Origin of the sequence: Agrobacterium sp. CGMCC 11546 (genome assembly GCF_013365515.1) — a bacterium.
GTDB lineage: Bacteria > Pseudomonadota > Alphaproteobacteria > Rhizobiales > Rhizobiaceae > Agrobacterium > Agrobacterium fabrum.
The window spans coordinates 2252956-2308733 of record NZ_CP047387.1 but is presented as its reverse complement, the minus strand read 5'-3'; the positions used below and the strand labels follow the sequence as shown (position 1 = coordinate 2308733).

Sequence of the window (55778 nt, the reverse complement as noted above, 5' to 3'; positions counted from 1 at the left end):
GCACGCCGGAAAAATCCCCGGTCATCCAGGCGCCGAGTGATTGCAGCAAGTCGAAACGATAGGCGAAGAAGGTGGTGACGGCGGCAATGACGCCGCCCAGCATGATGCCGATCAGCGGCACCAGCAGTACGTCGCGCAGCGGCACCTGTCTCAGAATACGCAGGAACAGCGCGGTGCCTGCCAGCGCGAAGGCCGCGGCCACCAGCATCTTGCCGAAGATGGGCGTTTCGGGTGCAAGCAGGGTGACGACCAGAAGGCCAAGGCCGGCGGATTCGGTGGTGCCTGCCGTTGACGGTTCCACGAAACGGTTGCGCACCAACATCTGCATGATGAGACCGGCAATCGCCATCGAGCTTCCGGCGAGGATCAGCGCCAGTGTGCGGGGAATGCGGCTGACCACCAGCACGCGCAGGGCGTCGGCGCTGGTGTCCTGCGCAAAAAGCGTGGCGAGCGACACATTGCTGACGCCGACGAACAGGCTGGTGATGGCGAGCGCCAGAGCCAGAAGAAGAGCTGATATGAGGGGCAGGGATTTCACGTTGGTGATGTTTCGAAATTGGTAGACGTTCAGGCGACCTCGCAGGGTATTGAGGGGGGCCAGACCTCTCCTCCGTCATCCTCGGGCTTGGCCCGAGGATCTGCAACCGATTGATTTAATTCGACGTGATTAGATCCTCGGCACAGGGCCGAGGATGACGCGGAGTTTGGCGCAGCCTTCAGAAACAGGTGCCTACCGTGTTTACGACTTCTTCTCGGAGACGGCCTTGTAGACTTGATCGAGCAAAGTGGTAAGCGCCGTATAACCGCTGCTGACGATATAGGCTGCCTGCGGATCGAGATAGACGATCTGCTTTTTCTTCCAGGCATTGGTCTGGTGGACCAGTTCGTTATCCAGCACCTGTGCGGCCGCCTTGCCGGGGTCGGTCGCGCGGCCGATACCGGCGTCACGGTCGATCACGAAAAGCCATTCGGGATTGACCTCGGCCAGATATTCGAAGGAGACGACATCGCCGCGATCGAAGCGGTCGTCGATGTCGGCCGCGACCGGCTTGAAGCCGATTTCGGTGTGCAGCCAGCCGGTGCGGGAGCTCGGGCCATAAACGCCGACCTTGCCGGCATTGGTCAGGAGGATCATCGCCGTGCCGGAATTCGAGGCGATCTCCTTCAGTCTTGCGACCTTTTCATCGATGGCGACATCGAGCTTCTTGGCTTCTTCCTGCTTGCCGAAGATATCGCCGAGCTTGGTGATATTGCCTTTGACGCTTGCGATGAATTCCTTGGAATCGATCGACATGTCGACGGCGGGCGTGATCTTCGAAACGTCGGGATATTTCGCCCGCGAACGGCCGCCGACGATGACGAGGTCCGCCTCGGCCGCATTGATCGCCTCGTAATCGGGCTCGAACAGCGTTCCAACCTTGAGATATTTGCCGTCGGCATATTTCTGCAGATAGGCGGGCAGGTTGGAACCGACGACACCGGCGGGCTCGACACCGAGTGCATCGAGATTGTCGAGCGAGGGAATATCCAGAACCAGAACCTTCTTCGGTGCCGCTTTCAGTACCGTCTCGCCCTGAGTGTGCCGGATCGTCATTTCCTCGGCACTCGCCGTCATTGCACCAAGGCTGAAGGCCGCTGCCGCCAGCAGCCGAACGGGGAAGGTGAGGTTGATGGCCACGAATATGTCCCTTGCAATATTGTTTTGAGCCGGCGGAAGGTTGTCCCGACGGGTTAACTTGATGTTCGCTGTCAGCTTTATTGGCAAGGTCGGCGGAAATCAAAATTATGTTTTAGAACGGTTCTGAATTGCGGTGAGCGGGAAAGGGGGGTCGGCCGGGGTAGTAAGGCTGGGTGTGAGCGCATGGAATGCGTCCCCTCAATCCTGCGGCCAGTCGCCAACGATTTCCCGTCTCTCGAGCTTGAGGGACCGGTCCGGCTGCACCCGATAAGTTTCAATCGCCAGCCGTCCGTCGCCCATCACGAATTCGTTGCTGAGCGTGCTGCCGATGGGGGACTTGGTCAGTTTGGTTCGCGGTTGCCCACCATAGGTGATGCTGCCGGGAATGGGTTCCACATCGGGTGCCGCGGTGGCGCAGCCGGCGAGCGCCAGAACCATCATGATTGCGATCGTGCGCATGTTTTTCTCCTGCGTTTGGGGCGGAATCATATCACGGTCGCGCCCGCGCTTCACATCCCGTTGGCGTGAACAAAAAAAGGCCCCGTATCCGGAGATACGGGGCCAGTTGCCTTGGGAGGTTTCCGGTTTCTCAGTCCTCGTTGGCGGCAAGCTGCGACAGCACCTCGCCGCGGCCGCGGATACGCATGATCAGCGGGACGATGAAGGCGGCAGCCGCCACGATGAACAGGCCGACGGCGATCGGCGAAGTGAGCAACACGGTCGGGTCACCCTGGCCGATGGCAAGGGCACGGCGAAGCTGCTGTTCGGCAAGCGGACCGAGGATGAGGCCAACGACCGCAGGCGCAATCGGATAACCGAAGATGCGCATGATATAGCCGAGGATACCGAAGGCGAGCAGCATGCCGAGTTCGAACACCGACGGGTTGGCGCCGATGGTGCCGAGGGTGGCGAACAGCAGGATGCCGGCATAAAGCCAGGGTTTCGGAATGGTCAGCAGCTTCACCCACAGGCCGACGAGCGGCAGGTTAAGCACCAGAAGCATCAGATTGGCGATGAACAGGCTGGCGATCAGGCCCCAGACGAGCTGCGGATTGGTGGCGAACAGCAGGGGACCCGGTTGCAGGCCGAACTGCTGGAAACCCGCGAGCATGATGGCGGCGGTCGCCGTCGTCGGCAGGCCGAGCGTCAACAGCGGCACGAGCGTACCGGCGGCGGAAGCATTGTTGGCGGCTTCGGGGCCGGCGACGCCTTCGATGGCGCCGTGACCGAATTCTTCCGGATATTTGGTCAGTTTCTTTTCGGTCGCATAGGAGAGGAAGGTGCCGATTTCAGCACCGCCCGCCGGCATCGCGCCGATGGGGAAACCGATCAACGTGCCGCGCAGCCAGGGCTTCCAGGAGCGCGCCCAGTCCTGCGCGCTCATCCAGACCGAGCCTTTGACGGCCTCGACCTTTTCGTCGCCGCTATTGCCCTGTGCGACGATGAACAGCGTTTCGCCGATGGCGAACATGGCGACTGCAAGCGTCGTGACTTCGACGCCGTCGAGCAGGTCGGGAATGCCGAAGCTCATGCGGGTCTGCCCGGTCAGCTGGTCGATGCCGACGATGGCAAGCGCAAAGCCGATGAACAGCGAGGTGAGACCGCGCAGCGCCGAATCCCCGAAGGCGGAAGAAACGGTGACGAAGGCGAGCACCATCAGCGCGAAATATTCACGCGGGCCGAACACCAGCGCCAGCTTGACGATGTAGGGGGCGACGAAGGCGAGCGCGATGGTGGCGATGAGGCCGGCGACGAAGGAGCCGATGGCGGCGGTGGCCAATGCCGGTCCGCCTCTGCCCTTGCGGGCCATCTTGTTGCCTTCGAGTGCCGTGACGATCGAGGCGCTTTCGCCTGGCGTGTTGAGCAGGATCGAGGTGGTCGATCCGCCATACATGCCGCCATAATAGATGCCGGCGAACATGATGAGCGAACCGGCGGGATCGAGCCTGTAGGTGACGGGCAGAAGCAGCGCCACGGTCAGCGCCGGGCCGATGCCGGGCAGAACGCCGACGGCGGTGCCGAGTGTCACGCCGATCAGCGCGTAGAGCAGGTTCATGGGTTGGGCGGCAACCTCAAGACCGTGCAGCAGGAATTCAAAGGTACTCATGGGCAGATGTCCCCCAAGTCGAGCAGAAGGGCGGGCGGAACGGCTGGCATATGCGTCATCGCGCGCCGGCGGTTCCTGTGATCTCGAATAGTGGCTGGAATGGCTGTCAGAAAAACAGCCGTTCCAGAGGTCCTGCGGGCAGCGAAAGTTGCAGCAGCTGCGCGAAAACGACCCAGATGGCAAAACTCAGCACGATGCCAACAGGGATGGAGAACCAGAGCTTGCGTTTGCCGAAGGCGCGTGCCGTGAAGGCAAACAACAGTCCGGTGGCGATGGAGAAACCGGCGACGTTCAGCAGCAGCATCTGCGCGGCAAGGCCGGCGACGACCCAGATGACCGGGGCGATTTCCTGTTTGTCGCGTTCGGGAAAATCACCGCGCCATGCCTCGACGGCTGTCCACAGCGCCAGGCCGACAAGACAGAAACCGATGGCGTAAGGCACCGTTGCCGGGCCGACCGGCGAATAACCCGTGACGCTGGCGAGACGGGCGCTATCCCAGAATATCACGCAGGCGATGATGACGAGGAAGACGGCGATCGCCAGCGCCGCCCAGTCAGGGCGGCGCTTTTGATGCTCTAGAGGGTTGGAACCCTGGCTCATTTTACCAGTCCGATGTCTTTGAGGATGGCGGCGGTGGCGTCGGTGTCCTTGGCGAGCTGCGCCTTGAATTCGTCACCGGCGAGATAGGTGTCCATCCAGCTCTTGGTCTTCAGGGTTTCCTGCCACTTGGCGGATTTCACCAGCTTTTCGATGTCGGCATTGACGGCCTTTTCCTGCTCCGGCGTCAGGCCGGGAGGAGCGGCGACCATGCGCCAGTTCTGGACGACGACATCAAGGCCGCTTTCCTTGAGCGTCGGTGCATCAACACCGTCCAGCTTTTCTTCGCTGGAAACGGCAAGCAGGCGCAGCGTGCCGGCCTTGACCTGACTTTCGAATTCGCCGTAGCTCGAAATGCCGGCCGTGACCTGCGAGCCGAGGATCGAGGCGAGCGCTTCGCCGCCGCCGGAATAGGCGATGTAGTTGATCTTTGTCGGATCGACGCCGGCCGCCTTGGCGATCAGGCCAACGGCGATATGGTCGGTGCCGCCGGCAGAGCCGCCGCCCCAGGAAACGCTGCCCGGGTCCTTCTTGAGCTGGTCGACGAGGTCGCCGATGGTCTTCAGCGGCGAGGATGCCGGAACAACGATGGCTTCATATTCGCCGGTCAGGCGAGCAATCGGTGTTACTTCCTTCAGCGTCACGGGCGCGTTGTTGGTGAGGATCGCGCCGACCATCACGTAACCGCCGACGATGAGGGCGTTCGGATTGCCCTTCTGCTGGCTGGCGAACTGCGCAAGACCGATGGTGCCGCCGGCGCCCGGTACGTTCTGCACCTGAACGCTCTTGGAAATGCCTTCTTCCTGCAGCACGGTCTGCAGCGAGCGTGCGGTCTGGTCCCAGCCGCCGCCGGGATTGGCCGGGGCAATGATGGTGTAATCCGCTGCAACCGCCGGAAGAGCGATCACGCCTGCCAGGAATGTGCCGATAAGAAAATGCTTCACTTGGAAAACCCTCCTCAGGATGCCCTTTTGGGCGTCGTTTTTCGTTTATGCGGGGGGCTTTCAGGACGCGCTTATCCGTCGCTGCCACAGCAGCGCGGAGTTCCGGCGGTTCTCAAGATTTCCTCCCGCATCTTCTTCCGCCTCCACGGAATGAAGAAGGATTACAGAGCATCATAAAAAGCTGTCATTTAACTGACACTAAGCAAGCCTTTACTCATTTACTCTCTATTAATTTAGGAGGAACGTCCACTCGGATGTGGGGAATACTGGCTCCTTCAGTCCTTTGCTGGGTCACAGAAGCTCAGTCGACGCGCGCTTGCACGGCGAAAATCGTTCTTTCAATCAATGACTTGAGATAGCTTCGTGCGTTTGGTCAGCACCGCGATGCGGCAGGCGGGGATGTTATTGCGACCGCAACGCTTCGTTCCAGCGTTCGATCAACCGGCTGCGCTTGACCTGATCCAGATAGACCATAAGCCCGGGGCTGACGGGCACGGGCCGCAATTGCGCGCCATGGATGGCCTGCATGGTGTTGGCGGTGTTTTCACCCGCCACTTCAGGGCTGACGGCCGGGATCTGCAACTGCCGGGCCATGATCGTCTGGCCTTCCTTGGACATGAAGAATTCGAGGTAACGGCGGCCGAGTTCGGGATTGGCGGCGGCCTCCGGCACCAATCCGATGCGCGACATGACCACGGTATAATCCTTCGGCAGCACGATGCCGACATCGGGGTGGCGCGAGGCCCAGTCTGCGGCATAGGAGCCGAGAATATTATAACCCAGCACGAAACGGCCGTCGGAGACACGCTCCAGAATGGCCGAGGAGGTGGAATAGACCTTCACACCCGCCGCGCCCATAGCCTTGATGACGCTCCATATATCGCCAAACTGCTCCTGATCCCTTGACATGAACAGGAAGCCGACACCGGAGCGCTCGATATCGTAGGTGGCGATGCGGCCATGCACCTCTTTTGCGTGGCGTTCGAGATAATCGACAAATTCGGCGCGGGTGGCGGGTGGTTTTTCGGTGGTGAAACTCGGCTTGTGGTAGACGAAGACCGCCGGCTCGAAGGTCAGCGCATAGGCGGTGTTGCGCCAGTTCGCCCAAGCGGGCCAGCGGGCGCTCATGGCAAGATCCGAGCGTTGGGCGTAACCGTCATTGCTCAGTTTCACCTGCAGGTCCATGGCGGAAGAGAAGGCGAAATCGGCGGTCTTCTTGCCGGCATCGGTTTCCTTGACGATGCGGTCGTAGATTTCACCGGTCAGCATGTCCTCATAATGGACGGCAATATCGGGGTTGGCCTTTTGGAAGCCTTCGATCATCGGCGTCGCCAGCGGTTCATCCAGAGAGGAATAGACCACCAGCGTTTGGGCATCTGTCTTGCCCGATAGGGCCGGGAAAACGGCGACCTGCGCAAGCGCGGGTGAGGCCATGCAAAGACAGAGGCAGAGAAAAAGGCAGATACGCATGGAAAAGATCATGCCGCAGGCGCTTGCCATTCACAAGCGGCCAGGGCTTGGCTAAATTAGGATATTGTGGAGGGGAAGATTTGCGTATTTTGCTGGTCGAGGACAATCAGGTGCTGTCGGAGGGGCTTTCAGCCCTTCTGCGCGGCAGTGGTTATGCGGTGGATGTCGTTTCAGACGGCGCCTCGGCCGATGCGGCGATTGCGGCTGAGAGCTTCGACCTCGTCATTCTCGATCTCAACCTGCCGGAAATGGACGGTATCGAGGTGCTGCGCTCCATGCGCTCGCGTCAGGATAAGGCGGCGGTGCTGATCCTGACGGCGCGCGGCACGCCGGAGGAGAAGGTCAAGGGGCTCGATCTCGGCGCCGACGACTACATGATCAAGCCGTTCGACATCACCGAATTCGAGGCAAGGGTGCGGGTGCTCTTGCGCCGCAACGCCGGCCTGCGGTCCTCCGCGCTTAGTTTCGGCAAGGTGCTGCTCGATCTGACGTCGCGGACCTTTTCTGCCGATGGGCGCCCGCTCGATATTCCGGCGCGCGAGGTGGCGCTGCTCGAAGTGCTGTTCATGCGGGCGGGCAAGGTGGTCGCCAAGGAGGCGATCGTGCAGTCGCTGACCGGCTTCGACGACGATATTTCCGCCAATGCCATCGAGCAATATGTCAGCCGCCTGCGCAAGCGGCTCGCTCCCCACGGGCTGACGGTGAAGACGGCGCGCGGCATCGGTTATTATCTGGAAAAGCTGCCGGAGATGGCTGAATGAGACAGGCCGCCTATTCGCTCAGGCGGCGACTGTTAGGCTGGCTTCTCATCTCCACCGCCATCATCGGCTGCGTTGCTTTGACCGATACATGGCGTGAGGCGGTCAACACCGCCAATGTGGTGTCCGACCGGGTGCTCTCAGGTTCGGCGCTGGCCATTGCCGAGCGGGTGGTGGTGGCCGAAGACGGTTCGCTGGAAGTCGACATTCCCTATGTCGCGCTGGAAATGCTGACATCGGCAGCGCAGGACCGGGTGTTTTACCGGGTCGACGGGCCGAACGGGCAATTCCTCACCGGTTACCAGAACCTGCCGACGGTGGAGAACACGGCCGGCGATACGCCCGCCTATCGTGACGCGGTGTTTCGCGACGAGCCGATCCGCATCGCCGCTATCCGCCGGTTTGCTTCCACAGGTATCAATTCCGTGCCGTTTTCCGTCACGGTTGCCGAAACCACGATTGCCCGCAGCCAGCTGGCGCAAGCGATCATCCTGCGTTCGGCGCTGCGTCTGCTGTTGATGATCGTGGGGGCGGCGATCATCGTCTGGATCGCGGTGACGATTTCGCTGCGGCCGCTCTACCGGCTCAGCGAGGCGATCGCCGAGCGCAGCCCGAACGATCTGCACCCCATCCGCCAATCCGTGCCGGTGGAGGTGGAAAATCTGGTGGAAACCGTCAATTCCTTCATGGTGCGGCTGCAATCGGCGCTTGATGCGCTCCGGCATTTCACCGGCAATGCCAGCCACCAGCTGCGCACGCCGCTTGCCATTATCAGCACCCAGCTTGCGCTTTCCGCCCGCGCCGCAAGCCTTGAGGAGGCGCAGGCGGCGGCGCTGAAGGGCGGCGCTTCGGTGGCGCATGCCGAACATATCCTCGCCCAGCTGTTGCGCATGGCCAATATCGATGCGGCCGGCTCCAGCGAGAAACATGATTTTTCCGCCATCGACCTCGTGGCGGTGGCTCAGAATGTGACGGCCGATTTCGTGCCGCGCGCAGCCGACGCCGGCATCGATCTCGGTTTCGAAGGCGAGGGCGAGGCGACCATTTCCGCCGAGCCGCTCTTGATCGGCGAGTTGATCGGCAATCTCGTTTCCAATGCCATCAATTATGCCGGGCGCGGGGCGGAAGTCACCGTCCGCGTCGGCGGGCCAACGGGCGCGGTCTGGCTGGAAGTGGAGGATAATGGCCCCGGCATCCCCCCGGAAAAACGCGCCATGGTGCGCCAGCGTTTCGCCCGCGGCGAAGCCAATGCCGCCCCCGGCGCCGGCCTCGGCCTTGCCATCATCGAGGAAATCGCCGGCCTGTTTGGCGGGCGGTTGACGCTGGAAGACGGCGCGGACGGGCGCGGATTGAAGGCGCGGGTGGTTTTTGCCGCGCCGGAAAGAGCGGCATAGCAGGGCAGCCTATCAGGCAGCCTTGTCTGCCGCCATCTTATCACCCCATCCGCTCGGAAGCATAGCTGCCGGGGCTCGGCGGGAAGACCACGGTGCGGTTACCGTTGATGAAGGTGCGGTGGTGGATATGGGCGTGGATGGCGCGGGCCAGCACCTGGCTTTCCACGTCGCGGCCGAGCGAGACATAGTCTTCTGCCGATTGTGCGTGGGTCACGCGCACCGTGTCCTGCTCGATGATCGGGCCTTCGTCGAGATCGCCGGTGACATAATGCGCCGTTGCACCGATCAGCTTCACGCCACGCTCATAGGCCTGCTTGTAGGGGTTGGCGCCCTTGAAGCTCGGCAGGAAGGAGTGGTGGATATTGATGATCTTGCCAGACATCTTGCGGCACATCTCGTCGGAAAGCACCTGCATGTAGCGGGCCAGCACGACGAGTTCCGTGCCGCTGGTCTCAATCAGGTCCATCAGCTGAGCTTCGGCCTTCGGCTTGTTCTCCTTCGTCACCTTGATGTGGTGGAAGGGGATGTCGTGATTGACTACCACTTTCTGGTAATCGAAATGGTTGGAAACGACGCCGACGATATCGATCGGCAACGCGCCGATCTTCCAGCGGTAGAGCAGGTCATTGAGGCAATGGCCGAAACGCGACACCATCAGCATGGCCTTCATGCGCTGGCCGTCCGGGTAGATATCCGATGCCATGCCGAATTTTTCCGATACCGGCTGAAAGCCTTCGGTGATGGCCTGAAGGGAGGCACCTTCTTCCGAAATAAAGGAGACGCGCATGAAGAATTTGCCGGTCTCGAGGTCGTCAAACTGCGAACTGTCGACGATGTTGCAGCCTTTTTCCGCCAGATAACCGGAAATCGCGGCGACGATACCGCGGGTCGATTTGCAGGCTACGGTCAGAACATAGGATGTCATGCGTTTTCCCCCAAAGACGTCGCGACGGCATCAAGCCGGCGCAGTTCGACGTGTTGCATAGCGCAGCTTGGTGACGGAGCAAAGAACAAAGCGCCAAGGCGACGTAGCCAAAGTCTTAGGGCGGGAAATTGCGGCGCGCCGTGCCGGAAACGACATGGAATGTTCCATGGCCAGCACGGCGCCACCGGCATATTGAAGGGGCGCGCTACAGGTCAGGCGCGGCGCAGGCGCATGGCCGTGCGGCCGCGGCTGTCGATGAGCTCCAGCGTAGCGCGACGCGGCTCCAGCCTGAAGGAGCGTGCGCCTTCCAGCGCCTCGATGAACTGCCGTTCCTGACGCATGATATCGGGCGCGCAGGCCATCTGGGTGGAAATCATCCGGCCGAAATCGACACGGTTGCGGCTGATCTTCACCTCGCCGCCGATGCCGTTGCAGCCGGCATTGGCGGAAACGCGGCCCTCGCGGGAAATTTCGAGCGTTGCCTGGCGGCGGCCGCGAACCCGCTCGCCGCGGATTTCCTGCACCAGCCAGCGTCCGTCGATGCTGGCTTCCGGCTCAGGCCTGCCCGGACCAGCGCCGACGCGCTCCAGCACGAGGTCGGTATTGTCGCGGCCGCCGGTCAGGACGGAGTAGCGCTGCGTGGTGGTGAAGAGCAGCCGGTCGCGGTCGCGGATTTCGGCGCTCAGCGCATAGGAGCGGCGGTCGCGGATGTCGCGGTCGTCATAACGTAGCACGAAGGGCACAGGCACCTGGCCGCGCGGGCGGATGGTGGTTTCGGCGATCGTCTGTGACGGCGCATCCGCCAGCGAAACATCGATCAGCCGCACCGTCACGGTTGCACCCGGCGGCAGGGCGATGCGTTCGCGATAGGAGACGCTGCCACGCAGGCTCGCAGGCGCGGCCGCCGCGCCGCCTGCGGCAAAAAGCGGGGCAAGCGCGAGGAGACCGGCGAAACTGCGGCGCGAAAAAAGAGGCTGGTGGTCGGTCATGATGCTTTGCTCCGTGCTGGGTCCGTTCGAATTTCAACGGATGATAGAAAACGGCACTGAACGGGCGATGAACCGTGGATATTTCGTCGCGTGCAGGTGGCGAGATCAAGAGCGGATGACGATGAGTGTAATCATGAAAGCCGATGCCAGCGCATCCCACCGCTCTCATTCCTGTGACAAGCACAGGAATGAGGGCAGGAGAGGCCGGGCAGCCTCTCCTCAGCTCTCAGCCGCGGAAACCGTCCCGCAGTTCTTCGAACTTCGCCAGTTGCCCGGCCAGCAGTTCCTTGTTCTCGTCGCGGCGGACGAAGATCTTGAACATGGCGCCGCCGGCGGCATTCATGAACCAGACGGAGCAGGAGCGGCGGCCGTGGAAGCCGCGATCGACGAAGGTGATCGCAGCGCAATTGTCCTTCTTGATGTGACCGCCAATGGGGCTGTCGCCGTGAATGTTGAACCAGCCGTGGCTTTCAGTGCTTTCCGGCAGGTGGCCCGGCACTTCCAGCACGATATCGCCGGTCTGCACGATCATCAGGATTTCGCCCCAGCCGCGCATCTCGTTCCAGATGGCGTCGAACCGGTCGGCCGGCGCGGAAACGGCGGCACCTTGCGGCAGGATCGCCAGAATTTCGGCCGGCGCCACCTCGGCCTTCGCGGCGATGGCCTCGACGATACCATCGGGTTTTTCGGCAAGGGCGGCGAGCGCACGGGCCTGCCTGTCGTCGTCGTTCTTCTGGGCTGCAATGCTCATCGGGTAGGCCTCAGGCGGCAATCGAATGGCGTTCGCCATTCTTGTCTTCATGGATGATGACGTCGAAACCTTCGAAATGCGGGCCGGAGAGATACTCCACCTTGCCGCGGTTCTCGCCGGCCTTGGCGTGGGCGGCGCGGAACTGTTCGGATTTCGTCCATGCGAGGAAATCGTCCTTGGTGGCCCAGACGGTGTGCGAGGCATAAAGCGTATGATCGTCCGCCTTCGGGCCCTTCAACATGTGGAATTCGATGTAGCCCGGCAATTCGCTCAGGTGCGATTTGCGCTCGCGCCAGATGGATTCGAAGGTTTCTTCATAACCCGGTACGACGCGAAAGCGGTTCATTGCGATAAACATGAAAGTCTCCCTTTAAGTTTCCAGTTTCAGTCAGGATATCGACCCAGGACGAGGTTGAAAAGGGGTTCGCGAAAAAGCAAACAAAAATACTCCACTTATCGATTGCGCGGTGTATAAACATGTGCAAATAACTCAAGATTAATGGCGCGGGTGAACCTGCGCCGGGTCGTGTTTCAGGATAATGTCATGTTCAATTCCCGCCTTCATTCCCTCGTTTTCGCCACCCTCGTGCCCGCCGCGATCGCATTTGCCGCGCCAGCTGCCATGGCATCGGACAAGGGTAATCCGGAGGCGAAACGCATCGTTGCGGTGGGCGGAACGGTGACGGAAATCCTTTATGCGCTGGGTGCACAGGACCGCATCGTGGCGCGTGACAGCACCAGCAGCTACCCGGCCGACGTTCTTGCCAAGCCTGACATCGGTTACATGCGGGCGCTCTCTTCGGAAGGCATCCTGTCGCAGAAGCCCGATCTCATTCTCTCAGAAGACGGCGCCGGCCCGGCGGATGTCATCTCCATCCTCAAGGCAAGTGCGGTGCCGTTCGTCACCGTCGATACGCCGCCGAGCGGCGATGCCATCCCCAAGAAGATCGAGGATGTCGGCGCGGCCGTCGGTCTTTCCGACAAGGCCAGGGCACTGGCTGCCGAAACCAAAGCCGGGCTCGATGCTCTCGCGAAGGATGTCGCCGCGGTGCCGGAAAAGGGCAGGAAACGTGTGCTCTTCGTGCTTTCCAGCGCCGGCGGTCGTGTGATGGCGGCGGGCAAGGATACCGAGGCGGCGGCGATCATCGCAATGGCCGGCGGCATCAATGCGGCCGAGGAGATTAACGGTTACAAGCCGCTGACGGATGAGGCGGTCATCGCCGCAGCGCCCGACGTGGTGCTGACCATGGCGCGCGGTGATCATGCCGGCAAGGCAGATGAGATTTTCGCGCTGCCGGCCTTCCAGTCCACGCCAGCCGCTGCCAGCAAGGCCCTCATCAGCATGGACGGGCTTTATCTCATTGGTTTCGGCCCGCGCACACCGGCCGCCGGCCGCGAACTGGCGCACAAGCTTTACCCTGACGTGGTGAAGCCGTGAGCCTTGCGGTCTTGAGTTCCACCGGGGGCGGTGTTGCAGGCGACAGGTCCCGTCAGGGGGCCGTCACCCTTGCCGTGCTTGTCGGCATCCTGCTGTTTGCCTGTGGCGTATCGCTGGTCAGCGGGCCCACCGGTGTCGGCATTTCCGAACTTTTTGCCTATCTCACCGGCGGTGCGGATCAGCTCGATGCGCGTGATAGGGTCATTCTCGAAGCCGTGCGTCTGCCGCGCACGGCACTCGGCATGTTGATCGGCGCAGGGCTAGGCGTCTCGGGCGCGATGATGCAGGGCCTGTTCCGCAATCCGCTGGCCGATCCGGGCATTGTCGGCGTCACCTCGGGGGCAGCACTGTTTGCGGTTGCGGCCATTTCGCTGGGGGAAGGCGCGCTTGCCGCGGTTGCCGTGTTTTTCGGCCCGCATTTCCTGCCGCTGATGGCGTTTTTCGGCGGGCTGCTGAACACCTGGGTTCTCTATGTAATCGCCACCAAGGACGGCGCGACCTCCACCACCACGCTTATTCTGGCCGGTATCGCGGTTGCGGCGATCAGCGGCGCGCTGACCGGGCTGATGATCTTCGTGGCCGATGACCGGGCGCTGCGTGACATCACCTTCTGGTCGCTCGGCTCGCTTGGCGGGGCAACCCCCGCCAAGGTGCTCGCCACCTTGCCCTTCATCATCGTCGTGCTTGCCATCATTCCCTTCGTCGCCCGCGGGTTGGATGCGCTGATCCTTGGGGATGCGGCTGCCTTTCATATGGGCATTCCGGTGCAGCGGCTGAAGCGGGTCGTCATTCTGGCGGTTGCCGCCGCCTGTGGGGCAAGCGTGGCTGCGGCCGGCTCCATCGGTTTTGTCGGCATCGTCGTGCCGCATCTGCTTCGCCTCGCCATTGGCCCGTCGCATCGTTCCCTGCTGCCGGCTTCGGCGCTTGGTGGCGCGGCGCTGCTATTGCTGGCCGACAGTTTCGCGCGCACGGTGGCGTCGCCGGCGGAACTGCCGATCGGCGTGGTGACCGCGCTCATCGGCGCGCCGGTCTTCCTGTTCCTGCTGCTTGGCCGCGGCGGGTTTTCCATGCGGAACATGCCATGATCCGGGCTGAAAACATCACTCTCATCCGATCCGGCTGTCGCCTGCTGGACGATGTCAGCGTCGATCTGAAACCGGGAAAGGTCAATGTCATCATCGGCCCGAACGGTGCCGGCAAATCCACGCTGATGAAGGTTCTTTCAGGCGAGATGCGGGCTGAAGGCGGTTCGGTGACCTACAATAATGTCGCCTTGCCGCAATTCACGCCCGTCCAGCTTGCCCGCCTGCGTGCGGTGCTGCCGCAGAATACCCAGCTTGCCTTTCCCTTCACCGCGCTTGAAATCGTGCGCATGGGTGCGGTAGCGCAGGGCTCGCGCGCACCGGAAGAACAGGCCCGACGGGCGCTTGCCCGGGCCGGGCTGCGGGGCTTCGAGCAGCGGTCCTACAATATGCTGTCCGGCGGCGAGCAGCAGCGCGTGCAGTTTGCCCGGGCGCTGGCGCAGGTGCCGAACCCGGTGGAAAATGGGCAGGCACGGGCGCTCTTCCTCGACGAGCCGACGGCCAGCCTCGATATCGGCCATCAGATCTCCGTGCTGGAAACGGCGCGCGATTTTGCCAGCGGGGGCGGTCTTGTGCTCGCCATCCTGCATGATCTCAACCTGGCGGCGGAATTTGCCGATCAACTTATCGTCATGCATGGCGGCCGGGTAACGGCGAGCGGACCTTCGCTGGACACGATCAGCGATGAGACGATCGCCCGGGTTTATGGCATTGGCGGCGTCGTCGGCCGGCTGCCGGCGCGGCATATTCCCTATGTGCTGCCGCAATCGCGGCATCGCTAGAGCATTTCCAGCCGAAGCGTTTTCGCTTCGGCGTCGGACAATGCGGCGAAAACAAGAGGATAGAGCCCGCCTTCAGCTTTCCGGCCGCGTGACGATGAAAAGCGCGGAACCGAGCATGACGGCGGCGACGATTGTCGCCCGCAACGGCGGCGGCTCGCTCAGAAACCAGAAGGCGGCATAACTCACCGTCATGGCCGAAAGTGCGGCGATCTTGGCCTTGCGGGCAATTGCGCCGCGCTCGCGCCAGCGACGAAGCGAGGGGCCGAACCTCGGATGAGCGAGAAGCCATGCCTCGAGCTTCGGCGAAGAGCGGGAAAAACACCACAGCGCCAGAAGCAGAAAGGGCGTGGTGGGCAAAACGGGAAGAAACGCGCCGACAATGCCGGTCGCGACCATCAGCCAGCCAAGACAGAGGTATAAAAGGCGCATGTCCAAGCCGGTATCATGAGTTCAGCACTCAGGATAGAGCGGCGGCGCCAAATCGATGTGGTCCCGTTGCCGCAGGTCCGGCCGCACCGGAAAAATCGGGGGAGTTCGCCATCACATTTGCCGTGATCAAGCCGTTACGCTTCGCCGCCGGGCGCCTTTAGGGTTGAAAGCGCGGCGCTCAATCCTTATTCCCTTGGGCCGCGATGCCCGGAGCATAACCGGGCCGCCAACAGGAAGAAGAAGGAAACACCATGGCCAAGCTGATCCACTCGATGGTCCGGGTGCTGGACGAAAGGCGTTCGGTGGAATTTTACAAGCAGGCTTTCGGGCTTGAGATCGCGGAACGCGCCGAGTTCGAGAATTTCACGCTGATCTATCTCAGCAATGCCGAGGGCGATTTCGAGCTGGAACTGACCGTCAACCGGGCTCGCGAAGTGCCCTATGCGCTGGGCGACGGTTATGGCCATCTCGCCGTCAGTGTTGCCGACGTGGACGCCGAACATCAGCGTTTCATCGAGATCGGGCTTACCCCCGGCAAGATCATCGAAGCCGATCATAAGGGCCAGCCTTTCGCAAAATACTTTTTCATCTGCGATCCGGATGGTTACAAGATCGAAGTGCTGCAGCGCGGCAACCGGTTCAAATAAGCTCTGATGGAGGCGGGCATGGCAGAGGCAGGCGTCAAACTCGAAGACAGCTGGAAGCACGTTCTCTCGGGCGAATTCGCCAGCCCCTACATGCAGAAGCTGAAAGAGTTCCTGCTTGCCGAAAAGACCGCCGGCAAGCGCATCTTTCCGAAGGGCGCGGAATATTTCCGCGCTCTCGACCTCACGCCTCTCGACGAGGTCAAGGTCGTCATTCTTGGCCAGGATCCCTATCATGGGCTCGGTCAGGCACACGGGCTCTGCTTTTCGGTGCAGCCCGGGGTGCGCATTCCGCCCTCGCTCGTCAATATCTACAAGGAATTGCAGAGCGACCTCGGCATTCGCCCGGTCAAGCACGGTTTTCTGGAAAGCTGGGCAAAACAGGGCGTGTTGCTGCTCAACAGCGTGCTGACGGTGGAAGAGGCGCGGGCCGCCTCGCATCAGGGGCAGGGCTGGGAAAAATTCACCGATGCGGTCATCCGCGCCGTGAACGACGAATGTGACCATGTGGTCTTCCTGCTCTGGGGCTCCTATGCCCAGAAGAAGGCGGCCTTCGTGGACCAGCGCAAACATCTCGTGCTGCGCTCGCCACACCCGTCACCCCTTTCAGCCCATAACGGTTTTTTCGGCAACGGCCATTTTTCCAAGGCCAACGCTTTCCTCGTTTCGCATGGCCGTGATCCGATCGACTGGCAATTGCCTGACGTGGTGGAAGGCGACAAAAACCTTCTTTAAATACTCATAAATACCTTTGCGCTTTGCCAGTCTCGGGGTTAAAGATAACCGGACTACTAAGTGAAGGATTATGCCCGTGTCTCTCCTGTCCGCAGAAACCTCCGTTTCGCTGCCCGACCCGCTGTCGATTGTTAATGCTTTCGAGGATCATTTCTCCGAGCATATGGAGATGGAGCGCGACGGATCGACGGTGCGGTTCAAGACGGAATACGGCCATGGTAGCTTCAGCGCCGAGGGTGGCCGTTTCGCTGCCCGGGTGAACTGCGTTTCCGAACATATATTGACGTCGGTCAAGGCCATGGTGGCCGAGCATATTGCGGAGTTTTCCGGCGAGGCGGGGCTGGATTTCCGCTGGAGCGGCCACGGCGCCGAGCAGCGTGAGCTGCCCAATCTTTTCCGCGGCAAGGTCGCGCGTGCCTATAATCTCACGCCGCATATGCGCCGGCTGGTCGTGTCAGTCGAAAGCGGCATCGACAGGCTGCTGACGGGCGGCATGCATGTACGACTGCTTTTGGTGCCGGATCAGGCCCGTACGCCGGTCTGGCCGTATCTCGCCCCCACCGGCGCGATCATCTGGCCGGAGGGTGACGATCTTCTGACGCGGCGGGTCTACACCATCCGTTCCGGCGATGTCGGCCGTGGTGAAGTCGATATCGATTTCGTCATGCATGAGGGTGACCATATGCCGGGCGCCACCTTCGGCGCGACAGCAAAGCCGGGCGATGTTGTCGGCATCGTCGGCCCAAGCGGTGTCTGCCCGGAAGCCGACCGTTACGTCTTTGCCGGGGACGAGACAGCGCTGCCGGTGATGCTGCGCATGGCAGCCGAAATGCCTGCCGGCAAGACGCTCAGCGTCTATGCCGAAATCGACGACGAGGCCGAGCGGCAGGAGGTGGTCTGCGCTGCCGATGTCGAATGGACATGGCTTTATCGTCGCGGCAAGCCTGCCGGCACCTCCGGCCTCATCGAAAAGGCGCTGCGCGAGCATGCGTGGAGTGCAGACCACGACGGTCTGCATGTCTTCGCAGCCTGCGAAAAATCCGAGGCGAGAGCGGTAAAATCCTTCCTGACCGACGAAATCGGCTTCCCGAAGGCATCCCTGCGTGCCGTGGGTTACTGGACCATGGGCGCTGCCGACGACCACTAGAATGGTCTGCGCGACTGGTTGAACAGTCGATTTTATTGTTCACCGATCGGGAACAATCCGTTCCTGTCGTCCACTCTATGCCTGAGGCGGCTCTTACCCCATCTTAACGCCATGAACAGGGCAGGCCCGATTGCGAGGCCTGCCGGCGAAAAGGGGTTTAATCATGCTCAACCAGATCAAGGGTCTGCACCACGTCACCTCGATGGCAGCCAGTGCGCGCCAGAACAATGGCTTTTTCACCGATACGCTCGGCCTGCGCCGTGTGAAGAAAACGGTCAACTTCGACGCGCCTGACGTCTATCACCTCTATTATGGCGATGAAGCCGGCACGCCCGGCTCCGTCATGACCTATTTTCCGTTCCCGCATATTGCCCGCGGCCGCCCCGGCACCGGGGAGGTGGGGACGACGCTGTTTTCCGTTCCGGAAGGATCGCTCGGCTACTGGCAGGACCGCCTTTCCAAGGCCGGCGTCGATGGCCTGAAATCGGATGACGCTTTCGGCAATAAGCGCCTGCATTTCGCGGGCCCAGACGGCGACGGTTTTGCGCTGGTCGAGGTCAGGGACGACACCCGCGCACAGTGGACCGGCAATGGCGTCGGCGAGGATCAGGCGATCCGTGGTTTTCAGGGTGCTTCGCTGCGGCTTCGCGACGAAGGCGCGACCACCGAACTCCTGAAATTCATGGGTTACGAGGAAGTGGACCGTCAGGACGGCGTTCTGCGTCTCGGTATGCCCGGCGGTAACGGTGCCGATGTCATCGATATCGAAACCATGCCGAATATATCAGGCGCAAGGCTGGGTGCCGGTTCCGTGCACCACATCGCTTTTGCGGTCGAAAACCGTGAAAAGCAGCTGGAAGTGCGCAAGGCGCTGATGGATACGGGTTACCAGGTGACGCCGGTCATCGACCGCGATTATTTTTGGGCGATCTATTTCCGCACGCCGGGCGGCGTGCTGTTCGAGGTGGCCACCAAGGAGCCCGGTTTCGACCGTGACGAAGATACCGCCCATCTCGGCGAAGCGCTGAAGCTGCCAAGCCAGCACGCGCATCTGCGTGCCGCGCTGGAAAAGCAGTTGGAACCGCTTGGGGATGAAAAGACGGTTTAATTGCCAGGGGACTTGGCCGCCCGTTTCTTCTCCCCGTTTGGGGAGAAGGTGGCCGGAAGGGTCGGATGAGGGGGCACCATTGCCGTATCTCACCACCCTTGCCCCTCATCCCGCTGCCGCGACCTTCTCTCCGGCGGGGAGAAGAAACAGGCGGCGCTCGCTCGCTCCATGAAATTGCTCCGCCTGCTGAAAAAGCGGTGCGGAAGCCGTTGAACCTTCTTCCTTTCAGAAAGGATACTCCCATGACCAAGGATAGCTATTTCCACAAATCCCGCGCCGGCGTTGCGGGCGCCCCGCTTTTCGTTCTGCTGCACGGCACGGGCGGCGATGAGAACCAGTTCTTCGATTTCGGCGCGCGTCTTTTGCCGCAGGCCACCATTCTCTCGCCGGTCGGCGATGTCTCCGAACATGGCGCGGCGCGGTTCTTCCGGCGCACGGGCGAGGGTGTTTACGACATGGTCGATCTTGAACGGGCAACCGGCAAGATGGCCGATTTCATCAAGGCGAACCGCGAGCATTATCAGGCCGGGTCGGTGATCGGCCTCGGTTTTTCCAACGGCGCGAATATACTCGCCAATGTGCTGATCGAACAGCCGGAGCTTTTTGATGCGGCGGTGCTGATGCATCCGCTCATTCCGTTCGAGCCGAAGATTTCCCCGGCAAAACCCACGCGCCGCGTGCTCATCACGGCTGGCGAGCGTGATCCGATCTGCCCGGTGCCGCTGACCAGGGCGCTGGAAGAGAGCCTGAAGGCCCAGGGTGGCACGGTGGAAACCGTGTGGCACCCGGGCGGGCATGAAATCCGCTCCGGTGAGATCGATGCGGTCAGGGGTTTTCTGGCGGCTTACGGGGGATAACGCACGCTGCTGGGGATTTCCTAGAGAAAGCGTCAGGGCGGGTAATTCCCGCCCTGCCTCAGCGATATCCACATTGCTGCAGCTGTGCCTCGTAACGCATCGCCATGTTGGCGGAGCGGCGGGCGGCCTTCTGGACGGCGGAATTGTTGCGCCAGCTGCCTTTCGCGTAACCGGCATGGCCGGAATAATAAGCGAGATAGAGATTATAGGGGTCGTTCAGCGCAATGCCGTTTTCGCGCCGGCTCTTGGCGTGGTACCAGCCGACGAAATGGATCGCATCGGTGAAATCGGTCCGGCTTGCCGACCATCGGCCGGTTTCACGCTGGTAAACACTCCATGTGCCATCAAGCGCCTGTGCATAACCATAGGCCGTCGACTGGCGTGTCCAGGGAATGAAGCCCAGGAGCTTGGTGCGCGGCGGCCGCGCATAGGGGCGGAAGGCGGATTCGGTGTAGATCGTCGCCATCATGACCGGCACGGGCACGCCGAATTCGCGCTCGGCCGCTTTTGCATCGCGCCGCCAGTTGTTGAAGATGCCGTTCCGCTGCTCGAAGATCGCACAGGCATTGGTGACCTGCGACGGTGCGGTGGCGCAGCCGGCGAGCACGAGCATCAGGAAAACAACGGCAAATACGCCACGCATAACGGAACCCTTTCGTTCCGCTATTCTTAAATTGCTAACCATTAACGCCCGGTTTTAAGACAAGGTTAATTCAAATGCCCCAGATCGGGCGGCCGTTAACCCGATGAAAATTCCTGTGTCCGGGATGGGGCGAAACCCTGCGCCACGCATCTCTTTCTCGCCTTTTTTTAAATTTGTTGATCCCCGTGCGTCCCCGCTACCGCCGGGTGCGGTAGACTCCTCTCCATCCCGGTCATCGAGCGTGCGCGCGGCGCAAGGTGGGCGGGGCAGGCGGCCGAGACCGGGGAGTTTCCCAATGTCACGGTTGAGGCGGCCGGCATGTGTCCATCCTTCAAACAGGAACCGGTTTGGCGGGTGTGTCACAGGCTGAAATGTCGGAGCCGGGGCCGCATCGTCTGCAAAACCCTGCACTACCACCTTATACCCCCGCAGCGATGCGGCCCCATCATCGTTTCCAACGTTGCCCGGAATCCGTGGCGACGGTGCTCGCGCATATTCGAAAAAAAGCATCCGCTGTCCAAAAATGAAAACTGATAAAATTGTAGCAATCGGCTTAAAGCGGCTGAAAACAGTGGTGTGCCATTGTGGGATCACAGACAGGGAGTGGCCTTTGAAGAGGCGCTGCGGAAACGAAATCGAGACCGGCACAAGCCGGCGGATCGCAAACGGGGTATGAAATGTTGAAGAAGATTATTGCTGCCGCCATCTGCGGAATTGCCATTGCTTCCATGTCCACCCATGCCGATGCGGCGGGTGCTGCCGGTTTTGCTCGCGCTTTCGCCGCCGTCGAAAAGTCCGCCGTGACTGCGATCGGTATTTCCGCACCCGGGGGTTTTGATGGCTGCGTTCTTGCCGCCGGCCAGTGTGTTTCAACTATTGCCGCGCCGCTGACGGTCGAGCGCCGTGAGGAACTACTGCGCGTCAACCGCGATGTGAACGCCACCATGGGCGCGCTTGATGATTATGTTTCCGGTTTTGCAACCGATCTTCCGGCAACGCCATCCGTAAGTCTTGGTGATTGCGGTGACTGCGCGGCGATCAAGCGCACGGCCCTTGCCGGTGCCGGCTGGTCTTCCAACGCGCTGCGGCTTGCCTTTGCACTCAAGGGTGACGGATCACTCGAAAAAGTGCTGATCGTTACCACCGACAAGGGCGATATCGTCCTTGGCAATGCAACCTTTTCTCCGGCCAGCCGCGAAACCGCGCTCTGACCTTCCCTTCGGGCACCGGACAAGATTTTCGATTCGATGCCCCACCCATTCATGCCTGCCAGACTGCGCCGGTTTTCCTGATCCTCGTTGGTTCAGGAAGCCGGCGATTTTTTTCGTTCGGCCACGGCAATGCCGGCAAGCGCCATGAACAGCGCCGCGATCTGATAGGTGTGCAGCGTTTCGCTGAGCACGAAGACCGAAAGCAGCGTGCCGAAGACCGGCACGAGATTGATGAAGAGGCCGGCGCGGTTGGCGCCGATCTGCTCCACGCCCTTGATATAGAGGATCTGCGCGATGAGCGACGCGAAGATACCGGCATAGACGACCAGCATCCAGCCCTTCTGGTCCGGCCAGATCAGGCTTTCGCGCGACATTTCAAAAAAGACCAGCGGCACCGAGGTGAGAAGGGCGAAAAAGGCGGGGATCGCCATCAGCGTGCGCCAGTCCACAGCTGGTTTCCAGCGCAGGATGACGGTGTAGATGGCATAGACCAGCACGGCGAGCAGCATGACGGCGTCGCCGACATTCATTTCCAGCTGCAGCAGCGAGAGAGGATCACCATGCGAGGCGAGCAGCGCCACGCCTGAAACGGTGAGGCAGAAACCGGCGATCTGGCCGAACAGCACGCGGGTGCGGAACAGGACAAAGTTCAGGACGAAGATGACCATGGGAATGCCGGCCTGGATGACGGCGGCATTGATGGCCGAGGTGTGCTGCAGCGCCGTGTAGAGAAACACGTTGAAGGCGGTGTAACCAACACTGCCGAGCACGAAGAAATAGGGCAGGCGCTGTTTCACCACCGGCCAGTCCTTGATGAGCTGCGGCACGGAAATGGCGAAGATGATGGCGACGGCAAGAACCCAGCGCAGGAAGGTGAAGGCCATGGGGCTGATGTGGCCAACGGCGAGCTTGCCGGCAACGGTGTTGCCACCCCAGCAGAGCGTGGCGATGATGAGGGCGAGATAGGCTTTCGAAGGCACGCTGATGTTTCGCTTCTTCATGGGGCGGGAAAAATGGCAGGGGGTGAACCGCGGCCTTGCGCCCGCGCCTGTCCCCCACGGGGCGAGATAATGCGGGAAATCCGCGCCTTGTCACGGAAAAAGCAAATTTCTCCATAAGAAACAGGGTCGCTTTCCGTAAAACAACGCAGTATACATTCGCGGGTTTGGGTTTCCCATCGGGTTATCGGGCGCGCAAGCGCCATGAGCAGGAAAGCAAGAAATGACGAATGTTGTGGTGGTCGGCTCGCAATGGGGCGACGAAGGCAAAGGCAAGATTGTCGACTGGCTGTCCGAGCGGGCAGATGTCGTCGTGCGATATCAAGGCGGCCATAATGCCGGCCATACGCTTGTCATCGATGGCATCAGCTACAAGCTTTCGCTTCTGCCGTCCGGCGTCGTGCGTCCCGGCAAGCTCGCCGTCATCGGCAATGGCGTCGTGGTCGATCCGCATGCGCTGATTGCTGAAATCGGCCGTCTGGAAGTGCAGGGCGTCAAGGTCACGCCGGAAAACCTGCGCATCGCCGACAATGCCACGCTCATTCTTTCCCTGCACCGCGAACTGGATGGCATGCGCGAAGACGCCGCCTCCAACAGCGGCACCAAGATTGGCACCACCCGTCGCGGCATCGGCCCGGCTTACGAAGACAAGGTTGGCCGCCGCGCCATCCGCGTTATGGATCTCGCCGACATGGAGGCGCTCTCCGCCAAGGTCGATCGCATCCTGACGCATCACAATGCACTTCGCCGTGGTTTCGGCGCGACCGAAGTGTCGCATGAAACCATCATGGAAGAGCTGGGCTCGATTGCCGAGCGCATCCTGCCGTTCAGCGAAACCGTCTGGCTGCTGCTCGACAAGAAGCGCCGCGCCGGTGCGCGCATCCTGTTTGAGGGCGCTCAAGGCTCGCTGCTTGATATCGACCACGGCACTTACCCTTACGTGACCTCGTCCAACACGGTTGCCGGTCAGGCCGCTGCCGGTTCGGGCATGGGTCCGGGATCGCTCGGTTATATTCTCGGCATCACCAAGGCTTACACCACCCGCGTGGGCGAAGGCCCGTTCCCGACCGAGCTGCATGACGAAATCGGCCAGTTCCTCGGTGAAAAGGGTCATGAATTCGGCACCGTCACCGGTCGCAAACGCCGCTGCGGCTGGTTCGACGCCGCGCTGGTGCGCCAGTCGGTCGCCACCAACGGTATTACCGGCATCGCGCTGACCAAGCTTGACGTTCTCGACGGTCTCGACGAGCTGAAAATCTGCGTCGGCTACAAGCTTGACGGGGAGGAAATCGATCATCTTCCGGCAAGCCAGGGTGCGCAGGCTCGTGTTGAGCCTATCTATGTCACGCTGGAAGGCTGGAAAGAATCTACCGTCGGTGCCCGAAAATGGGCGGATTTGCCTGCTCAGGCAATCAAATATGTCCGTCAGGTCGAAGAGCTGATCGGGGCGCCTGTCGCGCTTCTGTCGACAAGTCCGGAGCGTGACGACACCATACTTGTGACTGATCCGTTTGAGGACTAATGTCCTCGGCGATCTAGATTCATAAACCATATCGGGCCGGTACGTCGCCGGTCACGACGAGAAAGTGCTTATGGCGGATTTTGTAGCAGTCATTCGCAAGGCCGTGGATGGCTTGGCGAACAATACTCCCGAAAATCGGGCGAAGGTTTACGACAAGGCGCGCAGTGCGGTTGTGCGCCAACTCGAGAATATGAAGCCACGTCCGCCGGAAGAATTGTTGCGCCGGCAGATCGCCAAGCTGGACGCCGCCATTGCCGAGGTGGACAGCGAATATGCCGAGGCGCTACCGGCGCTCACCGAGGATGACGCTTTCTCCCCGGTGACCGAAGAGACGGCGGCATCCTATGAGCATCAGGATGCCGTCGATGAAGCTGCCCATCCCGCCGAAGCCGAGCACGACGCCGAACCGGAACAGCCTGCCCACCGCGAAGAGGTGCAGCACGAACCGGTTTATGAAGAACCTGCATCCGCTGAGCCGGAACCGGTTTACGAAGAGCCCGCCCATCACGACGAACCCCGCCATGATGCCCACGCTTCCGAAGAGGAGCGGCACCAAGGGGAGCGCGAGCCGGAAGAGCTTTATGATGCGCCGGAACCGGCGCCTGTCGCACCGGTCCGGGTGACCCCTTCCCACGAAGAGGTCGGCACCTATTTCACCCGCACGCATGAAGAGCCGGCTCACCAGCCGCAGGATGACTATGCGGAACCTGAAACGGCGCCTGCCCCTGCCGATGATTCCGTTCCCTCCCATTGGGCGCAGCCGGTGGATGAGGACGACTGGCGCAAGCTCGAGGAAGCGCAGAACCATGATGCGCGCCCGGCTGGCGAAGCCCATGAGGAAACTGGCAATGAGAACGGCGAACGTCCGCTCGTTGCCGGTTATGCCGCGCAGCATTATCAGGAGCCGGAGGTAAATTTCGAGCCGGCCCCTTACGAAGAGCATGAGCGTCGCGAGGCGGATAACCGTTTCGGTCCTGCCGCCGTGGAGCATGCGCCGGCCTTTGGCGGCCGGCACGATTTTGACGAACACCGCCAGGTGGAAGAGCAGGCGCCGAAAAAGGCAGCCGTGGTCGAGGATTTCTCGTCCTACTTCCAGGATGCGGATATTGCCATTCCGCCCAAGGACGCGCCGGCGCTGCCGCGTGCGGATGATGATCTCTTCGGGGAGAAGGCAGCGGCAAAAGACAATAAGGAACGCACGCCCTGGGACGATCTGGACGAGCTGATCGGTTATGACGGCGCTTCCTCGTCCAACCGGCAGGCTTCGGATGAAACGCCGGGTATTGGTGCCGCGGCGGCGACGCCCGCCTATATGGTCAAGAAGAAGCCGCGCCGTAACTATGCCTCGGTCGTGCTCGCCCTTGTCGGCGTGGCGCTGCTTGCCGGCGGCGGTTATGCCGTGTGGATGAACCGCGATGCGCTGAACGATATGGTCGGTGGGCTGGTCAGTTCCGCACAGAATGGCGGCAATGGCCAGACGCCCCCGGCAGATACGGCGCAGACGCAGCCTTCGACACCGCCGGCAACCCAGCAGCCGCCGGCCACGAACGACCAGCAGCAGTCGACCGCGCCCAATAATCATCAGGCCCAGTCGCATGGCGATGACGGTTCCGTCACCGGCACCAAATTTACCCAGCGGCTGATGGCCGATGGCACCGAACGTGACGAAGGACCGGCAGCCGGTGCGAACGGTCAACCCGTTACGGCTGAAGGCCAGTCTGTCTATGAACAGAATGTCGCGCCGCCGCCTGCGGGCACGGCTCCGGCCAATAATGCCGGTGCGCCTGCGGGAACACCGGCCGGCACGCCTGCGGCACAGCAGCCTGCCGCTGCCGCCACCGGCGACCGCATGTTCCTCTATGAGGAAGTGCTGGGTCAGACGGTTCCGACTGCCATTCAGGGCAGCGTGTCCTGGTCGTTGCAGCAGGAAAATGACGCGGAAGGCAAGCCTTCGCCCACCGTTCAGGGCCAGATCACCGTTCCCGGCCGTGGCCTCAGCGCCCTCATCACCTTCAAGCGCAACACCGATCCCTCGTTGCCGGCGAGCCATCTGATCGAGATCGTCTTCTCGGTTTCGCCCGGCTTCGAAGGTGGCGCGATAGACAGCGTCCAGCGTATCGCGATGAAGAGCACCGAGCAGGATCGCGGCAACGCGCTGATCGCGGTTCCCGCCAAGATCACCGACGATTTCCACATGATCGCGCTCAACGACTTCCCGGATGCGATGAAGACCAATCTGGAGCTGCTGAAGAGCCGCAACTGGATCGACATTCCGGTCTCCTATCGCAACGGCCGACGCGCGCTGCTGACCCTGCAAAAGGGCAATGACGGCATCGCCGCCTTCGACAAGGCGCTCAGCGAATGGGCGGCGGCAGCACCGGCCGCTGGCGGTCAGTGATGGTTTAAGGGCGGCTCAGGCCGCCCTTTTGTTATAAGGCAACGGGCGACGTGCTTATGGAATGGCTTCGGCGGTGTCTTTGCTTTGTCGGGTGATGGGTTTTGGGGATGTTGGTGAGTGTGGCTCACCCCCCTCTGCCCTGCCGGGCATCTCCCCCACAGGTGGGGAGATCGAATCGCGGCAAGGTTTCGCTTTTCTTGACAGTCGAGATAGCGCAACCCGGGCGCCTCTTGCCAATCTCCCTCCTTGTGGGGGAGATGCCCGGCAGGGCAGAGGGGGGTTAAGCGGCATACTCCGAAGCACGGATATTTTTCCTACCGCTTTTCCTCCAGCACAATCGCGGGTCTCACAGGCAGACCATTTCCCATCACCCGCCTTTTACAAACAAAAATCCCCGGCCGAAGGCCGAGGATGATTCATGGTCAGCGCATTGGCGTTAAGAGCGCGCTGCCTTTACGCGTCCACCACGCGCAATGCGCGGGCGGCTTCGAGCGCTTCCTTCTGCACCGCTTCCTGAACCTTCTCGAAGGCGCGAACCTCGATCTGGCGCACGCGTTCGCGGCTGATGTCGAACTCGGATGAGAGTTCTTCCAGCGTCACCGGATCTTCGGCGAGGCGGCGGGCCTCGAAGATGCGGCGTTCGCGCTCATTCAGCACGCCCATGGCCTTGGCCAGCATGCGGCGGCGGGTTTCCAGCTCGTCCTGCTCGATCAGCACGGCTTCCTGGCTCTCATGGTCATCCACCAGCCAGTCCTGCCATTGGCCGGACTCGCCTTCGGATGCCTTGATCGGCGCATTCAGCGAGGCGTCGCCATGCAAGCGGCGGTTCATCGAGATGACTTCTTCTTCCGACACCTGCAGCTTGGTGGCGATTTCCTTGACGTGTTCCGGCTTCAAATCGCCGTCGTCAATCGCCTGGATACGGCCTTTCAGCCTGCGCAGGTTGAAGAACAGGCGTTTCTGGTTGGCCGTTGTGCCCATCTTCACTAGCGACCACGAGCGCAGGATATATTCCTGGATCGAAGCCTTGATCCACCACATGGCATAGGTGGCCAGACGGAAACCGCGTTCCGGATCGAACTTCTTCACCGCCTGCATCAGGCCGACATTGCCTTCGGAAACGACTTCGCCGATCGGCAGGCCGTAACCGCGGTAACCCATGGCAATCTTGGCGACGAGACGCAGGTGGCTTGTGACGAGCTTGTGCGCGGCGTCGCGGTCGCCATGCTCGGCGTAACGCTTGCCAAGCATGTACTCTTCCTGCGGCTCCAGCATCGGGAACTTGCGAATTTCGTCGAGATATCTATTGAGACCGGCTTCGCCGGCTGTGATCGTAGGCAAACTATTGCGGGCCATAAAGCACCCCCTTATCTATGGTCTGGAACGGTACCCTCTTTGGCGTGGAAAATCACCCGCCCGAGGCGCACCGTAAGCTGCGGGTCGTTACCGACCCCGCACGAACCCATGTGACAGATATGTACGCGCCCGCCGCGTTTCAAGCGAACGCTGCGTTCACACATGCGTTATGTTCCGGCGACACTGTCTCTGACCTGTTTAACTTTCGAACGGTAGATTCGTTCCGAAAATCCACCGAGACCGGAGCGCACCATCAGCTCATACATCACCCGCCGGCGCATGGGATTGTGCAGACGAACCACCTTGGAGCCGAGGAACTGCGTCTCGACATGGCCGAGCGCCTGCAGGTCGGGATCGGCGGTGATCGCGGCTGCATAGGTGGCGTAAAATTCACGGCGGCAGACATAGGTCTTGTATTTCGTCATGCCGAAACAGACGAGGCTGTGGCCGTGGGTGCGCAGAAAATCGGCCACACCCACCGTCACCTCCGGCCAGGCGGGATTGAAGGTATCGTCGAAGACGATGACGCCGTGCGGCGCGATCACCTCCATCGCCAGCTTCGCATCCGCCAGCACATGATGCAGATGGTGGCCGCCATCGATGCTGAAGAAGCGCGCCGGGCCGATACGTGAGGTGATCTCGGCGGGAGCCAGCCGTGTGCTGTCGCCCTTGATGATGAGGTCCACATCCATCGGAAACCCCAGCCGGCGGCCGTTTTCCATCAGGCGCTCATATTGGTCGAGGCTGCCATCCTCGGGCGGATCAAGATCGAAAAGATCGACACCCAGCACCTTTTCCTGCGGCTGTGCGAATTTGCGCAGCAGGAAATAGGAACGGCCATAATAAACGCCGATTTCCGCCATGCCGCCGCCGAGGCCATCTCTTGTCTGCGCCTGCAGCAGCGCCTTGAACACAAGCGCATCGGGCGGGTCGATATAACCTTCGACGCTGCGCAGCTCCTGAAATATAAACCGGCGGTCTTCGATATTCATATGCGATAAATCCCGTCATCATGCGGGGTCCGTTCAGGCTGAGGCATTGAACGGACGGCGTTTCCTGCTGCGTCAATTATTCGGCAAGCTCGGCCTGCGGCCACGGTCGTTACGCGGACGATTGCAAGCTTTCCGGGGCCGAGGAGGTGCGACGATTGAAGCGAAATTGGGGCGGTCTACAAAAAGGACCGACTGCGGAATATCGCTTTCCGCTAATCTTTTTTTATTATCCGTGGCTTCCGGCGAAATGTATGGCGCAGTTTTTTCGCTACGCCAGCCAAGTTTTCAGCTACGCAGGGCAGTCAGCAGCTCCTCCATGTCTTCAGGCATATCTGTCTCGAACTCCATCACCTCGCCGGTGCGGGGGTGTTCGAAGGCCAGAAGATAGGCATGCAGCGCTTGCCTCGGAAAGCGGTTGACGGTGCTTCTTGCCGGTTCGTCCAGCAGGTTCGCCTTGGTACGGAAGGCTGCGCCATATTCGGGATCGCCGATCAGCGGATGGCCGATATGGGCCATGTGCACACGGATCTGGTGCGTGCGTCCCGTCTCCAGACGGCATTCCACCATGGAAGCGAGGCAGGAGGCGTCCGGCTTTTCGTGGAAACGTTCCATCACCTCATAATGGGTGATCGCCTCGCGGGCATCGAACGAATCCTCATTCTTGACAGCGCGCTTGGTGCGGTCAGTGCCGCGCCCGAGCGCTGCGTCAACGGTGCCGCGAAGCGTGCGCGGGCGGCCCCAGACGACGGCCTTGTAGGCGCGTTCCAGCGGGCCGGTGCGGCCATGGTCGGCAAATTGCGCGGCGAGGTGACGGTGGGCATTGTCGTTCTTCGCCACCACCATGACGCCCGAGGTTTCCTTGTCCAGCCGGTGCACGATGCCCGGCCGCTTGACGCCGCCAATGCCGGACAGGCTGTCGCCGCAATGGTAGATGAGCGCGTTGACCAGCGTTCCCGTCCAGTTGCCGGCGCCCGGATGCACGACGAGACCGGCTGGCTTGACGAGCACGATCAGGTCTTCATCCTCATATTCCACGTCGAGCGGAATATCCTCGCCCTGCGGCACGGGGTCTTCCGGCTCCGGCATGACGATCTCGATGCGATCGCCCGGATGCACCTTCTTTTTTGGTTCGGTCACGGGCTGGCCGTTAAGGAGAACCGCACCCTGCTCGATCAGCGCCTTCAGGCGGCTGCGCGACAGATCGCTGCCGACTTCGCCCACCAACCACACATCGATGCGGCCTTCGGCGTCTTCCCCGGCAATCAGGACTTTCCTTGCGTCTCCGCCTTGTTTAAAGGGGTCGTTCATTCTTATTTTTCCGATCCATCAGCATTTCAGGGAACCCGATGACGCAGATCGAGCCAGACGAACAGGAAGACAAGCCGCTTGATCCGGCCATGGAAAAAGTTCGCCGCAAGATGATCCGTTTGCAGATCGTGTCGGGCTCCGTGATGTTTATCAGCCTTATGGCCGTCTTCGGCGCGGTTGTCTACAAGGCGATGGGGCCGGCGAAAACGGTTCAGGCGCAGAGCGAAGCGCCGAACCTTTCGGTTCCGACCGGCAACGGACCCGTTGCCGTCACCGCCAGCCTGCCGCAGGGCTTTACGATCGACAATGTCAGCTATTCCGGCGGCGATATGCTGTTTTACGGCCGGCTTGCCAATGGCACCCGCAAGGCGCTGGTCTTCAACGTCGCAGCCGGCCGGTTCCTTGCCGATGTGACTGTTGATGGCCAGTGAGGCCAATAACCTGCTGGACGGGCGGGCGCTGATCCCGATCGACGACCCGGCCGATCCGCGCATCGCCGCCTTTCGCGATATTCGTGAGCGTGATCTCACCGGTCGGCAGGGGCGCTTCATTGCCGAAGGCACGGTGGTGCTGCGCATGCTGGCCGCCGCCCATAAAGCCGGTGGGGCCTTTGCGGCGGAAAGCATTCTCATTCTGCGCAACCGGCTTTCCGGCGTGGCGGATATTCTTGCCGATTTTCCTGATGACGTTCCCGTTTATGTGGCCGAAGCGCCGGTGCTGGATGGTATCGTCGGTTTCCACCTGCATCGCGGCATTCTGGCGCTCGGGCGACGGGTGCGCGATGACGGGCTGGAGCAGATGACCGCGGCACTTCCCGCGTCTTCGCTGGTGCTGGTGGGCTGCGGCATTTCCAACCACGATAATCTCGGTGCGATGTTCCGCAATGCGGCGGCGTTTTATGCCGATGCGGTGCTGCTGGACGAGACGTGCTGCGATCCGCTCTATCGCAAGGCGCTCAGGGTTTCCGTCGGCTCGGTGCTGTCGGTGCCCTATCATCGCGGCGGTGGAGCGGTGGAGATGCTGGAGCGGCTTTCCGAGGAGGGATTTGCGATCTGGGGCCTGTCGCCAGATGGCAAGACGGAAATCCGCGACATTCCCCGCTCCGAGCGGATGGCGCTGGTGATTGGCACGGAAGGCGAGGGGTTGCCGCAATCGGTGCTGTCGCGTTTTCAGACGGCGCGGATTGCGCAGTCGCCGCAGCTTGATAGTTTGAATGCGGGGACGGCTTCGGGGCTGGCGCTTTATCAGATGGCGGGGGTGATGGGGCGGGTGTGAGTTGACGCCTGTGCGCGAGGGCCTCCTTGGCGTATGCCGCTTACCCCCCTCTGCCCTGCCGGGCATCTCCCCCTCAAGGGGAGAGATCGACTCGTCGTTAGGTCTCGCCTATCTCGACATCTGAGAATGAAGTGGTGGTAGCGCCTCTTGCCGATCTCCCCCCTTGAGGGGGAGATGCCCGGCAGGGCAGAGGGGGGTAAAGCCGCACCCACTGAGGCGGACTATCCCCCACCCACCGAATTAGCGTTTCCGCTTCTCCATCACCACCTTAGCCCGCGTCGCAAGGCTCTCCCGCTCTGACGAAACCGACGCCTTGGCCAGCAACCCCGGAATAGGCGACGTCTCACCCTCCCGTGCTGCTGTCAGCGCGATCATCTCGGCGGCGATCCTTGCGATTTCGCGGCGGATGGGTTCGTCATTGCTTGTGCCGCGCACATTCAGCAGGCGTTCGGTAAGCGCCGTACCCTGATTGCGGATATCTTCGATTTCCTGTTCCAGACCTTCCTTCGCCGGTGCCGCTCGCTCAACCACGGGGGAGACTACGGTGTCTTCGGCGGCCATCGCCTCTGTGACCTCGTCTTCGACAACCGGTGCTGTATCAAGCGCGGCGGCTGGGGCGGGCGCTGCCGGTTGCGGCGGATTAACCGCTTTTTCCACCGGCACGGCAGGGTTCGGCAGGCGAATGATCATGTCGTTGCTGCGGCCGCCGGTTGCGGCAAGCTGCTCCTTCAGGCGGGCGACGTCCTGGTTGCGCAGGGTCAGCATCGTGTCGAGATCGGCATTTTTCGCCATCAGCGTGGCGAGCTGTTCCTCCAGCCGTGTGACCTTGCGGCTTTCGCGCGCAACCGCCGTCATGGCTTCCTTGTTGCGGGCGGCGACATCCTGCAATTCGCGGGTCGCGGTCTCGCCTTCCTTGCGGAAACGGGAGGCAGTCTGTTTCGCCTGCTCGGCCTCCAGATCGCGGGTGGCGGCGGTAATTTTCGAATCATCCAGCTCACGCGTCAGATTGGTGAGGCGGGCGGTGAGGTCGGACATCTGGGCGGCGCGCTCGTTGGCGGCCTGTTCCTGCTGTAGGAGATTGGCCGCAATCGTGTCGGCGCGTTCTTCGCTGGCATCGAGGGCGGCGCGCAATTCGCCGATCTCCAGCGTCAGTTCCTCGATCTTCAGGGAGAAGCTGCGGTTCTGTTCGCCGAGGCGATAGGCGTCGCTGGACGCTGCCTCGTTGGCGAGGCGCAGCGAGGTGTTTTTTTCCCGCTCGGTATCCAGTTCCTGGCGGACCTTGGCGTTTTCGGCGGCGTAAAGCGCGCGCGCCATGTCCTTCTGGGCACGCACTTCCTGTGGGCTGATGGGCATCGTCGCGCGGATGCGGTTTTCCGTATAGGCGACGATGCGGCGGTGGATCGCGGGTGCGATCAACAGGGCCAGCAGGGTTGCGGTGAGAAAACCCAATCCGAAGAGAATGGCATATTCGATCACGCGGGACAGTCTCCGAAACTCAGATACGCGCGCATTCGGAAAGAGGGGCGCGAAAGCACGTTACGCTATTATTGCAACCGTGGGGAGGGGTTTCACCCGGCAATTACAAAGAGCGGTGAGGGCGCCGCGTGTTTCTTCTCCCCGTCGGGGAAAAGTCCGCGACAACGGGATGAAGGGGGGGGCGAGGGTAGAGATATTCGGCAACCTTGCCCCCCTCATCCGACCCTTCGGGCTACCTTCGCCCCCATGGAGAGAAGAACAAGCCGCGACCGTCTTGTCTTATCAGAAGGGGTTCCAGGTTGGCTGCTGGGTAAGTTTCAGATAACCGACATTGATGCCGAGGCGGGCGCCGATGCCGGTGCGGATGGGGGCGAGCGTCACATCGCTGCTTTTCAGATAGGTCATGCCGACGCCGGCGACGATGAAGGCGGAGCCGCTGACGCCGCCGTAACGACGATAAAGCGCGTCGACCGAGGGCAGGTTGTAGACCAGCATCATGGCGCGGGTGCCCTGGCCGCCATAATCGAGGCCGAGCGACGGGCCCTGCCAGAAGACGGGGTGCTGGCCGGCATTCTTGGTGTAAAGCGTGCCTTCACCATAGGTGAGGCCGGCAACGAAGGCGCCGGAGCCCTCCTGGCCGAGAATGTAACCGTTCGGAAGACCGTATTGCTGGAAGGCGCGCTCCACCACCTTGGCGAGGCCGCCGGTGGTTTCACCGAAGAATCCGTGGCCTGCATCCACGACTTCCTGGATAGAATATTGATCGCTGGTCTGGGCAAAGGCCGGGGTGACCCACATCAACAGGCTCGCAAGGAGCGCGACAATCTTTCCCAGTCCGAGGCGTGCAATGGTGCGGGTTTTCGTAAGGCGCATCGTCATGTCCGTCCGTCTGTTTCGTTAACGCAGCAGCCCGAAAAACCGAATCGATTTTCGCGGGGCCGATGCGTAGAGTCAAAGTTCTACAGCATGTTTCGTGCATCCTGACAGATACACGGGGCTCCAGTGTGGCCTGTTAAGGCATTTGGCATTTTGAAACCATCCTATTAACAATCGGTTTACCAAATATGGTGTCATTATGGCTTAACAATTTCCACACCGTCCGCGCCTCCCTTGCGCAGGAGAGAATTTTATGACGAGCAAACTCAATATCACGCTGTCCGGTCCCGATCTGGCGGCTCTTCTGTGCAGCCGTGTGTGCCATGATGTGATTTCTCCTGTCGGCGCCATCAATAACGGCCTCGAACTTCTGGACGAGGGCGGCACGGATGACGACGCGCTTGATCTCATCCGCACGTCAGCGCTTAACGCATCCGTGCGGCTTAAGTTCGCCCGCCTTGCCTTCGGCGCTTCCGGCTCGGCCGGTGCTTCGATCGACACCGGCGAGGCCGAAAAGGCCGCCCAGGATTTCGCCGCCGCCGAAAAGAAAGCGGAAGTGAGCTGGAGCGGTCCGCGCGCCATCGTTCCGAAAAACCGTGTCAAACTTCTGCTCAACCTTTTCCTCGTCGCTTATGGCGCCATCCCGCGCGGCGGCAATGTGGATGTGCTCCTCGAAAACCCTGAGGGCGACGCCAGGTTCGAAATCGCCGTCAAGGGCCGGATGATGCGCGTTCCGGCCAAATTCGTGGAAATTTACGAAGGCCGGCTGGAAGAGGCGGTCGACGCCCACTCCGTCCAGCCCTATTACACGCTGCTTCTGGCTGAAGAGGCCAATATGACCGTGGAATACAAGGTGCATGACGACCGCATCGTCTTTACCGCAAAGACGGTTGCCGAGTGACGATGAAGCTGCCGATGTGAATTTGTGAGAGGCCGGATCGCGTCCACCGACGCGCCGGTCTTCTTTGTTTTGGGAGCATGTTCATGACGCGTCTGGCAACCGCCCGCCTTGTCCTGCGGCCGCATGCCATTTCGGACGAAGCGCTTTATTGCGCCTTCTGGGCGGCGGCTGTCCGGCCGATCGAAGGGGTCACGTCGATTGCGCCGCTGGACCCGGAACTAGCCTTCGCGCGCCTGTTGCGTTTCATCGGCCATTGGTCCGTCTTCGGTTTCGGTCCCTTCGTGGTGGAAGAGCTCGCCACGGGGCGCATCGTCGGCGAGGTGGGCTTTGCCCATATGCGCCGCGGCAACGGTGCGGATTTCGACGGGGTGCCCGAGGCAATGTGGAAGATCGACGGACAACTGACGGGCAGGGGTGTCGCAACCGAAGCGGTTGAGGCCGCGACGCGCTGGTTCGACGAGAGCGGAACGTCGCAGCGCGCCGTCTGCATGATCGATGCGCTGAACACGCCGTCGCTGGCGATCGCGACCCGATTCGGCTTTCATCCGTTTCGCGAGATGATGTTCCGCAACAATCCCGTCCGGCTTTTCGAGCGGGTGAGTGGGAAATAGGGCGGCAGGGTGAGACCTTGAACAGGTTTCAGAACGTGCTGAAACCTGTTCAAGGTCTCGGCAGATGGCGGTTTGAGGCAAGGGTTGGCCATGTCAACTCCTGGAGCCTCTCATGCGTCTCTTTCTTCTGACGGCAATCGTCGTCCTTTCCACCCTTCGTGCCGCGATGGCGGACGGCGCCATCGGTTTCAAACAGACGGAATTGCCTGTTGATGCCGGCGGGCATGCGCTCACCATATCCCTGTGGTATCCGGCCGCGTCCTCGGGCAAGACCGAGACCGTGGGAGAAAACGCGGCCATTTATGGCCTTGAAGTGCAGCCCGGTGCGCCATTCCTCGCGGGGTCTCGCCCTGTTGTCCTGATATCGCACGGTTTCGGCGGAAGCTGGCGTAATCTCAACTGGATTGCCGGCGTGCTTGTGCAGCAGGGCTATGTGGTGGCTGCACCCGACCATAACGGCGAATCATTTACCGAGGCCAATGCGACCGAGATCGTTCCGTTATGGGAGCGACCGCGCGACATCAGCCGAACGCTGACGGCATTGCTTGATCGTGATGATCTTGCGGGCAGGATCGATAGCCAGCGAATCGCCGTGATCGGCCATTCTCTCGGCGGCTGGACCGCGATGGAGCTGGCAGGCGCCCGATACAGTGCCGATCTTGCCCTGAAGGATTGCAACACGGAGAAGCTGCCGCCGCAATGCAAGGCGCCGCGATTGCTGGGCAAGGTCGGCATTGTCGGTGGCGGTAAGGCCGATCCGCGTCTTTCGATGGATTGGCGCGATGCCCGCATCCGCGCCGTGATTGCGCTGGATCTCGGCCCGGCTGCCGGTTTTCTGCCGGAGACGCTGGAGCAGGTGAAGGTGCCGGTTCTGGTTCTGGCCGCAGGCGTGGAGACCCCGGAGATCGCCGCCATCAAGGCAGATTCGAAATATATTGCCGGGTATCTGCCCAAGGCGACAGGCGTTTACCGGGAAATACCGGATGCCAGCCATTTCAGCTTCATGCAGATCTGCAAGCCGAACGGCGAAAAAATCGTGGAGGAGCTTTCGCCGGGCGAGGGGTTCGTCTGCCGCGATGGCGGCGGCAGGGACCGTGCTGCCCTTCATGCAGAGATCGCCGATGCAATCCTCGGCTTCCTGAAAGCGGAAATGCGTTAAGATTTTTGAAGCGCTTCGGGGCTGTGGCGGCCCCGAAACCTTACGACTTTCAGGCGGTCTTGACCTGATGATAACGATAAACGAGGTCCTCGGGGTCGGAGCGTGGCGCCAAGGGATCGAGAGTGCCGCCGATTCGTTCGGCGACGGCCGCCGATTTTCGATTCTGCGGCGAGACGTAGCTGACCAGTGTCGGCAGGTTCAGGGTCTCGAAAGCCCAGTCGCGCAGTGCAACTGCGGCTTCTGCTGCATAACCCCGGCCTTCGTGACCCTCGTAAAGCAGCCAGCCGAGTTCCTTTTCGGGAAAGAGCGGGCCGTGATTGATGCCGATCTGGCCGATACATTCACCCGTCTCGCCAAGGTCGATCATCAAGGCGCCATGGCCGAAGAAGTGCCAGTTGGCCAAATCGTGGCAGAATACACCCCATGTCGACGGCAGGTCATAGGGGCCGCCGACGCCGGTAGAGCGCGGTGACGCCATGAAATCCCGATAGGCGGGGAAGTCCGCCATGGCGAGTGGGCGCAATGTCAGGCGTTCGGTCCGGAGGGTTGGGATTGCGTGGTTCATAGACCGGCGTCCTTTGGCGATGCGTGGCTAGGTCTTTCTCTTGCTCATTCCTGTGACACGTATAGGAAAGAGCAACAAAAAACCCGCTGTCGCCAGCGGGTCTTTTAAAAACTGTCCTGTACCCTATTGGATCAGGCGGTTTCGAGGAATTCCGCAGCGCCATCCGGCTCGCGCAGAACATAGCCGCGGCCCCAGACGGTTTCGATGTAGTTTGCGCCGCCGGCGGCATTTGCCAGCTTCTTGCGCAGCTTGCAGATGAAGACGTCGATGATCTTCAGTTCCGGCTCGTCCATGCCGCCATAAAGGTGGTTCAGGAACATTTCCTTGGTCAGCGTCGTGCCCTTGCGCAGCGAAAGCAGCTCGAGCATCTGATATTCCTTGCCGGTCAGGTGAACGCGCTGGCCGCCCACTTCAACCGTCTTGGCATCGAGATTGACGATCAGCTCACCGGTGGAGATGACCGACTGCGCATGGCCCTTGGAACGGCGGACGATGGCGTGAATACGGGCAACAAGCTCATCCTTGTGGAACGGCTTCGTCATGTAATCGTCTGCGCCGAAGCCGAGGCCGCGCACCTTGTCCTCGATGCCGGCCATGCCGGACAGGATGAGGATCGGCGTCTTGACCTTGGAGAGGCGAAGCGTTCTCAGCACCTCGTAACCCGACATGTCGGGCAGGTTGAGGTCGAGAAGAATAATGTCATAGTCGTAGAGCTTGCCCAGGTCCACGCCTTCCTCACCGAGGTCGGTCGTGTAGACGTTAAAGCTTTCCGACTTGAGCATCAGTTCAATGCTCTGCGCTGTTGCGCTGTCGTCTTCAATCAGTAGAACCCGCATAATTATCCCCTTTGCCGCCCGCGAACCGGTAAATCATTGCCTCGCGCGATGCGGATCCAGACGTTGCCTGATTTGCAGGCTGCCACCAAATGGTTAACAAATTCTAATTGCCTTTGGCAAGGTGTATCGAATTTATTAAGCAAACAAGGCATTTCGCTGTTTTTGCACGTGAATCCACCATCGCCAAAATTGAAGCTTAACGTGAGGATTTCCCGCTAAGTGATTCAATCGACTCTTACATCGTCTGGCCCATTTTTTTGGACCTGGCATTTACCGACCCTTAAATGATCGTGTTTATCATTAACGATGCCCGTAAACGAAAGGTTAACGACGGCGGTTTTTTATTAACGTCGGGTAACTTTTAGGAATCATTCCGGCACAACGGGTTAACCCGGCCGGTTGAACGGGCGGGTTAAACGGGCCGATCAGGGGGCATAGTGCCTTTTTGATCCGGGTCTCGCTATCCATGGAGTATTGCGTATGAAGTCGCGTGACAGCCTGGTTCGCCTGAAGGAATTTCAGGTCAACGAAAAACGCCGGCAGCTTAACCAGTTGCAGCAGATGATGTCCGAATTCGAGCGGATGGCAAAGGAACTGGTGCATCAGATCTCGCTGGAGGAAAGCAAGTCGGGCATTACCGATCCGACGCATTTCGCCTATCCGACCTTCGCCAAGGCCGCGCGCCAGCGGGCGGATAATCTTCAGGTCTCCATTCGGGAACTGAAGGCCCAGCAGGAAGCGGCGGAAGCTTCGCTGGAAGAAGTGCAGGCCGAATATGAAAAGGCCGCAGCGCTGGAAAACCGCGATGGAGCGATCCGCGCCCGCGCCTGAAGATTGGCGCGACACCAGATGAACGATCGTCGTCATTGACGGCTGCCGGTGGATCAGGAGGCGGCTTTCAATGACAGGACGCCCATGCATTTTTTCTAAAAAGGCCGCCCCGCAAGGGCGGCCTTTTTGCCTTGCTGCGTGGCTGGTGTCTCCCGCCGGGAGGCGACCCCCGATTTCGATTGTCCGGGGTTGGGGAAGGGCGTATTTTGAGGGGGTTCCGACCATGAGCCGGAGGCTTTTACGCGCACGCGCCCCGTGCGGGTGCGGGCGGCAATGCAGGGAGGAAAAAATGGCCCGCCAATTTATCGATTGCCGTGAATTCCCCAGTGACAGCAAATGCACGATCGCCATCTCCGCCGATTCTCAGGAAGAGCTTCTGGAGGCAGCCGTGCAGCACGCCGTTGCGGTGCACGGCGCGAAGGATACGCTCGAATTCCGTGAGGAAGTGCGCCGGAGCATGCATGCGGGAACGCCGCCCTTGAAGGTGGCGTGACGAGGTAGGTCAAGAATACGCAGTATTGGTAACTGTAGAAGGATCGAGCGGCTGCCACTTGTTTCTTCTCCCCGCCGGGGAGAAGAAAGAGGCTGCGACGCTTGTATTACTCCGGCGGCTTACCCCTGGATAACATCCGCCCAGTCGGCATGGCGCAGCGTCTGGGCCTTGAAGAAGGGGCAGAGCGGAATGATCTTCCAGCCGCCCTTGCGCGCTTCATCGATGGCATGGGCGGCGAGCGCCTGGCCGACACCCTTGCCACGCAGTGCATCGGGCACGCCGGTATGGTCGATGATGATGAGGGAAGGGGAGGTGCGCGAATAGGTCATCTCGGCCTTGTGGCCGTCGATGGTTGCCGAATATTCGCCGCGCGATCCGGTTTCGGTTGTCTTGATATCCATGATCTCTGCCTTCCACATTGCTATTCGTTTTTTCCAATGTAACGGCTTGGGCCTGAATTGAAACAGCGGGATAGCGAACGCAGTGGACACAAACCGGTGACAGTCACCGGCTGTGTCGGGCAAATTTCAGGGGAAATCCGAAATCAAACCAAACGCCCCGTCGATACAACGGGGCGTTTTGGACGTTCGGTTTGGGCGCGTTGCCGCGCCAGCGCACTGGTTTAGTGGCGATATTGCTGGATGCGCGTGGTGCGCAGGCCGGCGAGACCATGATCGGAGATCGAGGACTGCCAGGACAGGAATTCTTCGACGGTGAGCGTATAACGCTCGCAGGCTTCCTCGAGGCTCAGCAGTCCTCCGCGTACCGCGGCAACCACCTCTGCCTTTCTGCGAATGACCCAGCGACGGGTATTGGCAGGCGGAAGATCCGCAATCGTCAGAGGGCTGCCATCGGGGCCGATGACATATTTAACTCGTGGGCGTATCATTTCGGTCATTGGACACTCTATACAAACTCAAGACCATATGACGGGAACTTTAGCCCCGTACCTTTAAAAATTGCCTAAGCAGGTCGTGACAATTTATTAAGAATTTGAACGGTTTCGCTTGATTTGTTCGAGTCGCCTTATTTTGCCGGGAAAAAATTTTTCCAAAAATCGCAATTTTTCTCGCTCGTCGGTTGTTTTCCTCACAATGCCGCAAGCGACAGGCACGTTTTCCCACTTCCCTGGGTCAATTCCACCATTCCCTGATGTTGCAGCTGCAGGCGGTCACCGGCATCGAGGGAAAGAAGCGCGGTTGCCGACTGCGTGGTGCCGGCAATCGAGGCATTGCCGGCGACGCTGAAATTCGCCGCAGCGCCATTGACGGTGAGCGTCACCCGGTGGCCGGAGGAGGCGACGACAGCCAGTGACAGCATGACGAGATAAATGCCCTTGGCGGGAATGACGAGGTCCCGCCCGCCGCCGCTCACCGCATCACCAAGCGCAAAACCGCCCTCGGCGATGGCGAGCACGGAAAAACCGGCGGCAGAGCCATTGGCGGGTTTCGTGGTGCCCGCCGGCTGGCCGGCGACGGCAAGCGGGCGGTTGGGTATCGAGACCCGGCCCTCGCCGCTGCATAAGAGCGCCGTGTGCCAGGACGTGCCGTCCCGGCTGGTCTTGATGGAAAAGCCGTCGCTGCCGGCAAGGCCCATTTCCGCCCGGCCGCTCCAGCCCGACTGGAACAGCAGCGAGGCGGTATCGGCTTTGCCCGCCTTGTTGACCGTCAGGCGGTGGCTGCCGTCATCCTGTGTATGGGTGAAGAGGCTTGCGGGGGAGGCGAGCGCCATGCGGTTGTTCGCATCGGCATCCGTGCCGATACCCAGCCTTTCCAGCCGGCCGCTGGCGGGCAGCGGCAAGTCGCGCCAGTTCCCGTCCTGCAGCACCCGGTATCTGGCGTCGGTCACAAACCATGCCGTCCAGCCGGGCTGTGGCATGATCGAAAGCCATGCGCCATCCTGCCGGAAAGCGAGCCTGCCGCCCTTGCCGACCCAGTCGCCCGTGGCATCGGCCGAGAGGAGGAAGCAGTCTCCTTCCGCTGCAGTTTCGGGCGGTGCGGTGATGGTGGCCCTGATGACGAGCTGCACGATCGCATCGAGCCTTTGCAGGGCTTCATTGTGGGTGATGTGTTTCTGGGCCTGCGAGGGCAGGATGTAGGGAAGCCGAAGTCTTGCCGTCTGTTCCGTCATGATGTGCCTTCCGCGCGGTTGTGTTGGTTCGCGGGGCATTGTGATGCGGTGGCGGGGGGTGGGGATGAAGGGGGAAGGAATTATTTTTGTGGAGCTTTGGTGTGTGCGGCTTTACCCCCCTCTGCCCTGCCGGGCATCTCCCCCTCAAGGGGGGAGATCGACTCGCGGATAAGTCTCGCCCATCTCAACAGTTGCGAATGAAGTGGTGGTGCGCCTCTTGCCGATCTCCCCCCTTGAGGGGGAGATGCCCGGCAGGGCAGAGGGGGGTAAGCGGCATACTCTGAAGCTCTACAAATGACACGCGTCGCAAAGAACCACAGCACACTGCACGCGAGTCTTACCCGGCCTGCTCCACCGCCATCGCTCCCTCGGCAATAAAATCCGGATTGGCCAGCGCATCCTCGCCGTCGCCCCTAACTTCATAGGCAAGAAGCTGCCCGTCGCAATCGAGTGTCCGGCCGCCTGCGGCACGCAGCACGGCGTCACCGGCGGCAGTGTCCCACATCATGGTGCGGCTGAAGCGGGGGTAGATATCGGCGGCACCCTCCGCCAGCATGCAGAATTTCAGTGATGAACCGACCGAGATACAGTCTTTCAGCCCGTGTTCGGCCACGAAGGCTTCCGTCTTTGCCGTGCAATGCGAGCGGCTGATCAGCGCCACAGGCGAAGCGCCGCGTCGGCGGGCCCGGATGGGGTGGCGCGACAGGATCGCGCCGTCGCCTGATATTGCGAGCTTTTCGGCGGCGTTGTCCTTGCCCGTCCATGCCTGACCACGACAGGGGGCGTAGACAACGCCGGCCACCGGCACGCCATTGCGGATGAGCGCTATATTGACGGTGAAATCGTCCTTGCCGGAAATGAATTCCTTGGTGCCGTCAAGCGGATCGACCAGAAAGAACTCCGCCCCGGTTTCCGGCAGGATGCCGTTCGACACGGCCTCTTCGGCAACCACGGGAATTTCAGGGAAATGAGCAGCCAGCGCCTCGAGAATAATCGTCTCGGCGCGCTGATCGGCTTCCGTGACCGGCGAGCAGTCATCCTTGTAGGACACATGCGGGCCTGCACGGTGAACCGCCATGATCGCCTGTCCGGCGTCAAGCGCCGCTTTCGTCAATATGTCGATCATCTCTTTGCCACAGCCATCCGGCAACGGGGGCATCCCGTAACGGGGTTTTGCCATTTCGATCTTCGCTACTCCTTTGCCCGCTGCCCGTCAAATAATGGCATTGGACAATGTTAAAATAGGCATCGACCGCCATTTTTTCAGCACTTCCTGCCAAAATCATGGCTCTTTTGACCGGGAAAGCGGCAGTCCATGTGGAAATTCCAAATTTTGTGCAGGATCGCCCGTTTTTGACTTCACATTTTTAGGGAACACGATATGCATTTTGGTAGTGGGGTCGGCTTTTAAAGGCTTCCCTATAATTAACATAACGAGGCGTGGCCCATTTGAGGCCATACCCGGGGGAAAGACATGGAGTATTTTATCCAGCAGCTCATCAACGGGCTGACTCTTGGATCGATCTATGGCCTCATCGCTATCGGCTACACGATGGTTTACGGCATCATCGGCATGATCAACTTCGCCCATGGCGATATTTTCATGCTTGGCGGCTTTGCCGCGCTGATCGTATTTCTGATCGCAACATCGTTTTTCGCCGGCATTCCGGTGGCGCTTCTTCTGCTTTTGATGATGATCGTCGCCATGCTGATGACCGGCCTGTGGAACTGGGTGATCGAGCGCGTCGCCTACCGCCCGCTCAGAGGTTCCTTCCGCCTTGCGCCGCTGATCACTGCCATCGGCATGTCGATCGCGCTGTCCAACTTCATTCAGGTCACCCAGGGCCCGCGCAACAAGCCGATCCCCTCCATGGTGACGGAAAGCTATCATTTCGGCGCCATCACCGTGTCGCTGAAGCAGCTGATCATCATGGTCGTTACCTCGGTACTGCTTTTCGCCTTCTGGTATATCGTCAACAAGACCCCGCTCGGCCGGGCGCAGCGCGCCACCGAGCAGGACCGCAAGATGGCCGCCCTTCTGGGGGTTGATGTCGACAAGACGATTTCCATTACCTTCATCATGGGTGCGGCGCTGGCTGCGGTCGCGGGCACCATGTATCTGATGTATTACGGTGTTGCCTCGTTCAGCGACGGCTTCGTTCCCGGCGTCAAGGCCTTCACCGCGGCCGTCCTCGGCGGTATCGGCTCGCTTCCGGGCGCCGTTCTCGGTGGCCTGCTGATCGGTCTCATCGAATCGCTGTGGTCGGCCTATTTCTCCATTGCCTACAAGGATGTTGCGGCATTCGGCATCCTGGCATTCGTGCTGATCTTCAAGCCGACCGGTATTCTCGGTCGTCCGGAAGTCGAGAAGGTGTGATCCCATGACCAATATCGCTTCCGAAAATGCCGCTTCCAGCCCGAGCCTGATGGCGACGGCCGTGAAGGAGGGCCTGATTGCCGGCGTCATCTCGTTCGGCATGTTCATTCTCTATATCGGCATCATCACCTATCAGGATATCAACAACCAGCTGATCTGGGGCACCCGCTGGGGGCTGCTGGCGATCTTCGTCGCCGTTGCCGCCGTTGGCCGCTTTCTTGTGGTCGGTTTCATCAAGCCGTCGCTGGATCGGCGCAAGCTCTCCAAGGCCAAAAGCGGCGTGCTGGAAATCTCCGAAGAAAAAGGCTTTTTCCATAAGCACTTCCTGAAGTTCGCGCTGGTTCTGCTGCTGCTTTATCCCGTGATTGCCGTGCAGCTTTTCGGTTTTCAGGGTTCGCTGAAATTCGTCGACAATTTCGGCATCCAGATCCTGATCTACGTGATGCTGGCCTGGGGCCTCAATATCGTCGTCGGTCTCGCTGGCCTGCTCGATCTCGGTTATGTGGCCTTTTATGCGGTGGGCGCTTATTCCTACGCGCTGCTTTCCAGCCAGTTCGGCCTGTCCTTCTGGGTGCTTCTACCGGTTGCCGGTATTCTTGCCGGCTTCTGGGGCGTCATCCTCGGTTTCCCGGTGCTTCGTCTTCGCGGCGACTATCTGGCGATCGTCACGCTCGCCTTCGGTGAAATCATCCGTCTCGTGCTGTTGAACTGGACGGCCGTCACCAAGGGCACCTTTGGTATTTCCGGCATCGCCAAGGCGTCCGTCTTCGGCATCTGGTCCTTCGATGTCGGCGCGCCCAACAACTTCGCCAAGGTCTTTGGCCTGTCGATGTCGTCGGCCTATTACAAGATTTTCCTGTTCTACGTGATCCTGCTTCTGTGCATGCTGACGGCTTACGTCACCATCAAGTTGCGCCGCATGCCGATCGGCCGTGCCTGGGAAGCGTTGCGTGAAGACGAAATCGCCTGCCGTTCGCTCGGCATCGATACCGTCATCACCAAGCTCACCGCCTTTGCCACGGGCGCGATGTTCGGCGGTTTTGCCGGTTCGTTCTTCGCTGCGCGTCAGGGTTTCGTGTCGCCGGAAAGCTTCGTGTTCCTCGAATCCGCCGTCATTCTCGCCATCGTCGTTCTCGGCGGCATGGGCTCGCTGACGGGTATCGCCATTGCGGCGCTCGTCATGGTCGGCGGCACCGAGCTTCTGCGCGAAATGGAGTTCCTGAAGCATGTCTTCGGGCCTGATTTCACGCCGGAACTTTACCGCATGCTGCTCTTCGGTCTCGCCATGGTCATCGTCATGCTGTTCAAGCCACGCGGCTTCGTCGGCTCGCGTGAACCCACGGCCTTCCTCAGGGAACGCAAGGCCGTGTCCGGCAGCTTTACCAAGGAAGGTCACGGTTGATGGCTTCCGGAACGATGAACATGACATCCAATACGACCGGCAATACAACTGGCGACACGATCCTCAAGGTCGAACATCTCTCGATGAAGTTTGGCGGCCTGATGGCCATCAACGACTTCTCCTTCGAGGCGAAGCGCGGCGAGATCACCGCGCTGATCGGCCCCAACGGCGCTGGAAAGACCACGGTTTTCAACTGCATCACCGGCTTCTACAAGCCGACGATGGGCATGATCACCATGCGTCAGCAAAACGGCGAGGCGCATCTTCTCGAGCGCCTGCCGGATTTCGAGATTACCAAAAAGGCGAAGGTGGCGCGCACCTTCCAGAACATCCGCCTGTTTTCGGGCCTGACTGTTCTGGAAAACCTGCTGGTGGCGCAGCACAATGCGCTGATGAAGGCTTCGGGTTACACCATTCTCGGTCTTCTCGGCCTGCCCGCCTATAAGAGGGCGGTCGCGAATTCGATCGAGAAGGCCAAATACTGGCTGGAAAAGGCCGATCTGGTAGACCGCGCCGATGACCCTGCCGGTGATCTGCCCTATGGCGCGCAGCGCCGTCTGGAAATCGCCCGCGCCATGTGCACAGGGCCTGAACTTCTGTGCCTCGATGAGCCGGCCGCCGGCCTCAACCCGAAGGAATCGCTGGCGCTCAACACGCTTTTGCGCAGCATACGCGACGAAGGCACGTCGTTGCTCCTGATCGAGCATGACATGTCCGTTGTGATGCAGATTTCCGACCATGTCGTGGTTCTGGAATACGGCCAGAAAATTTCCGACGGTTCGCCGGACCATGTGAAGAACGACCCGAAGGTCATCGCCGCCTATCTTGGTGTCGAGGATGATGAAGTGGAAGACGTGATTGCGGAAGAACTCGACGGAGGAGCGGCCTGATGTCCGGTGAACCGCTTCTGAAAGTCCAGGGTGTCGAAACCTATTATGGCAATATCCGCGCTCTGGCCGGTGTCGATGTCGAAGTCAAAAAGGGTGAAATCGTCAGCCTGATCGGTGCCAATGGCGCCGGCAAGTCGACGCTGATGATGACAATCTGCGGCAGTCCGCAGGCCCGCACGGGCCAGGTGATCTTCGACGGTGAGGACATCACCCAGCTGCCGACGCATCTGATCGCCCGCAAGCGCATCGCCCAGTCGCCCGAAGGCCGCCGGATTTTTCCGCGCATGACGGTACTGGAAAATCTGCAGATGGGCGCCAATCTCGACAACCTGAAATATTTCAAGGAAGACGTCGAGAAGATTTTCGTGATGTTCCCGCGCCTGAAAGAACGCCAGAGCCAGCGTGGCGGCACGCTTTCCGGCGGCGAACAGCAGATGCTCTCCATCGGCCGCGCGCTGATGGCACGGCCGAAGCTGCTTTTGCTCGACGAGCCGTCGCTCGGTCTTGCCCCGCTGATCGTCAAGGGCATCTTCGAGGCGATCAAGAAGCTGAACAAGGAAGAGGGGCTGACCGTCTTCCTGGTGGAGCAGAACGCCTTTGCGGCGCTCAAGCTTTCCGACCGCGCTTATGTGATGGTCAACGGCAAGGTGACGATGAGCGGTTCAGGCAGGGAACTGCTCGCCGATCCGCAGGTGCGCGCCGCCTATCTGGAAGGCGGACGGCACTGAAAGATTTTACTTGCGCCGGAAATTTTGCGGCGCAAGACTGCAAACCGCAACCTGCCGCGGCCCTGGTGCCGACGGCGGGACGCAAACAATAAAATGCCCGGCGGGAAAACGACGGGACGACAGACAAGGCAGGGTCAGGGCGTTTCAGCCCGGCACTGATGGGGAAAGAGATGCAGGGCCTTTTTTTCGAAACCGATAACGGCGTGCGTTACGTTCTGCGCGCACTGGTTGTTCTCTTGGGGTTCTGGACGGCGTGGCGTACGGGCAAATCCGTCGCCGATGGCTGGGGCGATTATACGCGTGTGGTGATCTATACGCTGGCATTGGGGCTCGTCATGCGGTTTCTGCATTACGCGCTCTTCAACGGGCCGTTCATCAACGGCTTCTATTACGTGTTTGACGTCGTTCTTCTTCTGGTCTTTTCCAGCATCGGTTTCCGCATGCGCCGGACAAGCCAGATGGTCAATAACTACTATTGGCTCTACGACCGGACGTCGGCATTTTCCTACAAGAAGAAAGATTGACAGGCGGATTTTTCCGGCTGCACAATGCTCGTCAGAGTGGAACGGTTTCTGTTCGGTTAAGGTGGGTATCGAACAGGTCCTTGCAATCAACCCATCCAAGGAACTGGGAGTTAAAGTAATGAAGAAGTCTCTTCTTTCCGCTGTTGCGCTGACCGCCATGGTCGCGTTTGGCGGTTCGGCCTGGGCCGATGTCGTGATCGCTGTCGGCGCACCGCTGACCGGCCCGAACGCTGCTTTCGGCGCTCAGATCCAGAAGGGTGCCGAACAGGCTGCGAAAGACATCAATGCTGCCGGCGGTATCAATGGCGAGCAGATCAAGATCGTGCTGGGCGACGACGTATCCGACCCCAAGCAGGGTATTTCGGTCGCCAACAAATTCGTTGCTGACGGCGTGAAATTCGTTGTCGGTCACTTCAACTCGGGTGTTTCCATTCCGGCATCGGAAGTTTACGCCGAAAACGGCATTCTCGAAATCACGCCCGCTGCGACCAACCCGGTCTTTACCGAGCGTGGCCTGTGGAACACCTTCCGCACCTGCGGCCGTGACGACCAGCAGGGCGGCATCGCCGGCAAGTACCTGGCCGATCATTTCAAGGACGCCAAGGTCGCCATCATTCACGACAAGACGCCTTATGGTCAGGGTCTTGCCGATGAAACCAAAAAGGCTGCCAATGCTGCCGGCGTGACTGAGGTCATGTATGAAGGCGTCAACGTCGGCGACAAGGACTTCTCCGCGCTGATCTCGAAGATGAAGGAAGCCGGCGTTTCCATCATCTACTGGGGCGGCCTGCACACCGAAGCCGGCCTGATCATCCGCCAGGCGGCTGACCAGGGTCTGAAGGCCAAGCTCGTTTCGGGCGACGGTATTGTCTCGAACGAACTTGCTTCCATCGCCGGCGACGCCGTCGAGGGCACGCTGAACACCTTCGGCCCTGATCCGACGCTGCGCCCGGAAAACAAGGAACTGGTAGAGAAGTTCAAGGCTGCCGGCTTCAACCCGGAAGCCTACACGCTCTACTCCTATGCCGCGATGCAGGCGATTGCAGGCGCCGCGAAGGCTGCGGGTTCCGTGGAGCCGGAAAAGGTTGCCGAAGCCCTGAAGAAAGGCTCCTTCCCGACCGCACTCGGCGAAATTTCCTTCGACGAGAAGGGCGACCCGAAGCTTCCCGGCTACGTCATGTACGAATGGAAGAAGGGTCCGGACGGCAAGTTCACCTACATCCAGCAGGGCAGCTAAGCCTTCAGCGATGCACTATCGAAGCCCGGCAGCGATGCCGGGCTTTTTGTTTTTGACGACACTCTGCTGCTTTGCCTGCCACACTGGAGACAACAAGGCGCGAAACAAAGACCTTCCACGTAAATTGCTATGAGGGGTAGCAATGACGATAAAGCGAGCCACATTTTTATTCCTTGTTCTTGCCGCGCTGGCGACGGTATTCTTCGGCCTTCATGTCTTCAGTAAATCCCGGACGACGCAATTATTCGGCGGCATCATCGCAAGGTTTGAAACGACGCGGCCGGTGGTGGCGCTGACCTTCGACGATGGGCCATCGGCGCGATTCACGCCGGATGTCCTGAGGATCCTGAAGGAGCGCGGGATAAAAGCGACTTTCTTTCTGACGGGCAAGGAGACCGAAGAAAATCTGTCGCAGGCACGCCTGATCGTGAACGATGGGCATCAGGTCGGTAACCACAGCTATACGCATTCCAACATGATGTTCATGGGGCCGGCGCGTATAAGGGACGAGATCGAGCGCACGGATGTGGCTATCCGGGCTGCAGGTTATGAAGGCGAGATCATGTTTCGCCCGCCCTATGGCAAGAAGCTGCTCACTTTGCCATGGTACCTATCCCAACATGACCGGAAAACAATCATGTGGGATATTGAGCCGGAGTCGTTTCCCGATGTCGCTGAAGATACGGCTGCCTTTGCAAAGCAGGTCATCGAGCAAACAAGAAACGGCTCGATAATCATCATGCATGTCATGTATCGAAGCCGTGAAGTATCCCGGCAGGCCTTGCCGTTGATCATCGACGGGTTGCATCAACGCGGGTTCGAGTTTGTCACGGTTTCGCAATTGCTCGAAACTCCCTGAGGCCGGTATCGTCGCGTGTAAGTCAGCCGATGCGTGTCAGGATGAGGTCCGCACGCTCCGCAACGGCTGATTTTGGAAGCACGACAATATCGTAGCCGAGCCCCTCATAATCCCGAACCAGGCGCTCATATTCCTCAACGGCCGCATCGAAACCGTGTTTGCGCTCATCATCGCTTCGGTAGATTTCCGGCCAGGGTGGGGTGAGGAAGACCAGAGAATTATAGCGGTGCGTATCGCGCAACGTATCGATGAAGCGATCGCCGCTTATATGGTGAAGTGCCGAGGCGGCGTCGATCAGGCCGCGATCGAAGAAGACGAGGCCTTCCTTTGGGGTCACCCGACGGTCTTCGAGCGCCATGGCGATGGCTCGGCGGGCGAAAGCCTGCATGTCGATCCAAGGCAGGGCGGTGCCGCCATTGCGGGTTTCCTCGATGACGATGCGACGGCCTGGCTCTTCCACCGTGGCGAAACCGCGCTGGGCGAGTTCAGCAAGCAGGGTGGATTTGCCGCCGCCGGAGCAGCCGGAAAGGATGATGAAACGGTTCATGCGTGTTTGTTCCTGTTTCGAGGATGAGGGTGGAACAGAAGATTTTGGGGAGGATAGGTGGCCGCTTGTTTCTTCTCCCCGAGGGGGAGAAGGTGGCCCGAAGGGTCGGATGAGGGGGCTAGCTCTCCGGATATCTCCGGCCGTGCCACCTCATCCCGCTGCCGCGGACTTCTCCCCCTCGGGGAGAAGAAAGACGCGGCCACCGCTCGCTCAATAGGCGGATGCCTTACGTTCAAGCGGAAAATATATGTTTGTTGAATCTTACCACACTAAACGCATCCGTCACCCCTGATGCAGGACATGCGCCGCCTTGACGGCCGCCGAAGCGCGGTTTTCGACGCCGAGCTTGACGTAAATCTGCTCCAGATGTTTGTTCACGGTTCTGGCGGAAAGGCCGAGAATATCGCCGATATCGCGGTTGGATTTACCCTTGGCGATCCATAACAGCACTTCCGATTCCCGTGTCGTCAGGGCGAAATGGCTTTTCAGCAGATGGTCGTCGGATTTCTCGTTGGCGGCGGTCAGGCGGAAGAGATATTCGTCCGGTCCCATCGCGCCGAGGAAGGAGAGTTGCAGGGCAGGCCGTCCGGCCTCGGTGATCGTCAGCGGCGTGTCGCGGGCGGCATCCACCGTCGCCCGCTCCTTCAGCCAGCCGGAAATATGGGCGACGACAATCTCCAGACCGTCATCGCGGCCGGTGGCGGCATTGACCAGACGGGTTGCCTGTGGGGTGGACCAGTGGATGGCGCCATTGGCGCGCACGGCGAGCAGGTGACGCCCGGCGGCATCGAGCGCCACGCGGGCACTCTGGGCCGAGCGGGCATTGGAGAGATGCACGCGGATGCGGGCGCGCAACTCATCGATGTTGATCGGCTTGGTCAGATAGTCGACCCCGCCGGATTCCAGCGCCCGCACCACATGTTCTGTTTCGGTCAACCCGGTCATGAAGATGACGGGCACCTGCGCCACCGCCGCATTGGCCTTCAGGCGGCGGCAGGTCTCGAAACCGTCCATAACAGGCATGACGGCGTCGAGCAGGATGATATCGGGGGTGATGCGTTCGGCAATGTTGAGGGCTGCCTGACCCGAAGTGGCGATGAGGGCGGAAAAGCCTGACTGTTCCAGCGCATCGGTCAGGAAACCCAGCGCGTCCGGGCTGTCGTCCACCAGCAGGACGATGTCTCTGGGAGCCGCTGCTACCTGACCGCTCATGCCCCGCCGTCTCCCCTGTCGTTGTCTTCAAACCGCTTGAGAAAATGGGCGTAACCGGCCAGATCGAAGGCCTGCACATAGGTGCCGAGCTCTTGCGTGAAGGGCAGGTTGTCCGTGTTGCGGGCAAGATCGGCGAGTTTAGCCTCTATGCCGCGTATGTAGCCTATTTCGCCGAGCCGCTGCAAATCCTTGATGTGAATTGCACCGGGATGAACGACCTGCGCTGGCGGCTGGGTAACGGGTGCCGGGGGCAGGTCCGTCTCGTAGATCCATTTCAGGCCAAGATGGACGGCAAGCCGGTCGCACAGGTGACGGATATCGACCGGCTTGGCGATGGCGTCATTGTGGTTGTCGTCGCCCGCACCCGCGACCGCCCCATCACCGATATTGGCCGAGAGCATGATAAGCGGCGCGGTCTGACCAGCCTCGCGCAGCTTCGTCACAAGCTGCCAGCCGGTCATGCCGGGCATGGAAATATCGATGAGGAAAAGATCGGGTTTCACGCCTTCGATGAGGGTGAGGCACTCGGGGCCTGATTGGGCGGTAAGCACCACGAAGTCGAGCGGTGAAAGCACCTGTCGCATCAGCTCGCGGTGATCCTCGTTGTCGTCTACCACCACGATGGTGCGGCGTGGGCCTGAATAGGAGCGGATGGTCTTTTCCGGCGCAGGGGCGGTGCTTGGCCGGTGGACGGCGGAAAGCATCAGGCGGACGCGGAAGGTGGAGCCATTGTCCTTTTCGCTGGAGACGGAAATTTCGCCGCCCAGCGTGTTGGTCAGAAGCCTGGTGATGGTGAGCCCGAGGCCGAGGCCGGGCATCGGCCGCACGCTTTCGGCCTCGCCGCGCTGGAAGGGTTCGTAAATGCGGGCGAGATCCTTTTCGGCAATGCCGCGGCCGGTATCGGACACGGTGAAACTTGCCACCTGGCTGCGATAGGCGACATCGAAGGTGACGCTGCCCTCATCGGTGAACTTGATGGCGTTGGAGAGCAGGTTGACGAGGATCTGGCGCAGCCGCTTTTCGTCGGTGCGGACATATTGCGGCAGAGCGGCGGTGCGCTCGTGGCGGAATTCCAGCCCCTTGGCCTGCGCCTGCGGGCGGAACATATCAACGACCTGATCGAGGAAGTCCTTGATATTGATCTCGTTGGAATAGACCTGCAGACGGCCGGCCTCGATCTTGGAGATATCCAGAAGCCCGTCGATCAGACCGGAAAGGTGATCGGCGGAGCGGCGGATGACCTTGATGGCCGATTGCCGGGGAGGGGGAATGGTCTCGTCACGCTCGAGAATCTGGGCATAACCAAGAACGGCGTTGAGCGGTGTGCGCAGTTCATGGCTAAGACCCACCACGTAGCGGCTCTTGGCACGGTTGGCAGCCTCAGCGGTTTCCTTGGCGTCCTGAAGGGCGGCATCGGTCTTCTTGTGGGCAGCGATTTCCTTCAGCAGCAGCGTATTCTGGCGCGAGGATTCCTCTTCCGCCACCACCCGGCTGTCATGGGCAAGCACAAGGAACCAACAGACGATGCCGGCGATGACGGCAAAGACGAAAAACACGATGAGGATGGTGCGGTTCACCACGTCAGCCGTCGCCGGCGAGGCGGTGCCGACCTGATGGGCGATCAGCGCCAATATGCCGCCGATGGCGGTGACGGCGATGGCCGCCGCCATGCCGTAGCGTCCGAGCCGCGTGGCGAGCTTTGCCACCAGTTGCCGGGGCAGGAAGGTTTTCGCGATGCTTGCCACCTGATAGTTCAGCTTCGCCTTCGGCTTGCACATGTCGTGGCAGCGGCTGTCCAGCGAGCAGCAGAGCGAACAGATCGGCGCAGCATAGGCCGGACACCATGCCATGTCTTCCGGTTCGAACGGGTGTTCGCAGATCGAGCAGGTGATGCTGCTTTCTTCGCGCCATTTCTGACGCGGCTTGCGGGCCAGGTAAAATTTCCCCTTGGTGGCAAAGGCCAGCGTCGGTGAGGCAATAAAGGCGACAATCAACGTCAGATAGGGCGCCAGCGAAGCGGTGAGCGGGCCGAAGGTGCCGAAATGCGCCATGAGCGCAATGGTCGCCGAAAGCGCCATGGAGCCGACGCCGACCGGATTGATATCGTAGAGATGGGCGCGCTTGAATTCGATGCCGGGCGGGGCAAGGCAAAGCGGTTTGTTGATGAAGAGATCGGCTGAGATGGTGCAGAGCCATGCCATGGCGATGATGGAGAAGATGCCGAGCGTTTCTTCCAGCAGGCGGTAGATGCCGAGTTCCATCAGAAGCAGCGCGATCGCCACATTGAAGACCAGCCAGACGACGCGGCCGGGGTGGCTGTGGGTGAGGCGCGAGAAGAAATTCGACCAGGCGAGCGAACCCGCATAGGCGTTCATCACGTTGATCTTCAGCTGCGAGACGACCACGAAGGCGACCATCAGTAGCATGGCCGCCGTCTCGTTGGGGATCATGTATCCGAAGGCGGTGAGATACATCTGCGCCGGATCGGCGGCGCGGTCCACCGAGACGCCGGAGCTGAAGGTGAGGACCACGAGGAAGGAGCCGGCCAGCAGCTTCGGCACGCCGACGACGACCCAGCCGGCACCGGCCAGAAACACCGCGATGCGGTGGCGCAGCCGGCTCTGGCCTTCGGCGGGCAGGAAGCGCAGGAAATCCACCTGTTCGCCGATCTGCGACATCAATGCCAGGATGACGGCAGACGCTGCGCCGAATTCGACCAGATTGAAATCCGCCACGGTGCCCGGCGGACCGGAGGCATGGTGAATGCCGGAGAAGGCCCGCCACAGATCGTATTTTTCCCAGTCCATCAAGGCGATGAAGATGAAGGGCAGGATGTTCAGCACGATCCAGAAGGGCTGGGTGATGATCTGGAAACGGCTGATCAGGCGCACGCCGTGGGTGACGAGCGGAATGACCATGACGGCGGAGATGATGTAGCCGATCCAGAGCGGTATGCCGAGCGCCAGTTCCAGCGCGCCGGACATGATCGACGCCTCTATGGCGAAGAGCATGAAGGTGAAGGCGGCATAGATGAGCGAGGTGATGGTGGAGCCGATATAACCGAAGCTTGCGCCGCGCGTCAGGAGATCGATATCGACGCCGTGGCGGATGGCATAACGGCTAATCGGCAGGCCAACCGCGAGCATGGCGATGGCCGCGACGATGATGGCGTAGAAGGCATTTGTGGTGCCGTAGGAGAGCGTGATGGCGCCGCCGATGGCTTCCAGCGCCAGAAAGGAAATCGCGCCGATGGCCGTGTGGGAAATGCGGTTGGAGGAAAATTGCCGTGCGCTTTTGGCGGTGAAGCGCAGCGCATAATCTTCCAGCGTCTGGTTGGCGACCCAGCGGTTATATTCGCGCCTGACGGGGATGATGCGTTGCCGTGCGGCCATGCCTAGGATCCAGCGCCTTTCCGAAAATGATGTTTCGTCGTTCTCACAGCCGCACCGACATGCCGCCGTCCACCGTCAATATGTGGCCGTTGACGAAGGAGGCCGCGTCGCTGGCGAGAAACAGGGCGGCCCCGGCGATTTCATCGGGCCTGCCCCAGCGCTCCAGCGGTACGCGCAGCTTGGCAAAGGCCACCATGTCAGGGTTTTCGGCAAGGGCGGCATTGGTTTCGGTGGCGAACATGCCGGGGGCAATGGCGTTGCTGGTGATGCCGCGCGCGCCATATTCCACGGCAATCGCCCGCATCAGCCCGGTCAGCCCCTGTTTGGCGACGGGATAGATCGCATCACCCGGCCGGACGATATGGCCGAGAATGGAGGTGATGGTGATGATGCGGCCGTAACCGTTGGCATTCATGGCTTCAGCCGCATCACGCGACAGCGAGATGGAGGAGGTGAGGTCGGTGCGGATGAGCTCCAGCACGTCGTCGTCGGTAAATTCGGCAAGCGGGCGGCGGTCGCGCGCGCCGACATTGTTGACGAGGATATCGAGGTGGCCGGCCTCATCCATGATGCGGCGGACAAGCGCGCTTCCTGCAGCCGTGTCGGCAATATCGAAGGCTGCATAATCGGCCTTTCCGCCCGCCTTGCGCAGCGTGTCGACCGCCTGTTGCAACGTCTCGGCGTTACGGCCGGTCAGCCAGACATGGGCGCCCGCCTCGGCGAAGCCTTTGGCGATTTCGAAACCGAGGCCGCGACCGCTGCCGGTGATGATGGCGGTGCGGTTTTCGAGAGAGAATTTCTGGAGAATGCCCATCGCTCACCTTCTTGCTTGACGTGCTGCAACTTCGTCGAGTTTGCGCCTAAGGAAGAATATGACGGGCGGGCAGAGGGCGAAAAGGTCGCGTGTCCGGCCCAGCCGTTCGGTGGACATAAAAATGGCGTCGCCCGGTTGCGGGCGACGCCATGTCCTGGGTTATCAGGCAGCAGCCGACTTTGCGAGCGGCACTTCTGCGATCGTCTTCAGAACGACGGAAGCGATCTGGTAGGGGCAGCCCTGCGAATTCGGACGACGGTCTTCGAGGTAACCACGGTAACCGTTGTTGACGAAGGAGTGCGGAACGCGGATCGAGGCGCCACGGTCTGCCACGCCATAGGAGAACTTGTTCCACGGAGCGGTTTCGTGCTTGCCGGTC

Annotated in this window: 57 protein-coding genes (2 of these 57 only partly in view); 27 read left to right on the top strand and 30 right to left on the bottom strand. The window is 60.7% G+C overall.

Annotation, left to right across the window (positions count from 1 at the left end):
- The 7 genes from GSF67_RS11560 to GSF67_RS11530 all read right to left on the bottom strand — a co-directional run.
- Positions 1–538 carry the 5' portion of an ABC transporter permease gene (locus GSF67_RS11560; protein ID WP_006312092.1) on the bottom strand. The gene continues 428 nt to the left of window position 1, outside the view, so 538 of the gene's 966 nt are visible here — the first part of the coding sequence; the start codon lies at positions 536–538; the stop codon falls past the left edge of the window.
- A 201-nt stretch (positions 539–739) separates the two neighbouring features.
- A complete protein-coding gene (locus GSF67_RS11555; RefSeq protein WP_006312085.1) occupies positions 740–1678 on the bottom strand; it encodes a siderophore ABC transporter substrate-binding protein in 939 nt (312 codons plus the stop codon).
- A gap of 198 nt (positions 1679–1876) precedes the next feature.
- On the bottom strand, positions 1877–2137 hold the full coding sequence (locus GSF67_RS11550; RefSeq protein WP_035215028.1) for a hypothetical protein: 261 nt from the start codon (positions 2135–2137) through the stop codon (positions 1877–1879).
- A 130-nt stretch (positions 2138–2267) separates the two neighbouring features.
- Positions 2268–3785, bottom strand: coding sequence for a tripartite tricarboxylate transporter permease (locus tag GSF67_RS11545; RefSeq protein WP_006312081.1), 1518 nt, complete (start codon positions 3783–3785; stop codon positions 2268–2270).
- A 106-nt stretch (positions 3786–3891) separates the two neighbouring features.
- Positions 3892–4386 (bottom strand): tripartite tricarboxylate transporter TctB family protein, encoded by a 495-nt coding sequence (locus GSF67_RS11540; RefSeq protein WP_006312079.1) that lies wholly within the window; start codon positions 4384–4386, stop codon positions 3892–3894.
- Positions 4383–5327 (bottom strand): tripartite tricarboxylate transporter substrate binding protein, encoded by a 945-nt coding sequence (locus GSF67_RS11535; RefSeq protein WP_006312075.1) that lies wholly within the window; start codon positions 5325–5327, stop codon positions 4383–4385. Before GSF67_RS11535 ends, GSF67_RS11540 begins: the two co-directional genes overlap by 4 nt.
- A 402-nt stretch (positions 5328–5729) precedes the next feature.
- Positions 5730–6809, bottom strand: a complete 1080-nt coding sequence (locus GSF67_RS11530; RefSeq protein WP_010972346.1) for an ABC transporter substrate-binding protein — start codon at positions 6807–6809, stop codon at positions 5730–5732.
- Positions 6810–6877: 68 nt separating this feature from the next.
- Between GSF67_RS11530 and GSF67_RS11525 the strand changes: the two genes are divergently transcribed.
- Complete coding sequence (locus GSF67_RS11525; protein ID WP_035215016.1) at positions 6878–7558, top strand: response regulator transcription factor; 681 nt, start codon at positions 6878–6880, stop codon at positions 7556–7558.
- Positions 7555–8949, top strand: a complete 1395-nt coding sequence (locus tag GSF67_RS11520; protein ID WP_006312069.1) for a sensor histidine kinase — start codon at positions 7555–7557, stop codon at positions 8947–8949. The genes GSF67_RS11525 and GSF67_RS11520 overlap by 4 nt, the downstream gene beginning before the upstream one ends.
- Before the next feature lie 40 nt (positions 8950–8989).
- Here GSF67_RS11520 and purU read toward each other — a convergent pair whose 3' ends face one another.
- The 4 genes from purU to GSF67_RS11500 form a co-directional block, all read right to left on the bottom strand.
- Positions 8990–9874: a formyltetrahydrofolate deformylase gene (gene purU / locus GSF67_RS11515; RefSeq protein WP_010972343.1), complete on the bottom strand. Its 885-nt coding sequence runs from the start codon at positions 9872–9874 to the stop codon at positions 8990–8992.
- A 212-nt stretch (positions 9875–10086) separates the two neighbouring features.
- On the bottom strand, positions 10087–10863 hold the full coding sequence (locus tag GSF67_RS11510; protein ID WP_006314962.1) for a YbaY family lipoprotein: 777 nt from the start codon (positions 10861–10863) through the stop codon (positions 10087–10089).
- A gap of 226 nt (positions 10864–11089) precedes the next feature.
- Positions 11090–11614 (bottom strand): heme utilization cystosolic carrier protein HutX, encoded by a 525-nt coding sequence (gene hutX, locus GSF67_RS11505; protein ID WP_006314961.1) that lies wholly within the window; start codon positions 11612–11614, stop codon positions 11090–11092.
- Between the two features lie 10 nt (positions 11615–11624).
- Positions 11625–11972 (bottom strand): antibiotic biosynthesis monooxygenase, encoded by a 348-nt coding sequence (locus GSF67_RS11500; RefSeq protein ID WP_006314959.1) that lies wholly within the window; start codon positions 11970–11972, stop codon positions 11625–11627.
- A gap of 186 nt (positions 11973–12158) precedes the next feature.
- On the opposite strand from GSF67_RS11500, the gene GSF67_RS11495 reads away from it, so the two are divergent.
- The 3 genes from GSF67_RS11495 to GSF67_RS11485 are packed head-to-tail and all read left to right on the top strand — an operon-like array spanning position 12159 to position 14916.
- Positions 12159–13052: a hemin ABC transporter substrate-binding protein gene (locus tag GSF67_RS11495; protein ID WP_010972341.1), complete on the top strand. Its 894-nt coding sequence runs from the start codon at positions 12159–12161 to the stop codon at positions 13050–13052.
- Entirely contained in the window at positions 13049–14137 is a 1089-nt protein-coding gene (locus GSF67_RS11490) for an iron ABC transporter permease (protein ID WP_006314955.1), read from the top strand. The genes GSF67_RS11495 and GSF67_RS11490 overlap by 4 nt, the downstream gene beginning before the upstream one ends.
- On the top strand, positions 14134–14916 hold the full coding sequence (locus tag GSF67_RS11485; protein ID WP_006314953.1) for a heme ABC transporter ATP-binding protein: 783 nt from the start codon (positions 14134–14136) through the stop codon (positions 14914–14916). Before GSF67_RS11490 ends, GSF67_RS11485 begins: the two co-directional genes overlap by 4 nt.
- 72 nt (positions 14917–14988) lie before the next feature.
- Here the strand turns inward: GSF67_RS11485 and GSF67_RS11480 are convergent, their stop codons facing one another.
- Entirely contained in the window at positions 14989–15345 is a 357-nt protein-coding gene (locus GSF67_RS11480; protein ID WP_006314952.1) for a YbaN family protein, read from the bottom strand.
- A gap of 251 nt (positions 15346–15596) precedes the next feature.
- Between GSF67_RS11480 and GSF67_RS11475 the strand changes: the two genes are divergently transcribed.
- The 5 genes from GSF67_RS11475 (at position 15597) to GSF67_RS11455 (ending at position 19836) form a co-directional block, all read left to right on the top strand.
- On the top strand, positions 15597–15992 hold the full coding sequence (locus GSF67_RS11475) for a VOC family protein (protein WP_006314951.1): 396 nt from the start codon (positions 15597–15599) through the stop codon (positions 15990–15992).
- Positions 15993–16010: 18 nt separating this feature from the next.
- The gene (ung, locus tag GSF67_RS11470; RefSeq protein ID WP_010972337.1) at positions 16011–16724 is read left to right on the top strand and encodes a uracil-DNA glycosylase; all 714 of its coding nucleotides are present in this window, start codon (positions 16011–16013) and stop codon (positions 16722–16724) included.
- 70 nt (positions 16725–16794) lie between these two features.
- A complete protein-coding gene (locus GSF67_RS11465) occupies positions 16795–17871 on the top strand; it encodes a siderophore-interacting protein (RefSeq protein WP_006314942.1) in 1077 nt (358 codons plus the stop codon).
- Between the two features lie 163 nt (positions 17872–18034).
- A complete protein-coding gene (locus GSF67_RS11460; protein ID WP_006314940.1) occupies positions 18035–18979 on the top strand; it encodes a VOC family protein in 945 nt (314 codons plus the stop codon).
- A 242-nt stretch (positions 18980–19221) separates the two neighbouring features.
- Entirely contained in the window at positions 19222–19836 is a 615-nt protein-coding gene (locus tag GSF67_RS11455) for an alpha/beta hydrolase (protein WP_006314938.1), read from the top strand.
- Between the two features lie 58 nt (positions 19837–19894).
- Here GSF67_RS11455 and GSF67_RS11450 read toward each other — a convergent pair whose 3' ends face one another.
- Positions 19895–20479, bottom strand: a complete 585-nt coding sequence (locus GSF67_RS11450) for a transglycosylase SLT domain-containing protein (RefSeq protein ID WP_006314933.1) — start codon at positions 20477–20479, stop codon at positions 19895–19897.
- A gap of 677 nt (positions 20480–21156) precedes the next feature.
- Here GSF67_RS11450 and GSF67_RS11445 point away from each other — a divergent pair.
- Complete coding sequence (locus GSF67_RS11445) at positions 21157–21690, top strand: transglutaminase-like cysteine peptidase (RefSeq protein ID WP_006314932.1); 534 nt, start codon at positions 21157–21159, stop codon at positions 21688–21690.
- A 92-nt stretch (positions 21691–21782) separates the two neighbouring features.
- On the opposite strand, the gene GSF67_RS11440 is transcribed toward GSF67_RS11445, so the two are convergent.
- Positions 21783–22670 carry a DMT family transporter gene (locus GSF67_RS11440; RefSeq protein WP_035216188.1) on the bottom strand — a complete coding sequence of 296 codons (888 nt, stop codon included), beginning with the start codon at positions 22668–22670 and terminating at the stop codon, positions 21783–21785.
- A 241-nt stretch (positions 22671–22911) separates the two neighbouring features.
- On the opposite strand from GSF67_RS11440, the gene GSF67_RS11435 reads away from it, so the two are divergent.
- The gene (locus tag GSF67_RS11435; protein ID WP_006314930.1) at positions 22912–24210 is read left to right on the top strand and encodes an adenylosuccinate synthase; all 1299 of its coding nucleotides are present in this window, start codon (positions 22912–22914) and stop codon (positions 24208–24210) included.
- Positions 24211–24280: 70 nt separating this feature from the next.
- Entirely contained in the window at positions 24281–26608 is a 2328-nt protein-coding gene (locus GSF67_RS11430) for a hypothetical protein (RefSeq protein WP_006314929.1), read from the top strand.
- Between the two features lie 453 nt (positions 26609–27061).
- On the opposite strand, the gene rpoH is transcribed toward GSF67_RS11430, so the two are convergent.
- From rpoH to GSF67_RS11415, 3 genes are all read right to left on the bottom strand, one after another.
- Complete coding sequence (gene rpoH, locus GSF67_RS11425; RefSeq protein ID WP_006314928.1) at positions 27062–27964, bottom strand: RNA polymerase sigma factor RpoH; 903 nt, start codon at positions 27962–27964, stop codon at positions 27062–27064.
- A gap of 167 nt (positions 27965–28131) precedes the next feature.
- Positions 28132–28956: a class I SAM-dependent methyltransferase gene (locus GSF67_RS11420; protein ID WP_006314927.1), complete on the bottom strand. Its 825-nt coding sequence runs from the start codon at positions 28954–28956 to the stop codon at positions 28132–28134.
- 285 nt (positions 28957–29241) lie between these two features.
- The gene (locus tag GSF67_RS11415; RefSeq protein ID WP_006314926.1) at positions 29242–30264 is read right to left on the bottom strand and encodes an RluA family pseudouridine synthase; all 1023 of its coding nucleotides are present in this window, start codon (positions 30262–30264) and stop codon (positions 29242–29244) included.
- A gap of 38 nt (positions 30265–30302) precedes the next feature.
- On the opposite strand from GSF67_RS11415, the gene GSF67_RS11410 reads away from it, so the two are divergent.
- A complete protein-coding gene (locus tag GSF67_RS11410; RefSeq protein ID WP_006314925.1) occupies positions 30303–30695 on the top strand; it encodes a hypothetical protein in 393 nt (130 codons plus the stop codon).
- Positions 30685–31539 (top strand): RNA methyltransferase, encoded by an 855-nt coding sequence (locus GSF67_RS11405; protein ID WP_006314924.1) that lies wholly within the window; start codon positions 30685–30687, stop codon positions 31537–31539. Before GSF67_RS11410 ends, GSF67_RS11405 begins: the two co-directional genes overlap by 11 nt.
- 240 nt (positions 31540–31779) lie before the next feature.
- On the opposite strand, the gene GSF67_RS11400 is transcribed toward GSF67_RS11405, so the two are convergent.
- Both GSF67_RS11400 and GSF67_RS11395 read right to left on the bottom strand, forming a co-directional pair.
- A complete protein-coding gene (locus GSF67_RS11400) occupies positions 31780–33015 on the bottom strand; it encodes a hypothetical protein (protein WP_006314966.1) in 1236 nt (411 codons plus the stop codon).
- A gap of 282 nt (positions 33016–33297) precedes the next feature.
- Positions 33298–33894 carry a DUF1134 domain-containing protein gene (locus GSF67_RS11395; protein ID WP_006314968.1) on the bottom strand — a complete coding sequence of 199 codons (597 nt, stop codon included), beginning with the start codon at positions 33892–33894 and terminating at the stop codon, positions 33298–33300.
- A 250-nt stretch (positions 33895–34144) separates the two neighbouring features.
- Between GSF67_RS11395 and chpT the strand changes: the two genes are divergently transcribed.
- The 3 genes from chpT (at position 34145) to GSF67_RS11380 (ending at position 36562) form a co-directional block, all read left to right on the top strand.
- Positions 34145–34792: a histidine phosphotransferase ChpT gene (gene chpT, locus GSF67_RS11390; protein WP_006314969.1), complete on the top strand. Its 648-nt coding sequence runs from the start codon at positions 34145–34147 to the stop codon at positions 34790–34792.
- Positions 34793–34875: 83 nt separating this feature from the next.
- Positions 34876–35403 carry a GNAT family N-acetyltransferase gene (locus GSF67_RS11385; RefSeq protein WP_006314970.1) on the top strand — a complete coding sequence of 176 codons (528 nt, stop codon included), beginning with the start codon at positions 34876–34878 and terminating at the stop codon, positions 35401–35403.
- A gap of 112 nt (positions 35404–35515) precedes the next feature.
- On the top strand, positions 35516–36562 hold the full coding sequence (locus GSF67_RS11380; protein WP_006314971.1) for an alpha/beta fold hydrolase: 1047 nt from the start codon (positions 35516–35518) through the stop codon (positions 36560–36562).
- Between the two features lie 49 nt (positions 36563–36611).
- Here GSF67_RS11380 and GSF67_RS11375 read toward each other — a convergent pair whose 3' ends face one another.
- Together GSF67_RS11375 and ctrA are read right to left on the bottom strand one after the other, a co-directional pair.
- On the bottom strand, positions 36612–37127 hold the full coding sequence (locus GSF67_RS11375; protein ID WP_006314972.1) for a GNAT family N-acetyltransferase: 516 nt from the start codon (positions 37125–37127) through the stop codon (positions 36612–36614).
- A gap of 131 nt (positions 37128–37258) precedes the next feature.
- Positions 37259–37963 carry a response regulator transcription factor CtrA gene (gene ctrA, locus GSF67_RS11370; protein ID WP_006314973.1) on the bottom strand — a complete coding sequence of 235 codons (705 nt, stop codon included), beginning with the start codon at positions 37961–37963 and terminating at the stop codon, positions 37259–37261.
- Between the two features lie 480 nt (positions 37964–38443).
- On the opposite strand from ctrA, the gene GSF67_RS11365 reads away from it, so the two are divergent.
- Together GSF67_RS11365 and GSF67_RS11360 are read left to right on the top strand one after the other, a co-directional pair.
- Entirely contained in the window at positions 38444–38794 is a 351-nt protein-coding gene (locus GSF67_RS11365) for a flagellar export protein FliJ (protein WP_003491821.1), read from the top strand.
- A gap of 289 nt (positions 38795–39083) precedes the next feature.
- Positions 39084–39287, top strand: coding sequence for a DUF1059 domain-containing protein (locus tag GSF67_RS11360; protein ID WP_006314974.1), 204 nt, complete (start codon positions 39084–39086; stop codon positions 39285–39287).
- A 119-nt stretch (positions 39288–39406) separates the two neighbouring features.
- On the opposite strand, the gene GSF67_RS11355 is transcribed toward GSF67_RS11360, so the two are convergent.
- The 4 genes from GSF67_RS11355 to cysQ form a co-directional block, all read right to left on the bottom strand.
- Positions 39407–39688, bottom strand: coding sequence for a GNAT family N-acetyltransferase (locus GSF67_RS11355; RefSeq protein ID WP_035216209.1), 282 nt, complete (start codon positions 39686–39688; stop codon positions 39407–39409).
- Between the two features lie 221 nt (positions 39689–39909).
- Positions 39910–40185, bottom strand: coding sequence for a DUF1153 domain-containing protein (locus GSF67_RS11350; RefSeq protein WP_004430042.1), 276 nt, complete (start codon positions 40183–40185; stop codon positions 39910–39912).
- Positions 40186–40376: 191 nt separating this feature from the next.
- A complete protein-coding gene (locus GSF67_RS11345; protein ID WP_006314976.1) occupies positions 40377–41417 on the bottom strand; it encodes a DUF2793 domain-containing protein in 1041 nt (346 codons plus the stop codon).
- 337 nt (positions 41418–41754) lie between these two features.
- Complete coding sequence (gene cysQ / locus GSF67_RS11340) at positions 41755–42543, bottom strand: 3'(2'),5'-bisphosphate nucleotidase CysQ (RefSeq protein ID WP_035216196.1); 789 nt, start codon at positions 42541–42543, stop codon at positions 41755–41757.
- Positions 42544–42891: 348 nt separating this feature from the next.
- Here cysQ and GSF67_RS11335 point away from each other — a divergent pair, with 348 nt between their 5' ends.
- The 7 genes from GSF67_RS11335 to GSF67_RS11305 all read left to right on the top strand — a co-directional run bounded on the left by GSF67_RS11335 (position 42892) and on the right by GSF67_RS11305 (position 49434).
- The gene (locus GSF67_RS11335) at positions 42892–43794 is read left to right on the top strand and encodes a branched-chain amino acid ABC transporter permease (RefSeq protein ID WP_006314979.1); all 903 of its coding nucleotides are present in this window, start codon (positions 42892–42894) and stop codon (positions 43792–43794) included.
- 4 nt (positions 43795–43798) lie between these two features.
- Positions 43799–45196, top strand: a complete 1398-nt coding sequence (gene livM, locus GSF67_RS11330) for a high-affinity branched-chain amino acid ABC transporter permease LivM (RefSeq protein ID WP_006314980.1) — start codon at positions 43799–43801, stop codon at positions 45194–45196.
- Positions 45196–46086, top strand: coding sequence for an ABC transporter ATP-binding protein (locus GSF67_RS11325; RefSeq protein WP_006314981.1), 891 nt, complete (start codon positions 45196–45198; stop codon positions 46084–46086). Before livM ends, GSF67_RS11325 begins: the two co-directional genes overlap by 1 nt.
- Positions 46086–46814: an ABC transporter ATP-binding protein gene (locus GSF67_RS11320; RefSeq protein WP_006314982.1), complete on the top strand. Its 729-nt coding sequence runs from the start codon at positions 46086–46088 to the stop codon at positions 46812–46814. The genes GSF67_RS11325 and GSF67_RS11320 overlap by 1 nt, the downstream gene beginning before the upstream one ends.
- A gap of 170 nt (positions 46815–46984) precedes the next feature.
- On the top strand, positions 46985–47338 hold the full coding sequence (locus tag GSF67_RS11315; RefSeq protein WP_006314983.1) for a DUF6867 family protein: 354 nt from the start codon (positions 46985–46987) through the stop codon (positions 47336–47338).
- Positions 47339–47456: 118 nt separating this feature from the next.
- Positions 47457–48575: a branched-chain amino acid ABC transporter substrate-binding protein gene (locus GSF67_RS11310; protein ID WP_006314984.1), complete on the top strand. Its 1119-nt coding sequence runs from the start codon at positions 47457–47459 to the stop codon at positions 48573–48575.
- A 142-nt stretch (positions 48576–48717) separates the two neighbouring features.
- Positions 48718–49434 (top strand): polysaccharide deacetylase family protein, encoded by a 717-nt coding sequence (locus GSF67_RS11305; protein ID WP_006314985.1) that lies wholly within the window; start codon positions 48718–48720, stop codon positions 49432–49434.
- Between the two features lie 22 nt (positions 49435–49456).
- On the opposite strand, the gene GSF67_RS11300 is transcribed toward GSF67_RS11305, so the two are convergent.
- The 5 genes from GSF67_RS11300 to GSF67_RS11280 form a co-directional block, all read right to left on the bottom strand.
- A complete protein-coding gene (locus tag GSF67_RS11300; protein WP_006314986.1) occupies positions 49457–49981 on the bottom strand; it encodes an AAA family ATPase in 525 nt (174 codons plus the stop codon).
- Positions 49982–50263: 282 nt separating this feature from the next.
- Positions 50264–51193: a response regulator gene (locus GSF67_RS11295; RefSeq protein ID WP_006314987.1), complete on the bottom strand. Its 930-nt coding sequence runs from the start codon at positions 51191–51193 to the stop codon at positions 50264–50266.
- Complete coding sequence (locus GSF67_RS11290; protein WP_006314988.1) at positions 51190–54585, bottom strand: ATP-binding protein; 3396 nt, start codon at positions 54583–54585, stop codon at positions 51190–51192. Before GSF67_RS11290 ends, GSF67_RS11295 begins: the two co-directional genes overlap by 4 nt.
- A gap of 43 nt (positions 54586–54628) precedes the next feature.
- Positions 54629–55399 carry an SDR family oxidoreductase gene (locus GSF67_RS11285; RefSeq protein WP_006314989.1) on the bottom strand — a complete coding sequence of 257 codons (771 nt, stop codon included), beginning with the start codon at positions 55397–55399 and terminating at the stop codon, positions 54629–54631.
- Between the two features lie 162 nt (positions 55400–55561).
- Positions 55562–55778 carry the final stretch of a glutamine synthetase beta-grasp domain-containing protein gene (locus tag GSF67_RS11280; protein ID WP_006314990.1) on the bottom strand. 818 nt of this gene lie beyond the right edge of the window, so the window shows 217 of its 1035 coding nt (coding positions 819–1035); the start codon falls outside the window, past its right edge — the gene reads right to left on this strand; it ends in the stop codon at positions 55562–55564.

Coding starts and splice junctions, on each gene's coding strand:
- ctrA (WP_006314973.1), bottom strand. CDS start 37,963: ATGCGGGTTCTACTGATTGAAGACGACAGCGCAACAGCGCAGAGCATT.
- GSF67_RS11530 (WP_010972346.1), bottom strand. CDS start 6,809: ATGATCTTTTCCATGCGTATCTGCCTTTTTCTCTGCCTCTGTCTTTGC.
- GSF67_RS11320 (WP_006314982.1), top strand. CDS start 46,086: ATGTCCGGTGAACCGCTTCTGAAAGTCCAGGGTGTCGAAACCTATTAT.
- GSF67_RS11405 (WP_006314924.1), top strand. CDS start 30,685: ATGGCCAGTGAGGCCAATAACCTGCTGGACGGGCGGGCGCTGATCCCG.
- GSF67_RS11310 (WP_006314984.1), top strand. CDS start 47,457: ATGAAGAAGTCTCTTCTTTCCGCTGTTGCGCTGACCGCCATGGTCGCG.
- GSF67_RS11460 (WP_006314940.1), top strand. CDS start 18,035: ATGCTCAACCAGATCAAGGGTCTGCACCACGTCACCTCGATGGCAGCC.
- GSF67_RS11475 (WP_006314951.1), top strand. CDS start 15,597: ATGGCCAAGCTGATCCACTCGATGGTCCGGGTGCTGGACGAAAGGCGT.
- GSF67_RS11465 (WP_006314942.1), top strand. CDS start 16,795: ATGCCCGTGTCTCTCCTGTCCGCAGAAACCTCCGTTTCGCTGCCCGAC.
- GSF67_RS11415 (WP_006314926.1), bottom strand. CDS start 30,264: ATGAACGACCCCTTTAAACAAGGCGGAGACGCAAGGAAAGTCCTGATT.
- ung (WP_010972337.1), top strand. CDS start 16,011: ATGGCAGAGGCAGGCGTCAAACTCGAAGACAGCTGGAAGCACGTTCTC.
- rpoH (WP_006314928.1), bottom strand. CDS start 27,964: ATGGCCCGCAATAGTTTGCCTACGATCACAGCCGGCGAAGCCGGTCTC.
- GSF67_RS11500 (WP_006314959.1), bottom strand. CDS start 11,972: ATGTTTATCGCAATGAACCGCTTTCGCGTCGTACCGGGTTATGAAGAA.
- GSF67_RS11350 (WP_004430042.1), bottom strand. CDS start 40,185: ATGACCGAAATGATACGCCCACGAGTTAAATATGTCATCGGCCCCGAT.
- GSF67_RS11430 (WP_006314929.1), top strand. CDS start 24,281: ATGGCGGATTTTGTAGCAGTCATTCGCAAGGCCGTGGATGGCTTGGCG.
- GSF67_RS11315 (WP_006314983.1), top strand. CDS start 46,985: ATGCAGGGCCTTTTTTTCGAAACCGATAACGGCGTGCGTTACGTTCTG.
- GSF67_RS11360 (WP_006314974.1), top strand. CDS start 39,084: ATGGCCCGCCAATTTATCGATTGCCGTGAATTCCCCAGTGACAGCAAA.
- GSF67_RS11300 (WP_006314986.1), bottom strand. CDS start 49,981: ATGAACCGTTTCATCATCCTTTCCGGCTGCTCCGGCGGCGGCAAATCC.
- GSF67_RS11455 (WP_006314938.1), top strand. CDS start 19,222: ATGACCAAGGATAGCTATTTCCACAAATCCCGCGCCGGCGTTGCGGGC.
- purU (WP_010972343.1), bottom strand. CDS start 9,874: ATGACATCCTATGTTCTGACCGTAGCCTGCAAATCGACCCGCGGTATC.
- GSF67_RS11480 (WP_006314952.1), bottom strand. CDS start 15,345: ATGCGCCTTTTATACCTCTGTCTTGGCTGGCTGATGGTCGCGACCGGC.
- GSF67_RS11385 (WP_006314970.1), top strand. CDS start 34,876: ATGACGCGTCTGGCAACCGCCCGCCTTGTCCTGCGGCCGCATGCCATT.
- GSF67_RS11540 (WP_006312079.1), bottom strand. CDS start 4,386: ATGAGCCAGGGTTCCAACCCTCTAGAGCATCAAAAGCGCCGCCCTGAC.
- GSF67_RS11485 (WP_006314953.1), top strand. CDS start 14,134: ATGATCCGGGCTGAAAACATCACTCTCATCCGATCCGGCTGTCGCCTG.
- GSF67_RS11305 (WP_006314985.1), top strand. CDS start 48,718: ATGACGATAAAGCGAGCCACATTTTTATTCCTTGTTCTTGCCGCGCTG.
- chpT (WP_006314969.1), top strand. CDS start 34,145: ATGACGAGCAAACTCAATATCACGCTGTCCGGTCCCGATCTGGCGGCT.
- GSF67_RS11495 (WP_010972341.1), top strand. CDS start 12,159: ATGTTCAATTCCCGCCTTCATTCCCTCGTTTTCGCCACCCTCGTGCCC.
- GSF67_RS11510 (WP_006314962.1), bottom strand. CDS start 10,863: ATGACCGACCACCAGCCTCTTTTTTCGCGCCGCAGTTTCGCCGGTCTC.
- GSF67_RS11520 (WP_006312069.1), top strand. CDS start 7,555: ATGAGACAGGCCGCCTATTCGCTCAGGCGGCGACTGTTAGGCTGGCTT.
- GSF67_RS11545 (WP_006312081.1), bottom strand. CDS start 3,785: ATGAGTACCTTTGAATTCCTGCTGCACGGTCTTGAGGTTGCCGCCCAA.
- GSF67_RS11420 (WP_006314927.1), bottom strand. CDS start 28,956: ATGAATATCGAAGACCGCCGGTTTATATTTCAGGAGCTGCGCAGCGTC.
- hutX (WP_006314961.1), bottom strand. CDS start 11,614: ATGAGCATTGCAGCCCAGAAGAACGACGACGACAGGCAGGCCCGTGCG.
- GSF67_RS11290 (WP_006314988.1), bottom strand. CDS start 54,585: ATGGCCGCACGGCAACGCATCATCCCCGTCAGGCGCGAATATAACCGC.
- cysQ (WP_035216196.1), bottom strand. CDS start 42,543: ATGATCGACATATTGACGAAAGCGGCGCTTGACGCCGGACAGGCGATC.
- GSF67_RS11395 (WP_006314968.1), bottom strand. CDS start 33,894: ATGACGATGCGCCTTACGAAAACCCGCACCATTGCACGCCTCGGACTG.
- GSF67_RS11345 (WP_006314976.1), bottom strand. CDS start 41,417: ATGACGGAACAGACGGCAAGACTTCGGCTTCCCTACATCCTGCCCTCG.
- GSF67_RS11410 (WP_006314925.1), top strand. CDS start 30,303: ATGACGCAGATCGAGCCAGACGAACAGGAAGACAAGCCGCTTGATCCG.
- GSF67_RS11445 (WP_006314932.1), top strand. CDS start 21,157: ATGTTGAAGAAGATTATTGCTGCCGCCATCTGCGGAATTGCCATTGCT.
- GSF67_RS11365 (WP_003491821.1), top strand. CDS start 38,444: ATGAAGTCGCGTGACAGCCTGGTTCGCCTGAAGGAATTTCAGGTCAAC.
- GSF67_RS11450 (WP_006314933.1), bottom strand. CDS start 20,479: ATGCGTGGCGTATTTGCCGTTGTTTTCCTGATGCTCGTGCTCGCCGGC.
- GSF67_RS11325 (WP_006314981.1), top strand. CDS start 45,196: ATGGCTTCCGGAACGATGAACATGACATCCAATACGACCGGCAATACA.
- GSF67_RS11335 (WP_006314979.1), top strand. CDS start 42,892: ATGGAGTATTTTATCCAGCAGCTCATCAACGGGCTGACTCTTGGATCG.
- livM (WP_006314980.1), top strand. CDS start 43,799: ATGACCAATATCGCTTCCGAAAATGCCGCTTCCAGCCCGAGCCTGATG.
- GSF67_RS11375 (WP_006314972.1), bottom strand. CDS start 37,127: ATGAACCACGCAATCCCAACCCTCCGGACCGAACGCCTGACATTGCGC.
- GSF67_RS11285 (WP_006314989.1), bottom strand. CDS start 55,399: ATGGGCATTCTCCAGAAATTCTCTCTCGAAAACCGCACCGCCATCATC.
- GSF67_RS11435 (WP_006314930.1), top strand. CDS start 22,912: ATGACGAATGTTGTGGTGGTCGGCTCGCAATGGGGCGACGAAGGCAAA.
- GSF67_RS11550 (WP_035215028.1), bottom strand. CDS start 2,137: ATGCGCACGATCGCAATCATGATGGTTCTGGCGCTCGCCGGCTGCGCC.
- GSF67_RS11295 (WP_006314987.1), bottom strand. CDS start 51,193: ATGAGCGGTCAGGTAGCAGCGGCTCCCAGAGACATCGTCCTGCTGGTG.
- GSF67_RS11380 (WP_006314971.1), top strand. CDS start 35,516: ATGCGTCTCTTTCTTCTGACGGCAATCGTCGTCCTTTCCACCCTTCGT.
- GSF67_RS11355 (WP_035216209.1), bottom strand. CDS start 39,688: ATGGATATCAAGACAACCGAAACCGGATCGCGCGGCGAATATTCGGCA.